This window comes from Dactylosporangium vinaceum, from assembly GCF_019904175.1.
Lineage (GTDB): Bacteria > Actinomycetota > Actinomycetes > Mycobacteriales > Micromonosporaceae > Dactylosporangium > Dactylosporangium vinaceum.
The window spans coordinates 11121192-11178862 of the sequence record NZ_CP061913.1; the positions used below are offsets into that span (position 1 = coordinate 11121192).

General features: G+C 71.9%; 43 protein-coding genes, 1 tRNA gene and 1 pseudogene (1 of these 45 only partly in view). 21 read left to right on the forward strand and 24 right to left on the reverse strand.

Annotated features, from left to right (window positions below; translation table 11 throughout):
• Positions 1-21 precede the first annotated feature (21 nt).
• Positions 22-102, forward strand: a tRNA-Tyr gene (locus Dvina_RS50055).
• 70 nt (positions 103-172) lie between these two features.
• Here Dvina_RS50055 and Dvina_RS50060 read toward each other — a convergent pair.
• Positions 173-667: a nucleoside-diphosphate kinase gene (locus Dvina_RS50060; RefSeq protein WP_223099160.1), complete on the reverse strand. Its 495-nt coding sequence runs from the start codon at positions 665-667 to the stop codon at positions 173-175.
• A gap of 66 nt (positions 668-733) precedes the next feature.
• On the opposite strand from Dvina_RS50060, the gene Dvina_RS50065 reads away from it, so the two are divergent.
• Genes Dvina_RS50065 through Dvina_RS50075 form a run of 3 tightly spaced genes read left to right on the forward strand, consistent with a single transcriptional unit; the run spans position 734 to position 2738 of the window.
• Positions 734-1252, forward strand: coding sequence for an NADH-quinone oxidoreductase subunit B (locus tag Dvina_RS50065; protein ID WP_223099161.1), 519 nt, complete (start codon positions 734-736; stop codon positions 1250-1252).
• Positions 1249-1767, forward strand: coding sequence for an NADH-quinone oxidoreductase subunit C (locus tag Dvina_RS50070; RefSeq protein WP_223099162.1), 519 nt, complete (start codon positions 1249-1251; stop codon positions 1765-1767). Before Dvina_RS50065 ends, Dvina_RS50070 begins: the two co-directional genes overlap by 4 nt.
• A complete protein-coding gene (locus tag Dvina_RS50075; RefSeq protein ID WP_380028116.1) occupies positions 1764-2738 on the forward strand; it encodes a complex I subunit 1/NuoH family protein in 975 nt (324 codons plus the stop codon). Before Dvina_RS50070 ends, Dvina_RS50075 begins: the two co-directional genes overlap by 4 nt.
• Here the strand turns inward: Dvina_RS50075 and Dvina_RS50080 are convergent.
• Complete coding sequence (locus Dvina_RS50080) at positions 2704-4176, reverse strand: pyridoxal phosphate-dependent decarboxylase family protein (RefSeq protein ID WP_380028113.1); 1473 nt, start codon at positions 4174-4176, stop codon at positions 2704-2706. The two genes, Dvina_RS50075 and Dvina_RS50080, sit on opposite strands and share 35 nt — an antisense overlap.
• Positions 4106-5464, reverse strand: coding sequence for an MFS transporter (locus Dvina_RS50085; RefSeq protein ID WP_223099165.1), 1359 nt, complete (start codon positions 5462-5464; stop codon positions 4106-4108). Before Dvina_RS50085 ends, Dvina_RS50080 begins: the two co-directional genes overlap by 71 nt.
• A 67-nt stretch (positions 5465-5531) precedes the next feature.
• On the opposite strand from Dvina_RS50085, the gene Dvina_RS50090 reads away from it, so the two are divergent.
• The gene (locus Dvina_RS50090) at positions 5532-6908 is read left to right on the forward strand and encodes a gamma-glutamyltransferase (RefSeq protein WP_246655835.1); all 1377 of its coding nucleotides are present in this window, start codon (positions 5532-5534) and stop codon (positions 6906-6908) included.
• On the opposite strand, the gene proB is transcribed toward Dvina_RS50090, so the two are convergent.
• Complete coding sequence (gene proB, locus Dvina_RS50095) at positions 6903-8003, reverse strand: glutamate 5-kinase (protein ID WP_223099167.1); 1101 nt, start codon at positions 8001-8003, stop codon at positions 6903-6905. The genes Dvina_RS50090 and proB overlap by 6 nt on opposite strands.
• 52 nt (positions 8004-8055) lie before the next feature.
• On the opposite strand from proB, the gene Dvina_RS50100 reads away from it, so the two are divergent.
• The 3 genes from Dvina_RS50100 (at position 8056) to Dvina_RS50110 (ending at position 11599) form a co-directional block, all read left to right on the forward strand.
• Positions 8056-8352 carry an MGMT family protein gene (locus tag Dvina_RS50100; RefSeq protein WP_223099168.1) on the forward strand — a complete coding sequence of 99 codons (297 nt, stop codon included), beginning with the start codon at positions 8056-8058 and terminating at the stop codon, positions 8350-8352.
• A gap of 176 nt (positions 8353-8528) precedes the next feature.
• The gene (locus tag Dvina_RS50105) at positions 8529-9962 is read left to right on the forward strand and encodes a serine/threonine-protein kinase (RefSeq protein ID WP_246655836.1); all 1434 of its coding nucleotides are present in this window, start codon (positions 8529-8531) and stop codon (positions 9960-9962) included.
• A gap of 140 nt (positions 9963-10102) precedes the next feature.
• Complete coding sequence (locus Dvina_RS50110) at positions 10103-11599, forward strand: hypothetical protein (RefSeq protein ID WP_223099170.1); 1497 nt, start codon at positions 10103-10105, stop codon at positions 11597-11599.
• Between the two features lie 1027 nt (positions 11600-12626).
• Here Dvina_RS50110 and Dvina_RS50115 read toward each other — a convergent pair.
• Both Dvina_RS50115 and Dvina_RS50120 read right to left on the reverse strand, forming a co-directional pair.
• Positions 12627-14717 (reverse strand): RecQ family ATP-dependent DNA helicase, encoded by a 2091-nt coding sequence (locus Dvina_RS50115; RefSeq protein WP_223099171.1) that lies wholly within the window; start codon positions 14715-14717, stop codon positions 12627-12629.
• A 42-nt stretch (positions 14718-14759) separates the two neighbouring features.
• Positions 14760-15650 (reverse strand): C40 family peptidase, encoded by an 891-nt coding sequence (locus tag Dvina_RS50120; protein WP_223099172.1) that lies wholly within the window; start codon positions 15648-15650, stop codon positions 14760-14762.
• 127 nt (positions 15651-15777) lie between these two features.
• On the opposite strand from Dvina_RS50120, the gene Dvina_RS50125 reads away from it, so the two are divergent.
• Entirely contained in the window at positions 15778-16641 is an 864-nt protein-coding gene (locus tag Dvina_RS50125; protein ID WP_223099173.1) for a hypothetical protein, read from the forward strand.
• 132 nt (positions 16642-16773) lie between these two features.
• Here the strand turns inward: Dvina_RS50125 and Dvina_RS50130 are convergent, their stop codons facing one another.
• A complete protein-coding gene (locus Dvina_RS50130) occupies positions 16774-18390 on the reverse strand; it encodes a DEAD/DEAH box helicase (RefSeq protein ID WP_223099174.1) in 1617 nt (538 codons plus the stop codon).
• A 247-nt stretch (positions 18391-18637) separates the two neighbouring features.
• Here Dvina_RS50130 and Dvina_RS50135 point away from each other — a divergent pair, with 247 nt between their 5' ends.
• Positions 18638-19306, forward strand: coding sequence for a ferritin-like fold-containing protein (locus Dvina_RS50135; RefSeq protein WP_246655837.1), 669 nt, complete (start codon positions 18638-18640; stop codon positions 19304-19306).
• A gap of 34 nt (positions 19307-19340) precedes the next feature.
• On the opposite strand, the gene Dvina_RS50140 is transcribed toward Dvina_RS50135, so the two are convergent.
• Together Dvina_RS50140 and Dvina_RS50145 are read right to left on the reverse strand one after the other, a co-directional pair.
• Complete coding sequence (locus Dvina_RS50140; RefSeq protein WP_223099175.1) at positions 19341-19574, reverse strand: DUF3107 domain-containing protein; 234 nt, start codon at positions 19572-19574, stop codon at positions 19341-19343.
• A gap of 69 nt (positions 19575-19643) precedes the next feature.
• Positions 19644-20282 (reverse strand): TetR/AcrR family transcriptional regulator, encoded by a 639-nt coding sequence (locus Dvina_RS50145; protein WP_223099177.1) that lies wholly within the window; start codon positions 20280-20282, stop codon positions 19644-19646.
• Between the two features lie 89 nt (positions 20283-20371).
• Between Dvina_RS50145 and Dvina_RS50150 the strand changes: the two genes are divergently transcribed.
• The 5 genes from Dvina_RS50150 to Dvina_RS50170 all read left to right on the forward strand — a co-directional run bounded on the left by Dvina_RS50150 (position 20372) and on the right by Dvina_RS50170 (position 26588).
• Positions 20372-22468, forward strand: a complete 2097-nt coding sequence (locus Dvina_RS50150; protein ID WP_223099179.1) for a hypothetical protein — start codon at positions 20372-20374, stop codon at positions 22466-22468.
• Between the two features lie 26 nt (positions 22469-22494).
• A complete protein-coding gene (locus Dvina_RS50155) occupies positions 22495-23523 on the forward strand; it encodes an alpha/beta fold hydrolase (protein ID WP_223099180.1) in 1029 nt (342 codons plus the stop codon).
• A 111-nt stretch (positions 23524-23634) separates the two neighbouring features.
• On the forward strand, positions 23635-24387 hold the full coding sequence (locus Dvina_RS50160; protein WP_246655838.1) for a DUF3152 domain-containing protein: 753 nt from the start codon (positions 23635-23637) through the stop codon (positions 24385-24387).
• A 41-nt stretch (positions 24388-24428) separates the two neighbouring features.
• Positions 24429-25607, forward strand: coding sequence for an adenylyltransferase/sulfurtransferase MoeZ (gene moeZ, locus Dvina_RS50165; RefSeq protein WP_223099182.1), 1179 nt, complete (start codon positions 24429-24431; stop codon positions 25605-25607).
• Between the two features lie 183 nt (positions 25608-25790).
• Positions 25791-26588, forward strand: coding sequence for a squalene--hopene cyclase (locus Dvina_RS50170; RefSeq protein ID WP_223099183.1), 798 nt, complete (start codon positions 25791-25793; stop codon positions 26586-26588).
• Between the two features lie 671 nt (positions 26589-27259).
• Here Dvina_RS50170 and Dvina_RS55905 read toward each other — a convergent pair.
• The 3 genes and pseudogenes from Dvina_RS55905 to Dvina_RS50185 form a co-directional block, all read right to left on the reverse strand.
• A pseudogene (locus Dvina_RS55905) lies at positions 27260-28291 on the reverse strand (IS30 family transposase).
• 119 nt (positions 28292-28410) lie between these two features.
• On the reverse strand, positions 28411-31074 hold the full coding sequence (gene cphA, locus Dvina_RS50180; RefSeq protein WP_223099185.1) for a cyanophycin synthetase: 2664 nt from the start codon (positions 31072-31074) through the stop codon (positions 28411-28413).
• Positions 31064-31888 carry a cyanophycinase gene (locus Dvina_RS50185; protein WP_223099186.1) on the reverse strand — a complete coding sequence of 275 codons (825 nt, stop codon included), beginning with the start codon at positions 31886-31888 and terminating at the stop codon, positions 31064-31066. Before Dvina_RS50185 ends, cphA begins: the two co-directional genes overlap by 11 nt.
• 199 nt (positions 31889-32087) lie before the next feature.
• Here Dvina_RS50185 and Dvina_RS50190 point away from each other — a divergent pair, with 199 nt between their 5' ends.
• Entirely contained in the window at positions 32088-35750 is a 3663-nt protein-coding gene (locus Dvina_RS50190; protein WP_223099187.1) for a family 78 glycoside hydrolase catalytic domain, read from the forward strand.
• A 40-nt stretch (positions 35751-35790) separates the two neighbouring features.
• Here the strand turns inward: Dvina_RS50190 and Dvina_RS50195 are convergent, their stop codons facing one another.
• A complete protein-coding gene (locus tag Dvina_RS50195; RefSeq protein WP_223099188.1) occupies positions 35791-39843 on the reverse strand; it encodes an AAA domain-containing protein in 4053 nt (1350 codons plus the stop codon).
• 42 nt (positions 39844-39885) lie between these two features.
• Complete coding sequence (locus Dvina_RS50200; RefSeq protein WP_223099190.1) at positions 39886-40848, reverse strand: LysR family transcriptional regulator; 963 nt, start codon at positions 40846-40848, stop codon at positions 39886-39888.
• Between the two features lie 134 nt (positions 40849-40982).
• Between Dvina_RS50200 and Dvina_RS50205 the strand changes: the two genes are divergently transcribed.
• Together Dvina_RS50205 and Dvina_RS50210 are read left to right on the forward strand one after the other, a co-directional pair.
• A complete protein-coding gene (locus Dvina_RS50205; protein ID WP_223099192.1) occupies positions 40983-41564 on the forward strand; it encodes a DUF998 domain-containing protein in 582 nt (193 codons plus the stop codon).
• A complete protein-coding gene (locus Dvina_RS50210; RefSeq protein ID WP_246655839.1) occupies positions 41561-42340 on the forward strand; it encodes an SDR family NAD(P)-dependent oxidoreductase in 780 nt (259 codons plus the stop codon). Before Dvina_RS50205 ends, Dvina_RS50210 begins: the two co-directional genes overlap by 4 nt.
• Here Dvina_RS50210 and Dvina_RS50215 read toward each other — a convergent pair.
• From Dvina_RS50215 to Dvina_RS50230, 4 genes are all read right to left on the reverse strand, one after another.
• Positions 42326-43027, reverse strand: coding sequence for an NRDE family protein (locus Dvina_RS50215; RefSeq protein WP_223099194.1), 702 nt, complete (start codon positions 43025-43027; stop codon positions 42326-42328). The genes Dvina_RS50210 and Dvina_RS50215 overlap by 15 nt on opposite strands.
• 11 nt (positions 43028-43038) lie before the next feature.
• The gene (locus Dvina_RS50220) at positions 43039-45480 is read right to left on the reverse strand and encodes a putative bifunctional diguanylate cyclase/phosphodiesterase (RefSeq protein WP_246655840.1); all 2442 of its coding nucleotides are present in this window, start codon (positions 45478-45480) and stop codon (positions 43039-43041) included.
• A 75-nt stretch (positions 45481-45555) separates the two neighbouring features.
• Positions 45556-47361 (reverse strand): S8 family serine peptidase, encoded by a 1806-nt coding sequence (locus Dvina_RS50225; RefSeq protein WP_246655841.1) that lies wholly within the window; start codon positions 47359-47361, stop codon positions 45556-45558.
• A 124-nt stretch (positions 47362-47485) separates the two neighbouring features.
• On the reverse strand, positions 47486-47971 hold the full coding sequence (locus Dvina_RS50230) for a winged helix-turn-helix transcriptional regulator (RefSeq protein ID WP_223099198.1): 486 nt from the start codon (positions 47969-47971) through the stop codon (positions 47486-47488).
• Positions 47972-48038: 67 nt separating this feature from the next.
• Between Dvina_RS50230 and Dvina_RS50235 the strand changes: the two genes are divergently transcribed.
• From Dvina_RS50235 to Dvina_RS50245, 3 genes are read left to right on the forward strand one after another with little or no spacing between them, the layout of a single operon-like run.
• Positions 48039-48557 carry a PaaI family thioesterase gene (locus Dvina_RS50235; RefSeq protein WP_223099200.1) on the forward strand — a complete coding sequence of 173 codons (519 nt, stop codon included), beginning with the start codon at positions 48039-48041 and terminating at the stop codon, positions 48555-48557.
• A complete protein-coding gene (locus tag Dvina_RS50240) occupies positions 48554-48991 on the forward strand; it encodes a nuclear transport factor 2 family protein (protein WP_246655842.1) in 438 nt (145 codons plus the stop codon). Before Dvina_RS50235 ends, Dvina_RS50240 begins: the two co-directional genes overlap by 4 nt.
• A gap of 55 nt (positions 48992-49046) precedes the next feature.
• Positions 49047-49859 carry a CPBP family intramembrane glutamic endopeptidase gene (locus Dvina_RS50245; RefSeq protein ID WP_246655843.1) on the forward strand — a complete coding sequence of 271 codons (813 nt, stop codon included), beginning with the start codon at positions 49047-49049 and terminating at the stop codon, positions 49857-49859.
• 89 nt (positions 49860-49948) lie between these two features.
• Here the strand turns inward: Dvina_RS50245 and Dvina_RS50250 are convergent, their stop codons facing one another.
• From Dvina_RS50250 to Dvina_RS50275, 6 genes are all read right to left on the reverse strand, one after another.
• Complete coding sequence (locus tag Dvina_RS50250; RefSeq protein ID WP_223099202.1) at positions 49949-50998, reverse strand: ABC-2 transporter permease; 1050 nt, start codon at positions 50996-50998, stop codon at positions 49949-49951.
• A gap of 82 nt (positions 50999-51080) precedes the next feature.
• The gene (locus Dvina_RS50255) at positions 51081-52313 is read right to left on the reverse strand and encodes a bifunctional glycosyltransferase family 2/GtrA family protein (protein ID WP_223099204.1); all 1233 of its coding nucleotides are present in this window, start codon (positions 52311-52313) and stop codon (positions 51081-51083) included.
• Between the two features lie 140 nt (positions 52314-52453).
• Positions 52454-54373, reverse strand: coding sequence for an ArnT family glycosyltransferase (locus Dvina_RS50260; protein ID WP_223099206.1), 1920 nt, complete (start codon positions 54371-54373; stop codon positions 52454-52456).
• 63 nt (positions 54374-54436) lie between these two features.
• Entirely contained in the window at positions 54437-55153 is a 717-nt protein-coding gene (locus tag Dvina_RS50265; RefSeq protein ID WP_246655844.1) for an enoyl-CoA hydratase/isomerase family protein, read from the reverse strand.
• A gap of 7 nt (positions 55154-55160) precedes the next feature.
• Positions 55161-56630 carry a glutamate-cysteine ligase family protein gene (locus Dvina_RS50270; RefSeq protein WP_223099208.1) on the reverse strand — a complete coding sequence of 490 codons (1470 nt, stop codon included), beginning with the start codon at positions 56628-56630 and terminating at the stop codon, positions 55161-55163.
• 65 nt (positions 56631-56695) lie between these two features.
• On the reverse strand, positions 56696-57671 hold the 3' portion of the coding sequence (locus tag Dvina_RS50275; RefSeq protein WP_223099210.1) for a helix-turn-helix domain-containing protein. It continues 74 nt past the right edge of the window; only the last 976 of its 1050 coding nucleotides appear in the window; the start codon falls outside the window, past its right edge; it ends in the stop codon at positions 56696-56698.

Below are 57671 nucleotides of genomic sequence, written 5' to 3' on the forward strand. Positions count from 1 at the left end.
CCGCTATTCTGGCTTCCGCCAGGCGGGTTGCCCGAGCGGCCAATGGGAGCGGACTGTAAATCCGTCGCGAAAGCTACAGAGGTTCGAATCCTCTACCCGCCACTGGCAAGACTGAAGGGCCTGTCACCAGAGAAAACTCCGGTGCCAGGCCCTCAGCATTTGGCCGGCCGCGTCAGAACAGGAACTTCTCGCCGACCGTCTGGTACGTGAAGAGTTCGGCCTCCGGGAACCAGAGTTCCACCTCGTACTTCGCCTCTTCGGGGTTGCCGGAGGCGTGGATGAGGTTGGCGGCCACGGTGTGGTTGGCCTCGGTGTAGGCCTTCGAGGTGTGGGCGAAGTCGCCGCGGATGGTGCCCGGGTTGGCCTGGTTGGGGAATGTCACGCCGACCAGGCGGCGGACGGTGGTGACGGCCTCGACGCCTTCCAGGACCAGGGCGATGACCGGGCCGGACTGCATGAAGGTGGCGGTCACGTTGAAGACCGAGGGGCCGAAGCGCTCCTCCAGGTCGAAGTAGTGCTTCTTCGCCAGGTCCGCGTCCATCTGGACCATCTTGGTGCCGACGATCTTCAGGCCAGCGTCCTCGAAGCGCTGGATGATCCGCCCGGCCAGGCCGCGGGCTACCGCGTCCGGCTTCAGCAGTACGAGGGTCCGCTCCAACGCTGCCATTGCGCAATCTCCAAGTCTGGGCGACACACGAACGCAGTACAGCTTGCCAGAGGCTACGCTGTCGCCATGTCGGGAGTGCTGGGTGAGCCGATCAAGTTCGTGCTCAACTGGGGGCGGCGCTACTCGCTGTGGGTGTTCAACTTCGGGCTGGCCTGCTGCGCCATCGAGTTCATCGCGACATCCATGGGGCGCCACGACTTCATGCGGCTCGGCGTGATTCCGTTCGCGCACGGGCCGCGCCAGGCCGACCTCATGGTGGTGTCGGGCACGGTGACCGACAAGATGGCGCCGGCCGTCAAGCGGCTCTACGACCAGATGCCCGAGCCCAAGTACGTCATCAGCTTCGGAGCCTGCTCCAACTGCGGCGGGCCCTACTGGGATTCGTACTCCGTGACCAAGGGCGTCGACCAGATCATCCCCGTCGACGTGTACGTCCCCGGCTGCCCGCCCCGGCCCGAGGCGCTCCTGCACGGGATCATGCGGCTGCAGGAGAAGATCGCCGGTGAGCCGGCCGGCCTCGGGGGCACGCCCCGCCCCGACGTCAAGGCCCTGACCGCGCCGCCCGTCAAGAAGGTGGAGCAGTGATCGGCGAGGCTACGCAGAGCGGCGGGGGACGGTTCGCCCGACCGACCTACGACGTGCCCGCGGAGTCCTGGGCCGAGGCGATCGCCACCGCCAAGCGCGAGGGCTTCGACTTCTTCGACTGGCTCTCCGCGGTGGACGAACTGCCCGGCGGGTTCACGCTCGTCGTGCACCTCTGGTCGACCACGCAGAAGCAGGGCGTCCTGATCCGGGCCGAGATCCCGCGGTCCGCGCCGGCCATCGCCAGCGTCAAAGACGTCTTTCCCGGCGCGGCCTGGCACGAGCGCGAGACGCACGAGATGTTCGGGATCGGGTTCACCGGCCACGACGGCATGAAGCCGCTCCTGCTGCCGGACGAGTTCGAGGGGCACCCGCTGCGCAAGGAGTTCGTGCTCGCCTCCCGCGTCGCCAAGCCGTGGCCCGGCGCCAAGGAGCCCGGCGAGAGCGAGCACACGGTGAGCAAGCGGGCGCCGATGCGGCCGCCCGGTGTGCCGGACCCGAATGAGTGGCCGAAATGATCCCGGTCTGGCTCGACGTCGCGATCCGCGTCGTCGGTGTCGTCGTCGCGTTCCTCACGCTGCCGCTCGTCGTCGGGCAGGCCGAGCACAAGGTCATGGCCCACATGCAGGGGCGGCTCGGGCCGATGTACGCGGGCGCGTTCCACGGCTGGGCCCAGCTCGTCGCCGACGGCGTGAAGTTCGTGCAGAAGGAGGACATCACGCCGCGCGCGGCCGACCGGGCCGTGTTCCGCCTCGCGCCGGTGATCTCGCTGCTGCCGTACCTCATCGTCCTGCTCGTCATCCCGCTCGGCCCCAACGGGCTCGTCGCGCAGAAGCTCGACATCGGGCTGTTCTTCGTGCTCGCGGTGGTCGGCGTCGGCGTCGTCGCGGTGCTCATGGCCGCCTGGTCCAGCGCCAACAAGTACGCGCTGCTCGGCGGACTCCGGGCGGCCGCCCAGCTGCTCGGGTACGAGCTGCCGTTCATCCTCTCGGCCCTCAGCGTGGCGATGGCGGCCGGCACCCTGTCGCTCTCCGGCATCGTCGAGGCGTGGCGGCCGTGGTGGCTGCTGTGGCAGCTCCCGGCGATGCTCGTCTTCTTCACCGCGGGCCTCGCCGAGATCCGCCGGCCCCCGTTCGACATGCCGATCGCCGACTCCGAGCTGGTGTTCGGCTACATGACCGAATACACGGGCCTGCGCTTCGCCTTTTTCCTGCTCGCCGAATACGTCGGCATCGTCGTCATCGCCGCGCTCACCACTGTGCTGTTCCTCGGCGGCTGGAAAGGCCCGTTCGGCCTCGACGCCGAGCTCGGCTGGCTCTGGACGCTCGTCAAGATCTTTGCCGTGTCGTTCGTGGTGATCTGGGTCCGCGTGTCCTATCCGCGCCTCCGCGAGGACCAGCTCCAGCGCATCTGCTGGCTGATTCTGGTCCCCGCGGCACTGGCCCAGCTCGTGCTCACGGCCGCCGTGAAGGTCGCTGCAGCAAACTGAGAAAAGCAATGAGCAGCTTCTCCCGTACTGCCGGAGCCACCGCATTCAGCAGCGAGTTCACCGGCGCCATGCGATCCGGGAGCCCACCGCCCGCGCCGAGTCCCAGGGCCCCGGCGATCTGCTCGACCGGAGCGGTTTCCAGCAGGTCGAGAATTCCGTCCGGCAATGCGATGGGCCCATGTGCGCGCGCGGCCTCGACGGCCGCCGCGAAGTCCGCCTCGAATTCGCCGACCCGCGGCGCGACGGCCGCGGTGACCGTCAGATGCACCGAGGCCGGAATCGCCCCGTGCCGGAACTGCGGCTGCGTATGCCACCCGCGCGCCGCCAGTTCGTCGGCCAACACGAACAGGTCGATGCTGCTCGACATGAACGCCACGACTGTCGACTCCCGGGGGATGACGGCGAAGTCCGCGATGCGAGCCACGGAGCCGCCGATGGCCCGGGTCGCGTCGCGCGTCTTCGCGGCCAGCGCCAGATAACCGTCGTCGCCGATGTGCCGCAGCGTGGCCCAGGCCGCCGCGATCGGCCCGCCGGACCGGGTCGAGGAGATGACCGGGTTGACCATGGTGTACCCGGGCCAGTCGGCGTAGCCGAAGTACTGCGGCATGCGCAGCGACTCGTCCCGGTGCAGCAGGACGGACACTCCCTTGGGTACGTACGCGTACTTGTGCAGGTCGACCGAGATGCTCGTCACCCCCGGCACCGAGAGGTCGAACGGCGGGATCGGCTCGCCCAGCCGGCGCAGGTACGGCAGGGTCCAGCCGCCGAAACACGCGTCGACGTGGCAGCGCACGCCGTTCGCCGCCGCGGCCGCGGCGATCGGCTCGACCGGGTCGATAAGCCCGTGCGCGTACGACGGGGCCGAGCAGGCGACGAGGACCGTGTCCGGGGTGATGGCCGCCGCGACCGCCGCCGGGTCCACCCGCAGCGACACCGGGTCGACCGGCACGGTGTCGAGCTCGACCCGCAGGTAGGAGGCCGCCTTCGCCAGGGCCGCATGCGCCGTCACCGGCATGACCAGTCGCGGCCGGGCGATGTCCGGCCGGCTGTCGCGGGCCGCCTTCACCGCCAGGATCAGCGACTCCGTCCCGCCCGACGTCACGCTGCCGACGGTGTCCTCGTCGCCGCCCAGGACCTGCGCGGCCGCGGCCACGAGGTCGTTCTCCATCGCCAGCAGCGACGGGAACGCGGTCGGGTCGAGGCCGTTGACGTGTGCGGACAGTGCGTGGGCCGCCGCCGCGAGATCGTCAAGGCCGGCCAGCCCGGCGTCGTAGACGTAGGCGAACAGGCGCCCGCCATGCGTGGGCAGGTCGCCACCGCGCATGTCCCGTAACTCGGCCAGCACATCCTGGGCCGGGCGGCCCTGCTCAGGCAGTGCGCTCAAGTGCTTCACCCTGTCCTTCCGAACGGCTCGACAGTCGCTCTTCGTCGAGGTCATAGCCTCGCAGAGTGAACAACGCCAATGCGACGACGATGGCCGGTACCACGGTGAAGCCGAGCAGCACCCCGAGCCGCGCCGTGTCCGTCTGGGCCGCGGCGGTGCCGGAGTCGCTGGAGACATACCCGAACGCCGCCAGCAGCAGCGCGAAGATCCCCGGCCCCAGCGCCAGCCCGAACGTCTCCCCCGCCGTCCAGAGCCCGGTGAACACGCCGGCCTGCCGCCGCCCGGTCCGCGCCGCGTCGTAGGCGATGCAGTCGGGCAGCATCGCGAGCCCGAACACCTGCTGACCGGCGTAGCCGCAGCCCACGACGCCGGTCAGCACGTAGACGGCCGCGGCCGGCAGGACCGGCGCCAGGGCCATGAGCGCCGCCGCGCCGGCGAAGACGAGGGAGCTCAGGAAGTACGACCGCAGCTTGCCGATCTTTGCTCCGACCCGCGACCAGAGCGGCATCACGAGCAGCGCGGGCCCGACGAAGCACGCGAACAGGACAGTCGATCCGGTGTCGGGGTCGCGGAGCACCTGCGTGGCGAAGTAGCTCACTCCGGCGAGCATGGTGGCGATGCCGGCGGCCTGAATGATGAAGCAGACGAGCAGCCGGGTGAATGCTTTGTTGCGACCCGCCGTCCGCAGCTGCGTTTTGAGCGACGCTTCGCTTTCGAGGACCCGGCCCGTCGGGGCGCGGCTGGTGCCGAAGAAGCTGCCGGCGGTACCGATGAGGATGAGCACGGCCACGAAAACGCCCATGGCCCGATGTCCCGGGACACCGTCGCCGAACTGCTTCGTCACCACCGGGGCCAATGCGCCCGACACCAGAATGGCGACCGCGAGGATTGCGACGCGCCAGGTCATCAGGCGGGTCCGCTCGGTGTAGTCATCGGTCATCTCGGCCGGCATGGCGACATATGGGACCTGATAGAACGCGTACGCGGTGGCCGTGGCCAGGAACGTCAGCGCGACGTATACGCCGCTTTTGATGGGGGCCGCGAAAATTGCCGCGAACAGCAGGGCGACAGCGAGCCCGGCGCCGAGCAAAAATGGTCGCCGGGCGCCCCAGCGCGTGCGGGTACGATCGGAGATCCTCCCGGCAACGGGGTTGATCAGCACGTCCCACGCCTTCGGCGCCAGCACGAGCAGCCCGGCGATCCCGGCCGCGACGCCGAGGGTGTCGGTCAGGTAGGGCAGAAGCAACAAACCAGGCACGGTGCCGAACGCGCCCGTGACGAGCGAGCCGAGTGCGTACCCCGCCCGCACGCGACCGGGCAGTGACTGCGACGGGTGATTCATGGTCCACGGATGCTACCGCTATTGCGAGGATGTTTCTCTTTCTGCTTCGCCACGGGTGTTACCCGGGGTGGCGGCCGGCCACCCCCTGACGACCGAGGTCGGGCTGCGGGTGCTGGAGGAGGGCGGGTCCGCCGCCGACGCCGCAGTGGCGGCCATGCTGACCAGCTGCGTGGCCGAGAGCGTGCTGACCGGCATTGCGGGCGGCGGTTTCGCGACGTTCTACGAGGCTTCGACGGGCAGTACGACATGCCTCGACTTCTTCTGCTCCGTGCCGGGTCTGGAGGCGACCCGGGCGGCGGCGCCGATGGAGCCGATCGCGGTTTCGTTCGGCGGGGTGCCGCAGCGATACGAGATCGGGGCTTCGAGCGTCGGCGTGCCCGGCGTGCCGGCCGGAGCGGGGGCGCTGCACTCCCGATGGGGCCGGCTGCCCTGGACCCAGGTCGTTTCCCCGGCGCGTTCACTGGCCCGGGCCGGCGCATTGTTGCCCGCCCCGCACTCGGCCACGCTGGCGTCGCTCGCGCCGGCGATGATGCCCGGCTTCGGCGCGCAGGTCTATGCGCCCGCGGGGCGGCTGCTGCAAGGCGGCGATCTGCTGTATCACCCGGGGCTGGACAGGGCTTTGAGCATTCTGGCGGCCGACGGCCCGGCGGCGTTCTACACGGGTCCGGTCGGGCGGCAGATGGAGGCCACGGTGACGGCCGGCGGCGGCATTCTCACGCCGACCGACCTCTCCGTCTACGAGGTTCTGGAGCAGCCTGTCGCGTCGGCCTCACTGGCCGGATCGACGGTCATGGCCCGGCCCGACCTGAACGACTTCATCATCACGCTCGGCTCGCTGCCGGAGCTCGACGTCATGCCCCGGCCGGCCCGGGCGGTCGCCGTGGCCGAGGCGCTGCGGTCGTTCGGGACCCAGCGCCTCGGGGACACGACGAACATCTCGGTCGTCGACGCCGACGGCAACGCGTGCGTGGTCACCCTGACGCTCGGCATCGGGTCCGGGGTCTGGCTCGACGGCCTCGGCATCCACCTCAACTCGATGCTCGGCGAGGGTGAGCTGATCCGGCCGGGCACGCGGCCCGGTGACCGGATGGCCTCCTGCATGTGCCCGACGGTCGTGACGGCACCGGACGGGCCGCTGCTGATGGCGATCGGCTCGGCCGGGGCCACCCGGATCCGCACCGCCCTGCTGCACACGCTCATCAACACGCTTGTCGACGGGGACTCCGCGCTCGCGGCGATCCAGCGGCCCCGGTTCCACGTCGTCTCGGACCTCGTGCACGCGGAGCCCGGGTATCCGGAGGACGAGCTGGAGGCGCTGCAGAAGGCCGGGTACAAGATCCAGCGCTGGGACCGGCTCGACCACTACTTCGGCGGGGTGAGCGCGGTGGGCCTGGCGGGTGCGGGCGGCGACCCCCGGCGCGGGGGCATCGGCCGGCTGCTATAGCAGGACCAGGTCGTCGCGGTGGACGACCTCGCGCTCGTACGCCGGCCCGAGCTCGGCGGCCAGGTCGCTCGTCGAGCGGCCCAGCAGCGGCGGCAGCTCGACCGCGTCGTAGTTCACCAGGCCGCGCGCGACCGGGACGCCGCCCGCGTCGACCAGGTCCACCGGGTCTCCCGCGGCGAACCGGCCGTCGACCGCCGTGATTCCGGCCGGCAGCAGTGAGGCGTGCCGGCTCACCACGGCCCGCACGGCGCCCGCGTCCAGGATGAGCCGGCCGCGGGGCGTGGTGGCGTGGGCCAGCCAGAACAGGCGGGCCTGCGGGCGCTGCCGCTGGCGGTGGAAGAAGGTGCCGACCGGGCGCCCGGTCAGGACGTCGGCCGCCTGCGGGGCCGCGGCGAGGACGACCGGGATGCCGCTGGTCGTGGCGATGCGGGCCGCCTCGACCTTCGTGACCATGCCGCCGGTGCCGAGCCCGGCCCGGCCCGGGCGGCGGATGTCCACGCCGTCGAGGTCGGCGAACGAGTGGACGTCGGTGATCGCGCGGGAGGTGGGTAGCGAGGGGTCGCCGGTGTACAGGCCGTCGACGTCGGAGAGCAGCACGAGCAGGTCGGCGTCGACGAGCGCGGCCACCAGCGCGGCGAGCCGGTCGTTGTCGCCGAAGCGGATCTCCTGGGTGGCGACGGTGTCGTTCTCGTTCACGATCGGGATGGCTTTCAGGTCCAGCAGGCGGCGCAGGGTGCGGTACGCGTTGCGGTAGTGGGCGCGCCGGGTCACGTCGTCGACGGTGAGCAGTACCTGCCCGACGACCCGGGCGTGCCGGGCGAACGCGTCGTTGTACGCCCGCATCAGCAGCCCCTGCCCGACGCTCGCCGCCGCCTGCTGGGTGGCCAGGTCGCGGGGCCGCCGGGGCAGACCCAGCGGGGCCAGCCCGGCCGCGATGGCCCCCGACGAGACGAGCACGACCTCGGCCGGCGACGTCGCGAGGGCCTCAACCAGGGCGTCCACCCGGTCCGCGGCGAGCCCGCCGTCCGTGGTGGTCAACGACGACGAACCGATCTTGACGACGATCCGCCGAGCCTCGGTGACCTGTTCACGCACGCCGCTCATCTTGCCGCGTGACGGTCACGGCGGCGCGGTAGGTTCCCATATCGTGGCCGACGAGGAGTACACCGAGCTGGTTCTCTCGCTGGTGGAGCGCATCCCGCCGGGGCGGGTGATGTCCTACGGCGCGATCGCCGAATACCTGGGGCAGGGCGGCCCGCGGCAGGTCGGGTCCGTGATGTCGCACTACGGCGGCCCGGTCCCGTGGCACCGGGTCGTTGCCGCGAACGGCCGCCTGGTGCCGGGCCACGAGCAGGAGGCCCTGCGCCGGCACCGCTCGGAGGGCACCCCGCTGAAGGGCGACAAGGTCGACATCCGCCGCGCTGCCTGGTGGCCGCCGGGTTGACGGCGGGCGCTGTCAGCTCACCGTTCACCCACCTGACCTGCGGCATCGTCGAATTCGATGCCGGGTGGCAACAAGGTGGGTGTGACGGGCGTGAATCTGGGCAACACCCAAGGGTGGACGGCATGCGCCTTGGTGGGATGCGTTACCGGTTGATTGAGCCCCTCGGTACTGGTGGCATGTCCGTGGTCTGGCGGGCGTTCGACGAGATCCTGGAGCGGCCGGTCGCGGTGAAGCTGCTGGCGCCCAAGCTGCTGGCCGATCCGGACTCACGGCGGCGGATTCAGGCCGAGGCGCGGGCCGCGGCGCTGCTGAGCCATCCGCACATCGCGCAGGTCTACGACTTCGGGCACGGGGCCGACGGGGCGCCGTACGTGGTGATGGAGCTCGTCACCGGGCGGTCGCTCGAGGAGGTCGGGGAGCTGGGGGCCGCGACCGTGCTGCAGGTCGGGGCGCAGCTGGCCGCGGCGCTGGCGGCCGTGCACGCGCGTGGGCTCGTGCACCGGGACGTCAAGCCGGCGAATGTGATGCTCACCGACGGCGGGGCGAAGCTCGTCGACTTCGGGATTTCGGCGGTCGCCGGTGATCTCAGCGACAAGGGCGGGCAGATCCTGGGCACGCCGGCGTACCTGGCCCCGGAGCGGATCCGGGGACTCCCCACCACCGCTGCGACAGACGTTTATGCATTGGGCCTTCTGGTGTACCGCGCGCTGGCCGGACGATTCCCCTGGCCCGAGGAGTCCACGACCACCGGCGTGCTCGAGGCCCATCGCCGCACCCGGCCCGCGCCCCTCCCGCCGGGCCTGGCGGACCCGCCGGTGGCCGCCGCGATCGTCAGGTGTCTGGCCAAGGCGCCCGAAAACCGGCCGTCGGCCGCGGAAATGGCCGAGGTGCTGGCGAATGCGACAGCTGCTTTCAGTACACCTCCTGCGTTTGAGGCTCGAAGCTTCGAGTCGACGCGGCGCGTGTTCGTGCCGCGGAGCAAGCGCGGTCGGGTCGCCGCGGCGGGAATCGTCGCGGCCGCGGCGGTCGGTGGACTGGCCATGTGCTCCTCGGGCAATGCGGCCGCCGATGCGCAGGCCAAGCCGAGCTGGATGGTGGCCTCCGCGCCGGCACCCTCGGCGGCTCGGGTGGACTGCACCGTCGAATACTCGGTGCGCTCCGAGCAGGCCGGCTCCTTCGACGCCGACCTCCAGCTCAAGGCCGCGGGCGGCGACGGCGGCTGGAGCCTGACGTTCCGCGTCCCCGACGGCCAGGCCATCGGCGCGATCAACGGCGTCACCTGGCACCAGGACGGCGACACGGTCCTGCTGGGCGGGGCCGACATGGCGTCGGAGCTGTCGGCGGGCGCGCAGTTCAAGGTGGTCGGGGCCTACCGCGACGCGTCACAGCTGCCGGCCGACTTCGTCCTGAACGGTGTGGCGTGCCGCTCGGTGCTGCTGGCTCCGGCGGCTCAACTGGTGGTCACCCAGGTGCCCGTCACCCAGGCGCCGGTGCAGAGGGCGACAACGGCGCCGCCACCGCCCGGGCCCAAGCCGCCGGCCGTGAACAAGGGCCCCGGCTCCGGCGAGAAGGGCAATGAGGGCAAGGGGCCGAAGAAGAAGGACGACTGACCCTTTCGTAAGTTGATCGACGTTTTGTAGCGTATGGCGTGCAACCTTCCTGACTGGTACACAAGTCTGATCCTCGTGGCGTCCCGTATATATGCGGGCCGCCTCGCCGTAGGGTGTTGGGGTCGAAGGTAGGAGGCGCCGTGCGGTTCGAGATCAGCCGGGTCATGGACACGATCGAGCAGCGGCTGACCACGGACATAACCCTGGCGCAGGCGGTGGTGGACCTGGCCGAGGTCGCACGGTTCGTGCCCCTGGACGGCGGGCGCCCCATCAACCTGCTGCGGCTGGGCATGGTGGTCGACGCGCTGAGCCGATACCTGATCGACGCGGGCGCGATGCTCTACCCCGTGGCCGGCCGTGAGGTGCTCTCCGAGGCCGCGCTGACCTCCAAGGAGCGCATGGTCCTGGGCCGCTGGGCGGACGACGGCCTGATCGAGGTCACACCAGTGGTGGCCGACCGGCCCGCGGAGATCGCCGACTTCACCGGGCTGCCCCTGGTGGTGATCCGTGACCTGCCGCCGCAGGCGAAGACCCGCTTCACCTGGATCAGCGACAGCCCCGAGCGGCTGCTTCGGCTGACCCCGCGGGCGGGCGGCGCGGTCCTGACGCCAGGGGGCGATCCGCTGCCCCCGAAGGACGGCAAGGAGCGGCTGGTCATCCGCGGCCAGGCGACGCTGCCGATCGTGCCGTCGGACCCGGCGGACAAGACCGAGGAGAAGGAGATGGCCGAGCCGTCTCCCGCGGAGTCGTCCGACACTCCCGCCGACGGTGACACGCCGGCGGCTGACGCTGCCGCGGCTGGTTCGGCCGGTGCTGGTTCGGCTGGCGCTGGGGTTGACACCGCCGGGGCTGAGCCGGCCAAGGCGGCTGGAGCTACGGCGGCGCAGGCCGGGGCCGGGGAAGGTTCGGGCAAGGACGAGAAGCGCGCCGAGAAGGGTGGGCGGCCGGACGGGCTCCAGTCGTTCACGGCTCGGGGCGCACAGCGCTTCGGGCGCACCCGCGTCGTGCGCCGTCGCTTCACGCGGGCCGACCCCAGTGGTGTCGGGGCTTCGCTGATGGCGCGGGAGTGGCGGTGCAAGGTGCCGGAGTGCCCCGCGTTCGGGCAGATTCGCCGGATCGGGCAGCCGGTCCCACGGATGCGCGCCGGCGTCCCGGCCTGCCCCCGCCACGGCGAGGCGGTGAAGGACATCGGGCCGCGGCCGGCCGCGTTCGCGATCGCCATCGTGGTCGAGGACCTGGCCCGGCGCCGCTTCGTGGTGAGCGCCGACCACCCGGTCATCGTGGGGAAGGAGCCGGCCGACCCGGACGACATCTCCGTCGCCGCCTGGCTCCACGAGGCGGCCGCCGCCTGGATCTCCAAGGAGCACGTCAAACTCGAGGTGACGGCCGGCCGCCTGCAGGTCACCGACACCAGCGAGAACGGCACCCTGATCTGGAAGCGCTCGTCGCCCGACATCAAGGAAGAGGCCGAGCGCATCTACCGCAAGTCGTATCGCCTGGACGGCTGGGACTCGATCGAGCTCTACACCGGCGTCGAACTCGTCGTGGGCGACCACCGCCTGCAGACGGTCGTCGGCTCCGAACCGGCCTCGGTCCTCCTCGACGCCCCGACCGTCGCCCTGCGCCTCGTCGACTGATCGGCCGCTCGAAGAGCCCGGCCGAACCACCCGGCCGACCGCACTGCACCGCCCCGCCGACCGACCGACCCGCGTGACCGACTGACCCGCGTGACCGTCCGCGATCCGCGTGGGCGGACGGGCCACCCGTACCGACCGAGACCGCGCGACTGCTCCACGCCTCACCCAAGATCAGGCCGGTCGACGCGGCGCCGAAGCCAACTGATGCAGGATCGCGGCAGGCGCGTGGCTGACTGCACCGCAGCTTAGGTGCGGTCGCCAGTCGTCCCTACGACCTCCGCCACGCTTGCCTCTCGACGTGGCCGAACGCCGGGTGTACAGCCGACCCAGGTCGCCGAGTGGGCGGGGAACAGCGTCAAAGGTGCTGATGGACGTCTACGCCAAGTGCCTGGACGGCGAGATCCCCGCCGCGCTGAACCGGGTCGCTCTGGCGCTCGGCATCAAGCAGCCCCGGCCTCTGTAGCTTTCTCGACGAGTTTACAGTCCGAACTATCCGTCTGGGTTTACCTAGGGAAACTTGAACTCAGATCGCGAGTGGTCGCGTAGAGGTCGCGATTAGCCGCCTTGTCCACTGGGCCCAGTTGGCGGCTGCGTCATCGCCGCTGCGCTGCGGGCACCGTAAATATCGAGTCTGAGGTGAAGAAGCGGATCGCCAGAGGCAGGAAGCGCGGAGGCGGTCTAGTGGTCCGCTGGCTTCGGGTGGCCGTTGGCGATTGCGCGATCTCTCAGGTGTAGGCCATGGAGTCGAAGCCCTTCTCTTGCCCACCGCCCTATAGCGCCCCCGGCTCGCGGAGCTGCTCGATCGGCACAATGCCGCGGGCGTGCCAGCAGGGACCGGGCGGCCAGTACTTCCCGACGCTGGGCCAGCCGGTCCCGAACAACGCCTACACGACCGCTCGGCGGAAGGCGCGTGAGGACGACAGCATTTCGTGCGACACCGGCAGCGGGCGCGTGGCCGAGCCAGGGGGCGTATGACCGAGCCAGCGGGCGCATGGCTGCGGCGGTTGGTGCGGGACGGGCTGGTGGTTCAGGCGGTCACGGCCAGCGCGAACGGCAGTACTCCCTTCGCTCCGGCCTGGTTCAGCGCGCGGGCGGCCAAGGCCATGGTCCAGCCGCTGTCCACCATGTCGTCGACGAGCAGGACCGGGCCGTCCAGGGCGCGTACGGCGTCGGCGAGCGGGGCCGGCACCTCGAACGCGCCGTAGAGGGCCCGCACACGCTGGGCCGAGTTGGTGCGGGAGGCGGCGTCAGTGGTCAGGCCCGCAGGGATGGTGCCCAGGAGGGGTAGGCGGCCCACTTCGGCGATGCGGGCGCCCAGCGAGGCGACCAGCTCGGGTGCGTGCTGGGAGCCGAGGACGACGACTCCGGCCGGGCGCTCGGGCCAGCGGGCGTCGCCCTTCGACCATTCGGCCAGGGTGGCGACCACGCCCTTGAAGAGCTCGTCGGAGATCGGGGCGTCGGGGCCGTTGAGGGCGGCGCGGAGGCGGTCGCCCCAGCCCAGGTCGCTCAGGCGGCCGATGGCTCGGCCCGGGAGGGACTGCTCGGACTTCGGGATGTTGCCGTTCACCGGGACGCCGACGGCGGACATGCCGGTCGGCCACTTGCGGCGCGGGGCGATCTCGACGCCGGCCCGGCCCAGGTGGCCGCGGGCGGCGTCCAGGGCGGCCGGGGAGACCTCGGTCGGGAACCATACGCCCGCGCAGTTGTCGCAGCGGCCGCACGGGGCGGCGTCGGGGTCGTCGAGCTGGCGGCGCAGGAACTCCAGGCGGCAGGAGGTCAGCGCGGTGTACTCCCGCATCGCCTCCTGCTCGGCTTCCCGGGCCTGCGCAATGCGGGCATAGCGCTCGGTGTCGTGCTGCCACGGCACGCCGGTGGACTCCCAGCCGCCGCTCACGCGGTGGACGGCGCCGTCGACGTCGAGGACCTTCAGGAGGAGCTCGAGGCGGCTGTGGCGGAGCTCGACGCGGGGCTCCAGGGTCTGGGTGGACAGCGGTCGGCCGGCCGCGGCCAGGGCGTCGAGGACCTCGCGGACCTGATGCTCGGGCGGGAAGGCGAGCGAGGCGAAGTAGCGCCAGATGTCCGCGTCCTCGCGGCCCGGCAGCAGCAGCACGTCGGCCTTCTCGACGGCCCGGCCCGCGCGGCCGACCTGCTGGTAGTAGGCGATCGGGGACGAGGGGGCGCCGAGGTGGACCACGAAGCCCAGATCGGGCTTGTCGAAGCCCATGCCGAGCGCCGAGGTGGCGACGAGGGCCTTGATGCGGTTGCCGAGCAGGTCGGCCTCGGCGCCGAGGCGGTCGGCGCCCTCGGTCTTGCCCGTGTAGGAGGCGACGTCGTAGCCCTGGCCGCGCAGGAACGCGGCCGTCTCCTCCGCGCCGGCCACGGTCAGCGTGTAGATGATGCCCGAGCCCGGGAGGTCCCTCAGGTGCTCGGCCAGCCAGGCCAGGCGGTGGGACGGCGAGGGCAGGGTGAGCGCGCCCATGCGGAGGGACTCGCGGTCGAGCGAGCCGCGCAGCACCAGGGCGTCGCCCAGCTGCTCGGCGACGTCCGCGGTGACCCGGGAGTTGGCGGTGGCCGTAGTGGCGAGCACGGGGGTGCCGGGGGCCAGGTCGAGCAGGAGGGTGCGCAGGCGCCGGTAGTCGGGGCGGAAGTCGTGGCCCCAGTCGGAGACGCAGTGGGCCTCGTCGACGACCAGGAGCCCGGTGGTGGCGGCGAGCTTGGGCAGCACGTCGTCGCGGAACGCCGGGTTGTTGAGGCGCTCGGGGCTCACCAGCAGGACGTCGACCGCGCCGTCGGCGATCTCGGCGGTGATCGCGTCCCACTCCTCGAGGTTGGAGGAGTTGATGGTGCGGGCGGTGATGCCCGCCCGGGCGGCCGCGTCGGTCTGGTTGCGCATGAGGGCGAGCAGCGGGGACACGATCACCGTCGGCCCGGCACCGCGGGCGCGCAGGAGGGCGGTCGCCACGAAGTAGACGGCGGACTTGCCCCAGCCGGTGCGCTGGACGCAGAGCACCCGGCGGTGCCCGGCGACGAGCGCCTCGATTGCCGTCCATTGGTCTTCGCGCAGCTCAGCGGTGGGTCCGGCGAGCTTTTTGAGGACTTGCGTGGCTTCCTGTCTCACGGTCCCGACGCTAGCCCAGGGGTACGACAAAAACCGAAAGGATCACTGTGGTCGACCGTATCCGACCACCGGAGCGTAGTCGATCAGTCGCATGGAGATACGTTCACCCGCCCGGGGAGCCTCCACGACGCGGCCGGAGCCGATGTAGATCCCGACATGGCTCACGTCCTTGTAGTAGAAGACCAGGTCACCGGGTTGGAGCTCGTCCCGCGTGATCGGTTTGACGGTCTGCTTCTGGCGGGCGGCATTGTGCGGGAGCACGACCCCGGCGGTCTTCCAGGCGGCCATCGTGAGGCCCGAGCAGTCGAAGCTGTTGGGGCCGTCGGCACCCCACTTGTAGACCTTGCCGAGCTGCGAGAACGCGAACTGGACGGCGCGGCCGGCGGCGTCGTCGCTGAAGACGGGCACGAACCCGTCGTGCAGCGCGCCGGAGGGCGACTTCGCGGTGCTGCCGAAGCCGTACCGCTGCAGCTGAGCCTCGATCGTGGCCTTGCGCTGACCCAGCTCGGCCTGCTGCGCGGTCTGCTGCTGCCGCAGCGTCGACAGCTCCGCCTTCTCCGAGTTCAGCGCGCTCTGGGCGGCCTTGAGCTCGTGCAGTGCCGTCACGCGGCGGCGCGAGATCTGGTCCAGCATGGCGATCTGGTCCATCCAGACCTCGGGCGACGGCGCCGAGATCAGTACGGCGGTCGAGCCGACGGCGCCGCTGCGGTAGAGGGCGACGGCTTGGTCGTCCGTCTCCCGCTGAGCGTTGTCGACCTGTGTCTGTAGCGGCCCCAGGCGGGTGTTGACCTGCTGGAGACGTGCGTCGGTGGCTCGCAGGTCGTCCCGGACGGCGTTGTACCGTTCGATGACGCTCTCGAGCTCCTGCCAGGCGTTGGCGAGCTGCCGTTGCCGGTCCGCAGTTGGGTCCGCGTGCCCGGCCCCGGGCGCCATCAGGACAATGAGTCCGGCGACGACCAGTGATGCGGCGCTGCGCAAGTTCTTGCGGCAAAACCCCACGTGTCCCTAACGTCGCAATTTGGACAAAAGTAACTTTACCTCCCTCGGTAGGCTGAATTTCATGGTGCTCAAGGGACCGTTCGTGGCGGCCGGGCTCGTCGCGGCCCTGCTGCTGGGCTTCGGCATCGCCCGCGCAACCGCGCCCGCCGCGACGCCGGCGGCGTCCGACCCGACGACGATCCCGTCGCACTCGCACGGCGGCGCGGCGCTCGGCGACCTCGGCGGCTTCTCGCTGAGCGCGGGCGGCTTCACGCTGGCCCCGGCGGCGCCCCCGACGTTCGAGGCGGGCGTCCAGCGGCCGTTCGCGTTCAGGATTCTCGGGGTGGACGGCAAGGCGGTGACGAAGTTCGTCCCCAACCACGACAAGCTGCTGCACTTCATCGTGGTGAAGCACGACCTGTCGGGATTTCAGCACCTGCACCCGGAGATGGCGGCCGACGGGACCTGGTCGATCCCGCTGACGCTGCCGAGCCCGGGCATCTGGCGGCTGTACAGCGACTTCGTGACTTTGGACCCGGCCACCGGCCAGCAGGTGCCCCTCGCCCTGTCCATCGACGCGACGGTGGCCGGGGCCTACACGCCGCTCGCGCTCGCCCCGGCGGCGCGGACCGCGGAGGCGGACGGCTTCACCGTCACCTACGAGGGCACGGCCAAGGCCAACGCCACCCAGCCGCTCACGTTCCGGGTCTTCTCCGGCGGCTCACCGGTGACGGACCTCGAGAAGTACCTGGCGGCCTACGGGCACCTGGTCGTGATCCGCGACGGCGACCTGGGATACCTCCACGTGCACCCGGAGGACCAGCTCGTGGGCGGAGCGGTGAAATTCTGGCTCTCCGCGCCCAGCCCGGGGCGCTACCGGATGTTCTTCGAGTTCCAGAAGGGCGGCGCGGTCCACCGCGCCGAGTTCACCGTGGACGTGCAGTAGGGCGACGCTCTGCGTCGCCGGCTTTGCAACCGCCACCAGACGCGGACGCCCGGTCTCGCGGGAGGAGCGGACCGCAACCAGCAACGGACCCGAGCAAAGAAGCTTTGCCCGGGTCCGGTTCGTCGCTGGAACTTACTCTGCCGCGGCCTCTTCGCCGGCTCCACCGCGTCCGCGGCCCCCACGGCGACGGCGGCGACGCGTGCGGCCGCCCTCGTCACCCGCGGCGCTCTCGTCGGGCGACGGATCGCCCGAGAAGACGGCCGCCGGCACCGTTGCCTCGGCGTGCTCGACCGCGTCCACCTCGCCCCGGCGGCGGCGCCGGCGCTGGCGGCGCGGCTCCGTCGACTCGGCGGTGTCCGTGACGGTCGCCGCCGGCGACGGGGAGGCCGACGCCGAGCGCCCGCGACCACGGCCACGCGCGGCCCGGCCGCGCGGCTTGCCCTCGACGTCCTCCAGCTTCTCCGCCGAGAGACCGGCCCGCTTGCGGTCGGCCGTCGGCAGCGAACCCGTGGTGCCCTCGGGAATGCCGATGTCGGTGAGCAGGTGCGCCGACGTGTGGTACGTCTCCGGCGGCTCCGGCAGCTCCATGCCCAGGCTCTTGTCGATGATCCGCCAGCGGGGCATGTCCTCCCAGTCCACGAACGTCACCGCGACGCCGGTGGCGCCGGCGCGGCCCGTGCGGCCGATGCGGTGCGTGTACGTGTCCGGGTCCTCCGGGCAGTCGTAGTTGATCACGTGCGTCACGCCTGAGACGTCGAGCCCGCGGGCCGCGACGTCGGTGGCGACGAGCACGTCGATCTTGCCGGCCCGGAACGCGCGCAGAGCCCGCTCGCGGGCGCCCTGGCCCAGGTCGCCGTGGACGGCCGCGGCCGCGAAGCCCCGGAAGTCCAGGTCCTCGGCGGCCCGGTCGGCCGCGCGCTTGGTGCGGCAGAAGACCATGGTGAGACCGCGGTCCTCGGCCTGCAGGATGCGGGCCACGATCTCGATCTTGTTGAGCGGGTGGGTGCGGTAGACGAACTGCTTCGTCAGCGGGGACGGACCCGTGCTGGCGTCGTGGTGCGCGTGGATCGTCATCGGCTGGCGCAGGAACCGGCGCGCCAGGGTGACGATCGGGTCGGGCATCGTGGCCGAGAAGAGCATGGTCTGGCGCTCTTCCGGCAGCAGCTTGAGGATCCGCTCGACGTCGTCGAGGAAGCCCAGGTCGAGCATGCGGTCGGCCTCGTCCAGGACGAGCGCCCGCACGGCGTGCAGCCGCAGGTGCTTGCCCTTGGACAGGTCGAGCAGCCGCCCGGGCGTGCCGACGACGATCTCGACGCCGTTGCGCAGCGCGTCGACCTGCGGCTCGTAGGCGACCCCGCCGTAGAGCGGCAGCACCCGCACGCCGCGGGTCTTGCCGGCCGCCGCGATGTCGCGGGCGACCTGCAGGCCGAGCTCGCGCGTCGGGACGACGACGAGCGCCTGGGGCAGCCCGTCGGCGCCCTCACTGGGCGCGGTGACTCGGTCCAGCAGTGGAACGCCGAAACCGAGCGTCTTTCCGGTACCGGTAGGAGCCTGTCCGATCAGGTCGGTCCCCCGCAGCGCGATGGGCACCGCGTATTCCTGGATCGCGAAGGCGTGCGTGATGCCGACCGCTTCGAGCGCGGCCACTGTCTCGGGCCGCGCGCCCAGGTCGGCGAATGTCGGACTGTCGGCGCGCACGGGGGCGCGCGGGGCTACCGCTGCGGCAGCCTCTGTGTTGTCGATTGTCATGTTGTGCTCGGGGTGTCTCTCTCGCGGGAGCGCCCCTGAACTGCCGGGTGCGCTCGATCTGTGTAGGGCGCGGGCCACACGCGACCGTGTTCGAACGTTGGTCGCGGGCTACAAGCGCCGGTGCCTGGGCTAGGGTCCGCCCAAGGCATTTCTCGTCATTGTACCGACACAATCGCGGATCCGCGCACAACACAGCGTGGGCAGATCGTGTGCTGCCCCCGGCGATCAGGCGCGGTACTGTGCCGACGTGTCCGATCTCACCTCGGCCGTCCGGGCCGGCGACCTTGACAGCTCCGCCGTCCTCGACCTTTTGGGCATGCTCGCGTACGGCGAGCTGGTCGCCTTCGACCGCATGGCCGCCGACGCCCGGCTGGCCCCCGACCTGCGCCGGCGCGCCGTGCTGAGCGAGATGGCGGCCCGGGAGATCAGCAACTACCGCCGCCTGGCCGACCGCCTGGTGGAGCTCGGCGCCGACCCGGAGAGCGCGATGGCCCCCTACGTGCGGGCGGTGTCGGACTACCATGAGCAGACCGAGCCCAACGACTGGCTGGAGGGCCTGACCAAGGCGTACGTCGGCGACGGCATCGCCGACGACTTCACCCGCGAGGTCGCGCTGGTGCTGGCCGCGCCGGACCGCGACCTGATCCTGGACGTGCTGCACGACTCCCGGCACGCCGACTTCGCCGCCGACGAGCTGCGGGCCGCGATAGCGGTCGACCCGAAGGTGGCCAACCGCCTGTCGATGTGGGCCCGCCGCCTGGTCGGCGAGGCGATCTCCCAGTCGCTGCGGGTCGCCGGCGAGCGGCCCTCGCTGGGCCTGCTGCTGGCCGGGCAGGGCACCGACTTCCAGGCCCTGATCAAGCGCCTGACCACGGCCCACACGGCCCGGATGGGCGCCGTCGGCCTCAACAACTGACGGAAAAGGGGCCCCCTTGCGAGGGCCCCTTCGCTCAGCGCGCGGCCGAGAAACCAACCGGCCGCGGCGACGACTCGGCGATCTCCACGTATGCGATCTTGCCGACGGGCACGATCACCCGGCGGCCCTTGTCGTCGACCAGGGACAGCACACTTTTATCGCCACCGTTGATCGCGTCGGTGACCGCAGACTCGACCTCGGACGGCGACTGGTTGCTCTCCAGCACCAGCTCCCGAGGCGCGTACTGCACGCCGATCTTGACCTCCACGCGTTCCTCCTTGATCGGGCGCGGCCGCGCGTCGGGCCGCACACCCAGTGTGGTTGAAGATTAACGCGATCAGGCGTGTTCGCCGTGCAGGGGGAAGCTCGCGATGCCGCGCCACGACAGCGCGGTCAGCAGGCTCTCCGCCTCGGCCTTCTCCACCTGGCGGCCGCCGGCCAGCCAGAAGCGGGCCGCGATCTCGGCCGCGCCGACCAGGCCGGAGGCCAGCAGCTCGGCGCGGGCGCGGCTCACGCCGGTGTCGGCCATGATCGTGTCGGTGATGGCCGCGATGCAGCCGGTCTCCACGCGGTCCACGCGCTCGCGGACGGCGGGGTCGTTGCGCAGGTCGGACTCGAAGACGAGCCGGAAGGCTTCGCTCTCGTGATCGATGAAGTCGAAGTAGGCCTGGATGGCCCCGCGCACCCGGTCCTTGTTGTCGGTCGTCGCTTCCATCGCGGAGCGCACCCGCGACACCATCGCGTCGCAGTGGGTGTCCAGGAGCGCGAGGTACAACTCCAACTTGCCCGGGAAATGCTGATACAAGACAGGTTTCGAAACGCCCGCCCGCTCGGCGATGTCGTCCATCGCGGCGGCGTGGTAGCCCTGGGCCACGAACACCTGCTGAGCTGCGGCGAGCAGCTGCTTTCTCCGCGCCGACCGGGGCAGCCGCACGGGCCGGCCGGCCGCCTGCGTGCCGCTCATCGACGAGGTCATGTTCACCATCCGGATTTGGGTCGAGATTGCAACTTACCCCCTTTCCACCCACACGGTAGCCTCACTACGGGGCGATGGAGGAGCGTGCGGTGGACGAAACGGGGCAAGCCGGTAGCCCGGAGGCGGGCGGCGCCTACCCTGGTGGAAACCTCGGCCCGGACCAGGGCCTGGGTCGCGGCCGTTCCGCATACCCGAATGGGCAGGTCAACGGGGGTACGCCGTCGGACGACGCCCTGGAGGCGATCGTCTCCGCCTGGCGCGAGCCGGCCACCGGCGCGATCGCCGGCCGGGCCCAGGTGACGGGCGCTTTCAATATCAACGGCATCAATGGGTTGAACGGCAGTGGGCTCAACGGCGCCAATGGCAATCCCCCGAACGGCGTGAACGGTACAAACGGCGCCAACGGGGGGACCCGCGGACGCGCCGAGGTGCGCGGTCCGTACTCCGACATGCTGGCCCCGATGAGCCCGCCGGTCTCGCCGCCGCCACCGCCGGTGCAGCCGCCGGCCCCGCAGGCCCCCATGTCGACGCTGCACTACGGCCACTACGGCCCGGACGGGCAGGGCTGGCCGACCTCCAGCCCGACCGGCGAGACGAAGAGCGTCCCGCCGCCGGCCCCCGGCACCGTCTACGGCGCGCTGTCCGCGCCCCTCGACCACACCGGCGAGCTGCGACGGCCGATCTCCGCGCAGCCGTCCTACGAGCCGCCGCCCGCTCCGGCATACGAGCCCACCTACGACCGGAATCAGTCGTACGAGGCCCAGCCGTACGAAGCCCAGCCGTACGAGGCCTATGAGCAGGCCCACACCTACGAGCAGCCCGCCTCGGCGCTCGAACGGGTGGCCGAGCACCAGCAGGCGCCCGACGCCTGGGGCTACACGGGCGGCTCCTATCAGCCGCAGGAGCAGCGCCACTGGGCCCCGGAGCCGTCGCAGCCGGAGTTCGACTGGGCCGCGCCGGTGCAGCACCCCACCCCGCGCGAGCCCGTGTCGGCGCCGCCGCCCGCGCCCGTCCAGCCGCAGAGCCTGCCCAGCCAGCGCGTCCCGGAGAACGACCCGCTCGTCGGGCCCCTGCCGCCGCTCCTGCTCGGCTCGGCCACGTCGATGACCGCTCCCGAGCCGGTCATGCCGACGTTCGCCGACGACATGACGCAGCCCGCCTACGATGCGCCCGAGCTGCCCCAGCGCGTGCCCTCCGAGCCCGACGTCCCGCCGATCCCGGCCGGTGAGCCGCAGGCGTCGGCGGTCGGCGCGCCCGAGCTCACGCGGATCACCGACTACCTGCGCGAGGAGCAGGAGGGCCAGACCGGCGACCCGGACAACCGGCCCGACGGCTTCGACGTGCAGAGCGTCCTGCGGGCCGTGCAGACGGTCGGCGGCGTGCACCGGGCGACGCTGCGCAAGAACGCCGACGGCCTGCACACGCTGCGCCTGGAGCTCGCCGACGAGGCCGACGCCGGGCAGGTCAGCCGGATCGTCGCACGGATGCTGAACGAGACGATGGGCCTGTCGGCCGAGCAGAATCCGCTGCTGCCCGACGGCATGCCGGAGCCGGCCGCGCCCTATGCGAGCACACCGGCCTCGGCCCCCGTGCCCACGCCGCGGCCGCCGGTCAACGCCGCCGCCGCACTGAACGCCGCCCGCAATTCACCCCACAGTGCCCTTCCCGGGTACGGCCGGGAGTCCCGCCGCCGCCGCCCGGTCAGCAGCGGAGCGCGCAAACCCGCGCCGCTGGACCAGAAGGCGCCGGCGCTCACCCCGAACCCCGGCTCGATCGTGTCGCCGCGGGTCGTCATCGAATCGGTCGACGTCAACACGCAGGGCATCGACGCCACCGTCGAGGTCCGCCTGACCGCCGACAACCAGCCCGCGATCGGCGTCGCGAGCGGCCCGAACTTCGACGGGTACATGCTGAAGCTGGCCGCCCTGGCCGCCGCGTCCGCCGTCGACCAGCTGCTCATCGACACCGACGCCACCGTCCGGGCGCGCTGCTACATCGAGCACGCCGCGGTGGTCGCGCTCGGCGGGTGCGAGGTCGCGGTCGTCGTGCTCCTGCTGATGTACGACGGCTTCGTCGAGCAGCTCACCGGCTCGGCCGTGGTGGCCGCGGACGGCGACTCCCGCCAGGCCGTGGTGCGGGCGACGATGGCCGCCGTGAACCGGCGATTGGAAGCCCTCCTGCCGTAGTGGCGACTTCAAGGCACACTTGGAGGATGAAGCGAGCCACCCTTGTCCCGGAGTTCACCATCCCGTCACCGGCGCAGCTGCCGGCGCGGTGGCCCGGGCGCGAGGTCGAGCTCGACGGGACCGTCACGTTCATCCGTGACACCCCGGCCCAGGGCGACAACGTCGAGCCGGCCGTCTACGTGCACGGCCTCGGCGGCTCGTCGACCAACTGGACCGACCTGGCCGGCATCCTGGCGTCGCGCACGGACGGGCCCGCGCTCGAAGGGCAGGCCATCGACCTGCCCGGATTCGGGTACAGCGGCCGCGCCCGCAGCTACACCCTCGACGCGATGGCCGGTCACGTGATCCGCTGGATCGAGCACAGCGACCGCGGCCCGGTTCACCTGTTCGGCAACTCGCTCGGCGGCGCCACCAGCGTGAAGGTCGCCGCCCGCCGGCCCGACCTGGTCCGCTCGCTCACGCTGATCTCCCCGGCGATGCCGTTCCTCGACCCGCGCCGGTCGCTGCAGGGCCGGGTCGTGCCGCTGCTCCTGCTGCCCAACGCCACCCGGCTGGCCGCCCGGCACATGAGCTCGATCGAGCCCGAGGCGCTGGCCGACATGGTGATCGACTCCTGTTACGGCGACCCGACCCGCTACCCGCAGCAGCGCCGGCTGGAGGCCATCGAGGAGGCCCGGCTGCGCCATCAGGTGCCGTGGTACGCCGAGGCGTACGTCGGCAGCCTGCGCGGGCTGGTCAGCAGCTTCCTGCGGGCGTACCTGCCGGGCGAGGGCTCCATCTGGCGGACGGCGAGCAAGATCAAGGCGCCGACCCTGGTGATCGCCGGGCGGCAGGACAAGCTCGTCGACATCCGCACCGCCCCGCAGGTCGCCCGGCTGATCCCGGACAGCCGGCTGATGATGCTCGAGGGTGTCGGCCACGTCGCCCAGATGGAAGTGCCGCGCTCGGTGGCCCGGGCCGTCTTCGGGCTGCTGAACGAGCTCGCCGCGCCGGTTGCGGAACGGGAGCAGGAGCCGGTCCGCGCGCGCGTGGCAAGGGTGCGCATGGCAAGCTAGGCATCGATGGTGAGCCGGCTTCTCTCCGACCGCCCGCGGGAGCCCGAGCCTCTGCCGAGCGACCCGACGGCCGCTCGCGAGGTCGTGCGCGCATCCCGGCACCGCCGGCGGATGGAGGCGCGCCGGAAGCGGTACCTCATCGCCGGGGTCATGGCGGCGGCGGGACTTCTGGCCGCCTTGGGGCTCACCCGCCAGCTCTTCTTCTCCGGGGGTACTTCCGAGAAGGCGCCCGTGCGCCAGGAGCAGCCGATGCTCGCGCCGCCGTCGCAGCCGGCGAGCCCGCCCCCGGAGGCGGGACCGGCCAAGGGTGACGGCACGTTCGCCTACGCCACCACCGACGGTCCGGTGGCGGGCGGGAACGGGGCGCTGAAGAAGTACACCGTCGCCGTCGAAAATGGTGCCGGGCAGCAGGCGGATGCGTTCGCCGCGGAGGTCGAGAAGACCTACGCGGACCCGCGCGGGTGGACGGCGAGCGGCGAGCTGCGACTCCAGCGGGTGAAGGGGCAGGGGCCGGCCGACTTCACGGTGTTCCTGGCCACGCCGGCCACGTCGGAGGCGATGTGCGCGGCGGCCGGGCTGCACACGGACGGGTACAGCTCCTGCCGCATCACGGGCAAGGTCATCATCAACCTGGCCCGCTGGAACACCGCCATCCCGGACTACGGCGCGCCGATCGCGGACTACCGCACGTACGTCGTCAACCACGAGACCGGCCACGAGCTCGGCCACGGCCACGAGGCGTGCCCGGCGGCCGGGAAGCCCGCGCCGGTCATGATGCAGCAGACGTACGGGCTGAAGGGCTGCGTGGCGAACTCCTGGCCGTTCGTGGACGGCCAGGCGTACACGGGACCCAAAGTGCCCTAGCTCACTCGGGTTCGGGGCCAACGCGGGGCAGAATGAGAACCATGTCGTTGCCTCCTCTGGTCGAACCCGCCGCCGACCTGTCGGTGGACGAGGTCCGCCGTTACTCACGCCATCTGATCATTCCCGACGTCGGGGTGGCCGGGCAGAAACGACTCAAGAACGCCAGGGTGCTGTGTGTCGGCGCGGGTGGGCTCGGCTCGCCCGCGCTCATGTACCTGGCGGCCGCCGGCGTCGGCACCCTCGGCATCGTCGAGTTCGACACCGTCGACGAGTCCAACCTGCAGCGCCAGATCATCCACGGGCAGTCCGACATCGGCCGCCCCAAGGCGGAGTCGGCGCGGGACTCGGTGCTCGAGATCAACCCGTACGTCAACGTGGTGCTGCACAACGAGGCGCTCACCAACGACAATGTGATGGAGATCTTCGCGCAGTACGACCTGATCATCGACGGCACCGACAACTTCGCGACCCGCTACATGGTCAACGACGCGGCGGTACTGCTGGGCAAGCCGTACGTGTGGGGCTCGATCTACCGCTTCGACGGCCAGGCGTCGGTCTTCTGGGCCGAGCACGGCCCCTGCTACCGGTGCCTCTACCCGGAGCCGCCCCCGCCCGGCATGGTCCCCTCCTGCGCCGAGGGCGGCGTGCTGGGTGTCCTGTGCGCGTCGATCGGCGCGATCCAGGTCACCGAGGCGATCAAGCTGCTGACCGGGGTCGGCGAGACGCTCCTGGGCCGCCTCATGGTCTACGACGCGCTGGAGATGGAGTACCGCAAGATCAAGCTCCGCAAGGACCCCAACTGCGCGATCTGCGGCGAGAACCCCACGGTCACCGGCCTGATCGACTACGACGACTTCTGCGGCGCCGTCTCCGACGAGGCCCAGGCGGCGACGGTCGGCTCGACGATCACCGCCCAGGAGCTCAAGGACTGGCAGGACTCCGGCAAGCCGATCGACCTCATCGACGTGCGCGAGCCCGCCGAGTGGGAGATCGTGCGCATCCCCGGTGCCCGGCTGGTCCCGAAGGGCGAGTTCCTCAACGGCAACGCCCTGGCCGATCTGCCGCAGGACCGGCAGATCGTCCTGCACTGCAAGAGCGGCGTCCGCTCCGCCGAGGCCCTGGCCGCGGTGAAGGCGGCGGGCTTCAAGGACGCGGTCCACGTCCAGGGCGGGGTCGTCTCCTGGGTCAAGACCGTCGACCCGTCCCTGCCGATCTACTAGGTTCGATCTCCCGTCGCCCGGGAGGCCCCGCCTCCACCCGCACCCTCCGCACGATCGACGCCGTCGGCCGTGCGGAGGGTGCGCTCGGTGGCGACCAGGCACCGGATGGTCATCCCGAAAACGACTCACGTCACACCTGATCAACACGCGCGGGTGGGCCGGGCGAGCGGTAGTCTGCGGCCCATGGCCGACCTTGATGCCGCGATCGGTTACGTAGTCGCCCACGGCGACTCCGTGGACCGCGCCCGCCTAGCCTGGCTGCGCACCGGCCAGGCCCCCGCGGCCGACGTCCTGGACCGGGCCGAGTCCGGCCCGGCGTCGACAGGCGGCTGGCCCGCGTACTTCGGCGCCCGCGTCGCCTCGGTCGACGCCACCTGCTTCCGCCTGAACGAGCTCGACGACCTGGGCGCTCTGGGCCGCCCGGCCGCCCGCCGAGCCCTCGCCTGGCTGCGCCAGAGCCAACGCCCGGACGGCATGTGGGAAGAGGACGAGTCCCTGGCCGGCGTCGCCCCGCCGTGGGCCCAGCCGGGCGACGACGAGGCCCGCCTGTACCTGACCTGCAGCGCCGCGTACTGGCTCGTCGTGGGCGGCCCCGCCCCGGGCGCCGAGGACGAGCACGCGGCCGGCATCGCCAGGGCCGCGGAGGCATTCCGGGCATCCCTGCGCCCGGACGGCTCGTGGCCGTCGTTCCTGGTCACGGGCTGGCTGGGGTGCGCCGTGCTGTATCACCTGGGCTGGTTCTACGAGTCGGCCCAGATCCAGGTCGCCCTGGCCGACCGCGTCCCGACCATGACTGCGGCCGACACCGCCCTGCTGTACGCCGCCTTACGCCGCATCGACATGTCCGCCGGCGACTGGCTGCTGGGCGCCGCCCGCAAGCGCCTGGACGAAACCCAGCGCAGCGACGGCAGCTGGGCAAGCGACGACGGCGACCAGTTCAACGTCCACACCACGCTTACCGCCATCCGCGCTCTGCGCTGACCCTCGAGCCGCCGCGGCCCGAGCCCTCCACCGCGCGGGGGCGAACTTCGAGCGCAGTTGACCGCTGAACCGCCGCGGCCCGAGCCTCCCACCGCGCGGGACGAACTCGAGCGCAGTTGACCGCGCACCCGCCTGTGTCGCACGCCTCCGACCGGCGCCGACCTGACCAACGCGAACCGGGTCGCCGCCACCGAACCCCACACGGCGCGAACCGGGCCACCACTGACCTGACCGGCGCGGACGTGACCGGCGCGGACCTGACCGGTCGGCAGGCCCTCGGAGCCGGCCCGTGTCTGCAATGTGGCAAGCGTTGATCTGCCGGGCGCTGACCTGGCGGGCGTAACGATGGTCGGCGTCTGATCTCACCGGCGTCGTTGGATCGGCGCAAACAGCCGCAACCACAACTTGCCCGCGATTCGCCGCTGTCCGCGGCGTTCGTCGGTAGCTGCGTGCGGCGGCTACCCGCGGCGTTCGCGGCGGCATCCCTCTTCTCGGTCGTAGCGGCACCTCGTTGACGGCGCTGCTGTTCGTGTCCGGCTTCGACCTACTTCATCCGCTTGCGAGTTCCGGCGCTTGCGGCAAATACCCGGTCGGCGGTTTCCGGGGGTTGCAACACGGTGGTTTCAGTTGGTGATGTTGAGAACTTGTGCGAGGCGTTGGGTTGGGGTGTCTCAGTTGAGGGTTTGGCGGACACGGTCGTTGAGCTGGGCGGCGACCGCGGTGAGGTGTTCGGGGCTGTGCCCGGCGAGGTCGTTGTCTTCTGGTTCGACCCGCGCTGTCAGGGGCTGTGCGGGTCGCAGCAATACACGGGCATGTCCGCGGCCGGGCCGAACTCGTGATGCCACGCCATCTCGGCGCCCTGACCCCAGGTCAGGGACCGTTTCAGGTGCTGCGGCAGGGTGGCCAGCAGCGCGTCACGGACCACGTCGGCGCAGCGGCCGCGGTTGCCGGGGTGCGCGAGCAGGACGTAGCGGGTAGCCCGTTCGACGTGGGTGCCGATCGCCGAGCCGCCGTCCTTGCCGATGATCAGGTCACCTTCTCGATGCCCGGGCACCGCACGGTCGCCGACCTCAGCCGGGCGGTCGCTGATCATCAGCATCGGCGCGACGAACCGCGACCCGTGAGCGGTCGTGGTCCGCGGCCGGCGCACCGCCCGGCCGGTCCGCAACGCCGCCGCCAGCTCGCGGCGCAGCACACCCGGCCCTGGACGTAGAACGCCTGGTAGATCGTCTCGTGGGACCGGCGCAGCCGGGCACTGATCTGCCGCGGGCTGTGCCAGGTCACCAGGAGGTCCTGGACCACAGCACGCAGGGCCGGGTTCCCGGCCGGCTTCCGCAGTTTGGGCCGGGGGACGGCTGATACCCACCATCGTCAGGGTCACGGTTGCGGCGGATCTCCCGGCTGATCGTGCACCGCGATCGCCGCCTGCGACACCCCAGCCCGCACCGATCGGCGATCACCACCCGCTCATCGAGGGACAGGTATCGGACCGACCCCACCGGCGGCCGCGCCGCCGCAGCCTCGACAGCGCCCACCGCAGCAGCTTCCCGCCGCCACCGGCCACCCCGTCCGCTCCGCCACCCCGACCAGCGACACGCCACACCCGTCGGCACACCCTGCCCATCGAACTCGAAATACGCGGCGCGCTCGGCCAGCAGCGGCATGCAACCTTGCGGGCGACGACCCTCCCGGATCTCGAACATCACAACCCTGATCAGGTCATGTGTTGCAACGATCCCTTAAAACCGGGGACGGGGTATAAATCCGATATGTCGCGGCGCGCCCGCGCCCGACATATCGGCCCCGCACTAACAGCGGTGCGTCAGCCGGTGGCGGTCCAGGCCATCGGCCTGGTCGAGGAGGACGGGGCGGCGGTGGCGAGCTCCCCCGCATATTGGGCGCCGAGCGCCTCCAGCAGCGCCAGGACCGGTTCGATCTTCTCGTACAGCAGGAGGACGACGTCGCCGGGGTTGGCCAGGGACAGGGCGGCGGGGATGGCGTCGTCCACCGTCTCCACCTGGATGCAGGTGGTCGCGGGGGCTACCGCCAGCAGCTCCGTGCGGACCAGGTCGGGGACTTCTCCGCGGGCCCGGCCCCGGCGGTCGGCGTCCTCGTACAGGACCACGCGGGTGAAGCGGGTGGCCACTACGGTGGCTGACTCGCGGAGCAGGTCGTCGCGGCGGTCGCCGGGCAGCGTTATCGCGGCCACCGCGCGGTTGCCGCCCCACACCCGGTCGACCAGGTCGCTGACGGCGGCTATCGCGGCCGGGTTGTGGGCGTAGTCGAGCAGGATGTCGACCTCGCCGCGGCGCAGGAGGGTGCCGCGGCCGGGGTTGTCGGTGGGGGTTGCGCCGAAGGTGCGCAGGCGCTCGGCCAGGCTGGTCGTCGTGACGCCCAGGACGCGGGCGGCGGCGGTGGCGGCCAGGGCGTTGGCCACCAGGTGCCGTGCCGCGCCGCCGAAGGCGGTGCCCAGTTCGTGGGCGGCCAGCAGGGGGATCCAGCGCCGGCCGGTCAGCTCGACGAGCCAGCCGTCGGCCAGGAGGTAGGCGCGGCCGCCGGAGTCCCAGTGGCGGCGGACCAGGGGGTTGCGGGGGTCCAGGGAGCACCAGATGATCTCGCGGCCGGGGAAGTCCAGCTCGCTGCTGCGGGGGTCGTCGGCGTTGAGGATGACGGCGCCGCCCTCGCGGACGCGTTCGGCCACTACCGACTTCAGGTTGACCAGCTCGTCGATGCTCTCGATGCCGTCCTGGCCCAAGTGGTCGGAGGAGAGGTTGGTGATGATGCCGACGTCGCTCCAGTCGTAGCCCAGGCCCTGGCGGAGCAGGCCGCCGCGGGCGGTCTCCAGGACTGCCGCATCGACCGTCGGGTCGCCCAGCACGACCCGGGCGGAGCGGGGGCCGGTGGCGTCGGCGTGCTGGATCAGGCGGCCGCCGACCATCACGCCATCGGTTGTCGTCACGCCCACGCGCAGGCCGGCCCCGGCCAGGAGGTGGGCGGTCAGGCGGGCGACGGTGGTCTTGCCATTGGTGCCGGTGATGGCGACGATCGGGATGCGCGACGGGGTGCCGGCCGGGTAGAGGGCGTCGACGATCGCCGCGCCCACGTCGTGCTGGTCCAGGTGCATGCGCAGGCCGGGGGCGGCGTTGACCTCGATCACGCCGCCCCGGCGCAGCGGGAGCTCCTCGGCGATGTCGGGCAGGCGCATGTCGATGCCCGCGATGTCCAGGCCGACCAGGCCGGCGACGCGGCGGCACAGGTCGGCGACCGAGGGGTGGACGAGCTTGGTGACGTCGACGCTGGTACCGCCGGTGGAGAGGTTGGCGTTGTCGCGCAGCCACACCGTCGTGCCCTCGGCGGGCACGTCGCGCACCGTGAAGCCCTGGCGGTCCAGGAGCGTCTCGGCGACGTCGTCGATCGCGAGCCGGGTGAGCGCGCGGGCGTGGCCGTCGCCGCGCCGCGGGTCCTCGTTGGCCCGGGCGATCAGGCCGGTGATGTCGGTGCGGCCGTCGCCCGTCACGTGCGCGGGGACCCGCTCGGCGGCCGCGACGATCTCGCCGCCGACGGTCAGCACCCGGTAGTCGCGGCCCTCGACCTGGCGCTCCACGACGGCGTCGCCGCCGTCCGCGGTGGCGGCGGCGAAGGCGGCCCGGACCGCGTCCGGCGAGTCGACGCCCAGGTACACGTGCTGACCCTGCCGGCCCCCGCGCGGCTTGACGACGACCGGCGCTCCGAGCTGCGCGAAGAGCCGCACGGCCTGGTCCGCGGTGGCGGCCGGGCCGCCGGCCGGGACCGGGACGCCGGCGTCCTCGAGCAGGCGGCGGGTGAGCTCCTTGTCGGCGGCGATGTCCACGCCGATGGCCGAGGTCTGATCGGTGAGGGCGGCCCAGACGAGCCGGCGGTGGCGGCCGTACCCCAGCCGCAGCAGACTCAGGTCGCCGACCCGCTCGACGGGGATGCCGCGGGCGCGGGCCGCCTCGGCGATCGCCTGGGTGGACGGGCCCGGCTTCTCGCGCTCGTACTGCCGGCGCAGCTCCTCCAGATCGAGTGCGGGCGGCTCCGTGCCACGCACGAGGGGTACCACCACATCAATCGCTTTTTGCAGGAGAAGGCGGGAAAGCGAGGACTCGGCGGGCTCGTCCACCGGGCACTCCATGAGCACGTCGAAGGCGGAGGGGTCCTCGGTGCCCACGGTGCGGCCGAAGTTGACCCCGCGGCCGATGAGGTTGGACAGCTCGATGGCCATGTGCTCGGCGGTGTGGCCGAAGTAGGTGCCGCCGTACAGCCGCTTGACGAACCCGCCCGGCGTCCCCGCCGCGCAGTGGTGCTCGGCCAGGCCCGGCAGCAGGTCGAGCAGCCGCTCCGGCAGGCCCGGGAAGTCACAGGTCTCGCGGCCGGTGAGGTCGTCGAGGAGGACCCGGGTCACCTGGACCGGCCGGTCGAGGTACCGGTTCGGCCCCCGCAGGCGGCGGCTGTCTTCAATACGCATGATCCTCTTCTGCTTTCCTCTTCGGGGCCCGCTCGGTCAGGTCGAACCAGTGCCCGGCCGGCAGGACGTGCAGTTGGACGCCGTACAGCGCGATCGGGCCGCCCAGCTCGTCGGCGAACCCGGCCGTGGGGCACTGGATGTCCCGGGCCTGGCCGGCGTCGATCACGGTCACCGTGCCGCGCCCGAGCACCTCGAACGAGTCGCCGTCGACGAGGATCGCGGTGTTCTCGTCGATGCCGAGACCGAGCTCGTGCGGGAACATCGCGATGGCGCTGAGCAGCCGGTTGAGCCGCCCGCGCTCGGCGAAGTGCATGTCGATGAGCACGCCGGGCAGGAACTCCATCCCGGGGCCGGTGCGCACGCTGCCCGTGCTCACGGTGGCGAGACTCCCGCCGAGGATCATGGTGCTGGACATCATCGCGGCGCCCGCGCTGGTGCCGGCCAGGATCATGCCCTCGGCCAGCCGCGCGTGCAGCGCCTTGTCGACCTTGGTGCCGCCCAGCACGGTGGTGATCCGCAGCTGGTCACCGCCGGTGAAGAACACGCCGGAGGCCCGCTCGATCACGGCGACGGCCGGTTCGCCGTTGGCGTCCTCGCGCGACGCGAGGCGCAGCGCCGTGACGCGCTGGGCGCCGAGCCGGTGGAGGACCTCGGCGTACTCCTGCTCGCGCTCCCCCGGGCTCTCGCTCGCCGTGGCGATCACCACCAGGTGTGCGTCGCTCCCGCCGGCGAGCAGCACGAAGCGCTCGAGGATCTCGTCGTCGCCGGCGTCGTGGCTCTCCGCGCCCCCGATGACGAGCAGCTTTCCCGGCATCCCACCTCCACAACCCCTACATCTTGCAAACCGACCGCGCCGGGCGTCCGAGGTTTGCCGGGATCGGGGTTTCGAAATTGTTCGGTACTTGGTCGAGGATGTGCGGTCATCGCCATTGCGCATCGATACACGTCTCACTACAGTGAGCGCACTATCCGGATATGAAACGTTTTAATGAAACGTTTCAGAAGGAGCCGTCATGCCGTTGCCAAAACGAACACGCGCGGCCGCCACCGCGCTGATCGCCACCGCCGCGCTCGTCCTCGTCGCACCGCCCCCGCCGGCCCGGGCGGCCACACCCGTCTCCCTGAGCGGATCGCACTGGATCTGGTATCCCGAGGGCGATCCCCACGTGAGCGTGCCCGCCGGGTTCCGGTACTTCCGCAAGTCCTTCACCGTCCCCGCCGGGACCGTCAGCGACGCCCAGCTCGTCGTCACCGGTGACGACACCGTCGACGTGTGGCTGAACGGCAAGCCGCTCGCCGGCTCCCAGCGGGCCACGGACTCGTGGAAGAGCGCCGTGTACGTCGATCTCCAGAGCGCGCTGACAAGCGGTACCAACACCATTGCCCTGGCTTCGAAGAACACCACCGCCGGACCGGCCGGCGTGCTCGGGCACGTGCACGTCGCCACGAGCGGCGGGACCACCGATCTCGTGACCGACGCCGGCTGGAAGACCGCGCAGAGCGCTCCGGCCGGCTGGGAGCAGCCCGGGTTCGGCGACGGCGGGTGGGCCGCCGCGCTCGACCTCGGCCTCTACGGCTCCTCCCCCTGGAACACCTCCGTGGTGCTGCCCGACACCGGCGCCGCCTCGCCGCTGAGCGTGGCTTCGGCGACGGTGGAGCACGCGACGAACCCGCTCGGCATCGACGCGGCGCAGCCCCGCTTCGGCTGGAAGCTGGCCGGGTCGGCGGCGCCGGGCGCGTATCAGATCCAGGTCTCCACCAGCAGCGCCAACACCGCCGACGTCTGGGACAGCGGCCGGGTGGCGTCGAGCAGCCAGGTGGACGTCGCCTACGGCGGGCCGGCCCTGAGCAGCCTGCGGAAGTACTTCTGGCGCGTGCGGGCCTGGGACACGCAGGGCCGGGCCGGGGCGTGGAGCGCGACCCAGTCGTTCGAGACCGCCCTGCGCACGCCGGCCACCGAGTGGACCGGGGACTTCATCGGCCAGCCGTCAGTCAACGCCGATGTCGCCGGAGCCACCTGGATCTGGTACCCCGAGGGCGACCCCGCCACCGAAGCGCCCGCGGCCACCAGATACTTCCGCCGCACGTTCACCCTCGCCGGTGCGCCCGCGAGCGCCACACTGGTCGTGACCGGCGACGACACGGCCGACGTCTGGGTCAACGGCGTGCAGCTCAGCTCCTCGCCGCGGGTCACCGACTCGTGGAAGCGGGCGGCGACCATCGACCTCGGCGGGCGCCTCACGGCCGGGACCAACACGATCGCGATCGCCGGCCAGAACACCACCGTCTCACCCGCGGGGATGATCGCCAAGCTGTTCCTGCCGGGCCAGACGATCAGCACCGACACCGCCTGGAAAGCGTTCAACAGCGCCCCGAGCGGCTGGAACACCACCGGCTTCAACGACTCGGGCTGGCCCGCGGCCAAGGCCCTCGCGACCTACGGCAGCGGCCCGTGGGGCTCCAACGTCGTGGTCAGCAAGCCGTCGCCGCTGCTGCGCAAGGGCTTCACGGTGAGCAAGGCGGTCGCGTCGGCCCGCCTGCTGACCACCGCGCTCGGCCTGCACGAGACCCGGCTCAACGGGGCGAAGGTCGGCGGCGACGTCCTGGCGCCGGGGTGGACCGACTACAACAAGCGGGTGCAGTACAAGGAGTACGACGTCACCGGGCAGATCCGCCAGGGTGCCAACGCACTCGGCGCCTACGTCGGCAACGGGTGGTACTCCGGGAACGTCGGCTTCGCCGGCACCGCCATCTACGGCCCGCAGCCCTGGTACTCCGCGCAGCTGCTCATCACCTTCACCGACGGCACCACGCAGACGGTCCGGACCGACAGCACCTGGAAGGTGACGACCGGCCCGATCCGCGCCGACGACCTCTACGGCGGCGAGTCCTACGACGCCCGGTCGGTGATCGCGGGCTGGGACGGCCCGAGCTTCGACGACAGCGCCTGGCCGGCCGTGGCCGTGCGCAGCGGCACCAAGCCCAACCTGGTCGCCCAGGTCGACAACGGGGTGACGGTGCAGCAGGAGTTCCGCCCGGTCGCGATCACCCAGCCGCAGTCCGGCGTGTGGGTGCTCGACCTCGGCCAGAACTTCACCGGCTGGGACCGGCTCACGATGAGCGCGCCGGCCGGGACCACTGTGCAGCTGCGCCACGCCGAGGTCCTCAACCCGGACGGGACGATCTACACCGCGAACCTGCGGGGGGCGGCGGCGACGGACCGGTACACCTTCAGCGGCTCCGGCACCGAGACCTACGAGCCGCGGTTCACCGTGCACGGCTACCGGTACGTGGAGCTGACCGGCCTGCCGGCCGGCTTCACCCCGACCGCCGACACGCTCACCGGCCGCGCGGCCTGGCAGACCGGCGCCCAGTCCGGCACGTTCAGCACGTCGAACGCCATGCTCAACCAGCTCGCCAAGAACATCCTGTGGGGCGAGCGCGACAACATGCTCACGATCCCGACCGACTGCCCGCAGCGCGACGAGCGGCTCGGCTGGACCGGTGACATCGCCGCGTTCGTGGCCACGTCGACATTCAACCTGGACGTGCACAACTTCCTCGACAAGTTCACCGATGACCTGGTCGACGCCCAGCACGCCGACGGCGCGTTCACGGACGTGGCCCCGGGCGTGTCGGCCGGCGCCGGGACCGCGGGCTGGGGCGATGCCGGGGTGATCGTGCCCTACACCCTGTGGCAGCGGTACGGGGACATCAAGGTGGTGAACGATCACTTCGACGCCATGGCCAAGTGGGTCGACTACCTGAAGAGCACGTCGGGCGCCGACCTGATCCGCAACCAGACCACGTACGGCGACTGGCTCAACGTCAACGACAACACCGCGCAGGACGTCGTCTCCACCGCGTTCTTCGGATGGTCGGCCCGGCTTGTCGCGCGCATGGCCGCCGCCACGGGCCGCACCGCCCAGGCGACCTCCTACGGCCAGCTCGCCGACCAGGTAGCGGCCGCCTTCACGAACCGGTTCGTGGCGGCCGACGGTACCGTCAGCGGCAACACCCAGACCGGCTACGTCATGGCCCTCGCCTTCGGCCTGCTGCCCGCCAACCGCGTCCAGGCGGCGGCGGACCGGCTGGCGGCGAAGGTGAGCGCGACCGGCGGCCACCTCTCGGTCGGCTTCCTGGGCGTCGAGAACCTCCTGCCGGTCCTGGCCGCCTACGGCCACGCCGACACCGCGTACACGATCCTGATGCAGCCCGGCTTCCCCGGCTGGGGCTACCAGATCTCGAAGGGCGCCACCACGATCTGGGAGCGCTGGGACGGCATCCGGACCGACGGCACCTTCAACGACCCCGGCATGAACTCCTTCAACCACTACGGCCTCGGCTCGGTCGGCGACTTCCTGTACCGCCAGGTCGGCGGCGTCTCCCCGGCCGCACCGGGCTACAGCGCCCTGACGATCGCCCCCATCCCGGGCGGCGGCCTGACGTCGGCCAAGTCGTCCTACGACACCCCGTACGGCAGCGCGGTCAGCGACTGGTCGATCTCCGGCGGCACGCTCACCCTCCGGGTGACGGTCCCGACCGGCGCCACGGCCACGGTCAAGGTTCCGACGTCGAACGCCGCCTCCGTCACCGCCCCCGCCCAGGCCGTCCCGTCCGGTCCGGCCACCTACTACCTGCCCGCGGGCTCGTACACCTTCACCGCCGGCGCCTGAGGTTCACCGGCCCCTGACGAACGCCGCGGGACTCGGCGTCCTAGTCGGTCTCGGGGTGCTCGATGACCAGGGTCTTGTCCGCCGCCTCCGCGTCCGCAAGCTCGGGCGACGGGGGCGGCGGCTCGGTCTCGCCGCGGGCGTCGGCCAGGGCGGCCAGCAGCGCGGCGTTGATGCGGGAGCCGCCGCGCTTGAAGCCCAGCTCCTTGCGGGCCTCGTCCACCACCTGCTCCTCGGTGCGCAGGAGGGTGTCGGACTCGATCCAGAGCAGCAGGTCGACCAGGAGGCCGTGCGGGTATTCGGCTATCGGGCGGCCGGGAGTGAAGTCGGGCTTCGGGCGGGTGCGGGAGTCGACGGCGGCGGGGGCCTCGACGTGGAGGACCACCGTCGGCTCGTTCGTGCGGCGGGCCTCCACCGCGGCCACCGCCTCGTCGTAGGCGGCGCGAGCGCGCGCGGTCTCGGCCACCGGGTCGGCGAACCAGTCGGTCGACCAGATGCGGTGGAAGCGCCAGCCCAGTCGCTCCAGCTGCTCCTGGCGCAGGCGGTCGCGGTCGCGGGCGGTGGTCGCCGAGTGGTACGAGGCGCCGTCGGTCTCGATGGCCAGGACCATCTCGTTCGCGTTGGTGGGGTGGGCGGCGGCGAAGTCGATGGCGTAGCCGGCCACGCCGAACTGGGGCGTGAGCGGGATGCCGGCCTTCGTCAGGCGGTCGTGGACGTCGGCCTCGAAGGGGTTCAGCGGGGTGCGGGTGGCCGCGGTGGGGGCCAGCGAGGTGCCGCCGGACTCCGCGTACTCCAGGTAGGCGCGCAGCAGGCGGACGCCGTCGCTCGTCGAGCGGGCCGGGTCCATGTCGGACGCGGTGAAGGAGCTGACGAGCGTCATACGGCGGCGGGCCCGGGTGACGGCCACGTTGAGGCGGCGCTCTCCACCGGGCAGCAGGAGGGGGCCGAAGCGGTACAGCAGGCGGCCCGACGCGTTCTTGCCGTAGCCGATGGACAGGATGATGGCGTCGCGCTCGTCGCCCTGGACGCGCTCGAGGTTCTTCACGAAGAACGGCTCGGTGGCGGTCTCGGCGAAGAAGGCGTGCAGCTCCGGGCGGGCGGCGAGGACCTTGCGCAGCGCCAGGTCGATGCGCTCGGCGTGGGTGATGCCCATCGTGATGACGCCGAGGGACTCGTTGGGGCGCAGCTGGGCGTGCTGGAGGATGAGCTCGACGACCCGGTCGACCTCGGCCGTGACGGAGTCCGCCGCCTCGTCCGCCGACGCCGACAGCGCCGAGAACGGCACGTGCACGTGCTGGACCGAGCCCTCGCCGGCCACGCCGGGGAAGGTGACGAGGGAGCCCTCGTAGATGTGGGCGTTGGAGAATCCAATGAGCCGGTCGTCCTGGCTGCGGTAGTGCCAGCGCAGGAGGTACCCCGGGAGCAGGGCGCTCAGGACGTCCAGAATCGATTCATAGCCGGATGTCAGGGACAGGTCGATGGAGCCGTCGGGGTTGACGCCGAGCGGGTCGGCGCCCTGGCCCTCTTCGGCCGCGGTGAAGAAGCTCGTCGGCGGGAGCTGGTGCTCGTCGCCGGCCACGACGATCTGGCGGCCGCGGAGGAGGGCCGGAATGGCGTCGGCCGGGGTGACCTGGCTGGCCTCGTCGAAGACGACCACGTCGAACAGGTCGGCCTGGGGCGGCAGCAGCTGCGAGACGACAAGGGGGCTCATCGCCCAGCACGGGCGCAGGGCGGTGAGCATGTGCGGGGCCGTCGCGAAGAGCTGGCGGATCGGCAGGTGGCGGCGCTTGAGGTTGGCCTGGTGCTCGACCAGGCGGCTCTCGTCCGGGTGCTCGTCGCGGACCTGGGTGATGTGCTCGGCGACGGCGCGCAGGACGCGGGTGGCGGTGGCGTCGATGTGGCGGCGGTCGGCGTCGCGGTAGTCGGCGACAGTGCGCGACTGCAGCGGCCCGTCGAACGCGCCGACCCGCGGGTCGGAGAAGTTCAGGTGCTGCAGGATCGAGGCGTACCAGCAGGCGTCGAACACGTCGGCCGCCTGCTCGGCGTCGGGCCGGCGAGCGCGGAGGTCCTCCACGAGCTCGCTCAGGCCCGACTCGGCCAGAGCCAGCGAGAGCTCGTTCAACCGCGGGACGCGGCGGACCGTGCGCTCGTCGGCGGCCAGCCCGGCGAGCACCCGCTCCAACCGGTCGAGGTCCATCGTGGTGAGCGCGAGGTGCGGGCAGAACCGGGTGAGGCCACCGATCTGGCCCTCGAGCTGTTCGAACGCGGCCCGGGCCCGGCTCAGGTCGCCGGGGAGTCGCGGCTGCGGCCAGCGGGAGCGCTGCTGCAGCGCCGCGGCGAGGCCCTCCTGGAGCTGCTGCACGCTCGGAGCGCCACCGCCGCGCCACAGCTGAGCGGCCTGCTTGCGCGTCTTGCGGCGGGTCCACCAGCCGGCCTGCAGACCGGCGATGAGATCGGGCAGGTCGGCCTGGTAGACCTCCGGCCGGAACTGCGCAAGCGTGGCCGCGACACCGTCGAGGAACGTGAACAGGCTCCGCCATCCGGCCAGGTCGGCCGGTGCGCGCAGACCGGTCTGGTCGACGACGTAGCGCAGCGCCGGGCGGGTCTCGGGCAGGGTGCGGCCGGACAGGCGCGAGGCCAGGTCGAAGGCGGCCCCGGCGTCCTGGGGGCTGTGGATGGCGGCGCCGATCCAGCCGGACTCCTGCGGAGTGGCGGTGAAGCCGCCGACTGTCGCGTAGTCGCGTAGCTGCTCGCGGGCCCGGCGGGCGCCTACCTCGTCCAGGTTGGCCAGGACCGGGCCGCGCAGGCGGACGGCGGTCATCGGCCACACGACCGCGGCCAGCCGGATCATCTCCGACTGGGCCTGGTAGGCGGAGACGCCCCACGGTCCGCGCACCTGGTGCATGGCCTCGTCGTGGTCGATGAGGGCGGCCCGGCGGGCGGCGAGCGTCTCGTGCAGCACCGCGAGGTCGGGCTGGGCGATGCGGGCCGCGGAGTCGAAGGCGGCCTTGAGGTCGGCCGCGACCTTCCTCCGGGACGTGGTGCCGTCGTGCACGTCCATCACCAGGTTGCCCAGGCCGCGCCGGGCCAGCCGGTCGGTGACGGCGGTGATGGCGGCGCGCTTCTCGGCCACGAAGAGGACCCGCTTGCCCCGGGCCACCAGCGACGCGATCAGGTTGGCGATGGTCTGGCTCTTGCCGGTGCCGGGCGGGCCCTTGATCACGCTGTGCTGGCCGGCCAGGACGGCGTTTATCGCATAGTTCTGCGAGGAGTCGGCGTCGAGGACCAGGAACTCGTCCTCCGGCGCGATCCAGTCGGGGTCGCGCAGGCCGATGGCGCCGGCCGGGCGCAGCGCGGCCTGGGCGTCGCGGTCGCCGGCGATGGCCGCGATGACGTCGTGCTCGACCAGGGCCCGGGCGCCCACCCGCAGGTCGGTGACCATGGGGAGCTTGGCGTAGGAGAAGGTGCCGAGCACGAACCGGGGGCTTATCGCGAAGCCCTTGACCCGGGCCGCGGCCTCCTTGCCGAGGCGCTCGTAGAGCGGCTGGGCGTCGAACCCGGCCTCGTAGCTGACGAGCTCCTCGAGCTCGTCGGCGTCCAGCCGTACGCCGAAATCCTCTTCGAGGAGCTGCAGCAGCGTCGGGTTCAGCTCCAGGTCACCCTGCAGGGTGAGGTCGAAGTCGTCCTCGGCGGCGCCGCGGGCCCGCAGCTGGGCCGAGCGCAGCAGGACCGGGGCGGCCGGAGCGGGCCCGGCGCCGGGCGGCTGGTCCCAGGTGGCGCTGCCGATCGCGGCGAAGCAGGTCTCGATGCCCCGCTCCTCGGTCAGCTCGCGGGCCTTGTTGCGGATGGTCCGGGCCCGCTTGATCGCGGCCTGGTGCGCGTCCCGATCGGCGAAGAGCTGGCCCAGCGGCAGGGTGCGCCCGCCGAGCAGGGCCTGGAGCGCGACGGGGTCGGCGGCGCTGAGGTCGAGCGTGCCCGCGCGCAGGTCGCGGTAGAACAGCAGGGTATTGCGCCCGCCCAGGTCGATCAGCTGTGACCGCCAGCGACGGGCCGCCTCCTGCACGAGCGTTCCCCGCCGGGCGACAGCGTCCTCCACGCTGCGAGCGTATCGCCCGGGGCAAGTGATAGATCGGCGTCTTCAGAGGGCCATCCCGTGGTGGTCGGGATGCCGGCCGAGCCAGCTCGAGTAGCGCTCGTTACGGCGCACCGCGTCCGCGTAGGACTCGATCGCATAGGCCCAGACCTGCGAGGCGACGCTCGCCGCGGGCCCGTCCGGAAGCCAGCCCAGCATCTGCCGCCAGTGCAGGGGCGCCCCGGCGATGGGTACCGCCGCCAGCCCCGCCATCGGCCGCAGGGTCGCCTGGCACAGGCCTACCGCGTCGCCGGACTCGATGAGGTCGATCGCCCCGCGCACCTCGGTCTCGAAGAGCACCTTCGGCGTGAACCCGGCCCGCGCGCAGGCCGCCGCGTGGCAGGCCGAGAAGCACCCGTCCCCGGGCGCGGCCACCCACTGCGCGCCGGCCAGCTCGGACAGGTCCACCTCGTCCCGGTCCGCGAGCTCGTGGCCCTCCGGCAGCAGCAGGAACACTGGATCGGCCGCGACCGCCCGCCAGGCCAGCCCCGTGTCGGTCGCCGGCGGCGCGTCCCCGCACGCCCCGACGAGCACGAAGTCGAGCTTGCCGGCCAACACGAGGTCGCCCAGCTCCGCGGACGACCAGGACGCGTGCGTGGTGACCTGCGCGGCCGGGTGGTTGCCGATGATCCGGCGCACCAGTCCGCCGAGGATCGGGCCGTTGACGGCGCCTATCCGGTATCGCCCCGCCCGCTCCGCCGCGCTGGCCAGCCGAGTGGCCTCGTCCTGCAGCCCCTTCACCGCGGGCAGCAGCACCCGGGCCCGGGACAGCACCAGCTCACCCAGCGGCGTGGCCCGCGCCCCGCGCCGGTCCCGCTCGAAGAGCACCCCGCCGAGCGCCCGCTCGATGCGCTGCAGCTGAGCGGTGAGCGCCGGCTGGGCCAGGCCGAGCACTGATGCGGCCTTCGTCACGCTGCCGGCGTCAGCGATCGCGCACACGACCCGCAGATGCCGCAGCTCCAGTTCCATAACTAGGAACGGTAGGACTGTAGATACCCTGCTAGATACCCTTGAGGCATCGAGAACTGCCGTTTTACACAAACGTCAAAATTGGTTGTACCCCCTGTGGGTATTCGACCACGCTATGGAATTAGGCTGGCCTGGTGATCAACCGCTGGGCCGCCGCCGGTTCCGCGGTCGTCGGATCGTTCGGTGCGGTGGGGCTGGCCACGGCGGTCGCCGGGTCGGCACCCTGGCGGTACGTCTCCGAGTCGGGCGTCCCCGGCGCTCCCCACGCCCCGCTGTACCAGGTCAGCCTGGTGCTGCTGGCGGGCTCCCTGGCCCTGCTGGCGGTGGCGACCCGCCCGGTCTGCGGGCTCATCGCGCTCTCCTTGGCCCTGTCCTCCCCCCTGGCCGCCCTGTCGGGGGTCGTGCACTGCAGCCCCGGCTGCCCGCTGCCGCCGTACGAGTCGACGACACCGCAAGATCTGGTGCACGCGGCCGCGGCCATCGGGGCATTGTTGCTGTGTGCGCTCGCGATCCTGCTGTACTGGTTCCGGGTCCGCTGGATCGCCTGGCTGGGCATGCTGATCGCCTGGCCGCCGCTGATCCTGTCGGCCGTCGGTGTCGTGTTCGTCGGGCGATCGCTGTTCACCGGGGTGATGGAGCGCGCCGCGCTCGTCGGCGTCTCCGCGTGGGTCGTCGTGGCCGCGGTGCGGCACGCCCGGGTCCGGGAGCCGCAGTGAGCCGCACGGTGGTCATCACCGGGGCCAGCGCCGGCATCGGCCTCGCCGCCGCCCGCCGGTTCGCCGCCCAGGGCGACCGCCTGATCCTCCTCGGCCGGGACGAGCGCCGCCTGGCCGCCGCCGGCGAGGAGACCGGCGCGACGACCGTCCGCGCCGACTTCGGCGACCTCGACCAGGTCCGCACGGCCGCCCGGGCGATCCGGGACGCCTGCGAGCGCATCGACGTGCTCGTCAACAACGCCGGTGGGCTCTATCGCGGGCCGAAGGCCCTGGTGGTCAACCACCTCGCCGGGTTCCGGCTGGCCCACGAGCTGCTCGACCGGCTTTACGCGGCCGGGACCTCGCGGATCGTCACCACCGCGTCCCTGGCCGAGGCGTGGGGCGTGCTGAACGTCGACGATCCGCTGAGGCCCTCGCTCTGGCACCGGGCCCGGTGGCTCTCCTACGGCTCGTCCAAGCAGGCGAACATCCTGTTCACCCAGGAAGCAGCGCGGCGGTGGGGAGCACACGGCGTGCTCCCCGTGGCCTTCTTCCCGGGGCTGGTGCGCAGCCGGTTCGCGTCCAGCAGCCCGCTGTTCATGCTGGCCAAGCCGGTGCCGGTGCTGTTCGCGTCACCCGATCGGGCGGCCGGGCGGCTGCAGTGGCTGGCCGACGCCCCGGCCGCCGAGCTGGTGCCGGGCGGCTACTACTTCCTGCGCGAGCTCTTCCCGGCGACCCCGCGCTCCACGAGCCCCGACCGGGCCGCCCGGCTGTGGGAGTCCTCACTCCGCGTGTAGCGGGACCTCCGACCACTGCGCGTCGGGCCCCGGGTTGGCCGTGAAGTCGTAGCGCACGCCCGGCTCCCCGATCGCCACCAGCGAGGCCGAGCCGGAGCCGTAGAGCAGGCCCTCCACCTCGCGCCGCACCAGCAGCGGCCGCACCGCCGCCCCCGTGAACTCGCCGCCGGAGAGCAGCCCGATCCAGTCGCCCCAGGCCTGCGCCGGCGGCACGCCGGGCTTCGGATCGGGCGTGGCCGCGGCGTGCAGCGGTGCGAAGTCGTTCACGTCCACGCCCTGGTTGACGAACACGTGGTCGCCCGGCTCGAGCAGGCGGTGGGTGACCTCCGCCCCGTCCCAGGTGATGACCGAGACCTCGGTCGGCTCGGCGCGGACCAGGTGGAACGAGTCGAACGAGCGCAGCACCTCGTCGTCGGGCGTCTTCGGGGCCAGGGGCAGCGAGCCGCGGGTGGGCCGGTCGCCCGCCGGGGGCAGGTGCGGAAACCCGTTGAGCAGCGCGGTCACGCTCGGGCGGGCCGGGTCCACGGCCAGCCAGGTGCCGCCCGCGGTGCTGTCGCGGCCGCCGAAGCGGCCCGGCCAGTGTTCGGCCGGCGGCTCCCAGGGGCGGGCCAGGTACTCGTCGCGGACCGCGGCCAGGAGAACCGGCCAGGTGGCGTCGGGGTCGAAGCGGAGGAGCACGGTGCACATGGAAGCGAACGTTATGCCCCGCCCAGCTGCGGGACTCGGGCGGTAAGCCAATCGGCGAACTCGTCGGCCGGCAGCGGCTTGGAGATGTAATACCCCTGGACCAGGTTGCAGCCCTCCCGGCGCAGGTGGAGCAGCGTCTCCTCGTCCTCGACGCCCTCGGCCACGACCATGAGGTCGAGCGCGTGCCCGAGCTGCACGGCCGAGCGCACCACGGCCCGGTCGCGGTGGTCGACGGCGATGCGCTGCACGAACGAGCGGTCGATCTTCATCTCGTGGATCGGCAGCTCGCGGAGGCGGCCCAGGGAGGAGTACCCGGTGCCGAAGTCGTCGATGGCGAGCTTCACGCCCAGGGCGTGCAGGCGGTCGAGGATGACCAGAGCGCCTGTCGGGTCGGCCATGATGCTGCTCTCGGTGATCTCCAGGGTCAGGGCGCTGGCCGGGACGCCGGCCTGGCCCAGGAGCCGGTCGACGATGTCGGGCAGGTCGTGCTCCTGGAGGCTGTTCGGTGAAAGGTTCACCGCCACGTGCATGTCGTGGCCCATCCGGCGCCAGCTCGCGCAGCGGCGCAGGGAGACCTCGAGCACGTGCAGGGTCAGCGGGCGGATCAGGCCCGAGTGCTCGGCCAGGGGGATGAACTCGTCAGGCGGGACGAAGCCGTGCACGGGGTGGTGCCACCGGGCCAGCGCCTCGGCCCCGACGACCAGGCCGGTCGCGGTGGAGAGCTTGGGCTGGAAGACGACCACGAGGTCGCGGCGCTGGATGGCCTCGCGCAGGTCCGCGACCATGGCCAGGCGGCGCGGGCTGTTGCGGTCGTCGTCGCTGGTGTAGACGCGCACGCCGGTGTGGGAGTTCTTGGCGACGTACATGGCGACGTCGGCCCGCTGGATGAGCGAGTTGGCGTCGTGGCCGTGCTCGGGCGCGAGGGCGATGCCGATGCTGACCCGGGCGTTGAGCCGGAGGTGGCCGATGGGGATCGGCTGCTCCATGACGGCGCCGAGGTCGTCACCCACGGCGACCGCCGACTCTCCGGTCTGGATGCCGGGGAGGAGCACCGCGAACTCGTCACCGCCGAACCGGGCCACCGTGCCGCGGTCGCCCAGCCGCTCCTGGAGCCGCTCGCCGACAAGCCGCAGGAGCTGGTCGCCCACGTCGTGGCCGAGTGCGTCGTTGACGTCCTTGAACCGGTCCAGGTCCATCAGGAGCACGGCCACCGGCGTGCCGGCGGCCCGGTGCCTGTCGGTCAGGGCCTGGAACCGCTGGCGGTTGATCAGGCCGGTGAGCGGGTCGTAGGTGGCCAGGCGCTCGTTCTGGGCGACCTCCCGGCGCAGGTCGTCGAGCAGCCGGGCCTTGGTGAGCGAGAGGCTGGCGTGGTTGGCGAGGGCCTGGAACAGCCGCACGTGCTGCTCGCCGAACGTGGGGATGTCCGGGAGGCTGTCGGCCACGAGCAGGACGCCCGTCTCGTGGTCGTTCAGCGGCACGGGCACCGCGATGCCGTCGGCGATGGAGCCGATCACCCGCGTCCCCTTGGCCACGAGCACCGGCTCCCCGGCCCGGGCCGGCTGCCACCAGGCGGTCTCGGGCAGAGCGGCGGCCGTGTTGATCTCGAAGGCGCTCCGGCCGTGCATGCGCAGCCTGACATGGGTACCGTCGGCGCCCGGAATGATGAGCTCGGCCCGCTCGGCCCGCAGCTGGTCCCGGGCCTGTTCCAGGACGATCCGGGCGACGCCGCGGGTGTCGAGGGAGCCGTCGAGGGCGCGGGTGAAGGCGTAGAGCTCCTCGACCTGCTGGTGGCCCTGACTCTGCCGGACGAAGGCGCGGTAGGCGCTGTAGGTGACCGCGGCGACGATCGCCAGGAGCGCGATGGCCCGGGTGTCGCGCTCGATCGCGAGGGCGCTGATGAGCCCGATGCTGGTGGTGACGGCGACCAGCGGGAGGCCCTGCAGCGCGCTGGGCAGCCGGCGCCACTCGGATGGGTCGTCGTGCAGCGCGATCACGGCGGTGACCAGGACCGCGGCGATGACATCCGAGATCAGCATGACGATGAGGACGTAGAGCCACTGCTTCGGCCCGTTCGACGGGTGGGGGCCGGCCAGCATGCTGAGCAGTACCGCCGAGGCAGTGGTCTGCACGCCCAGAAGGGCGATGTTGAAGCCCAGTTTGATGCCCCGCTGGCCGCGCAGGAGGGCCAGGCCGGCGACGCCGCCGATGAGCCGGGCGCAGAGCAGCAGTGTCGGGTCGACCGACAGCAGCCCCAGCACCATCGGGATCTCGCTGAGGCTCATCGCGTGCCCGCCGCGGCGGACCCGCACGTGGATCGCGAACCCCTCGGTCAGCGCGAAAGCGACGAGCAGGATCGCGAGCGGGACGGGGTCCGGGTCGGCCGGGAGGCCGAAGGTCCGGATACGCACCGCGTGGGCAGCGACGGTCGCGATGCCCAGCCACAGGCTGAGCATCGCGACCCGCGCATCCGGGCGACTCCAACCGCGTACTTTCGTCATTAATCGCCCTGTTTGTGCCGAACTCTTCGGTTAATCCCAGATGGAGCTGGACCAGTAGCTCCCACTCCAAGTTCGGCCGCTCCAGGTGTTTCCTGACCAAGTTCGGCCGCTCCATGTGCGTCCGTCCCAAGTGGCCCCGCTCCAGGTCCGCCCGCTCCACGTCCGGCCGTCCCAGTTGGTGCCCGACCAGGTGGCGCCGCTCCAGCTCTGCATCGTGAGCAGGCCCGGCAGCAGACCGGCCTTCATGCCCGTGCCGGTCCAGGTCGCGCCGTTCCAGGTGCCACCGGTCCAGGCGGTGCCGCCAGAGGCTGCCTTGGCCCAGGTGGTGCCGTTCCACGCCTTGCCCATGATGTCCTTCTCGCCGGTCAGCTCGACGCCGCTCACGGGGTCGGCGACGTGGGCGGTGCCGCGGGACGCCTCGAGCGTCCCCGTGCCGGTGGACGCCGCCCAGGTCTGGGTGGCGGCGGCCGCGGTGGGCGTCGGGGCGTTGACGGCGTTGCGGATGTTGAGCTCACCGGCGCCGCTGCCCAGCTTCTCGGCCAGGGGCAGGAAGTCGGCGGTGCTCGTGAGCAGCTTCTTCACCTGGTCCGGGGTCAGCGCCGGGCGCTGCTGGAGCAGCAGCGCGACGGCCCCCGAGGTGATGGCCGCGGCCTGCGAGCTGCCGCTGCCGCGGAAGTAGCGGCCCGACGTGTCGCCCGGGACCAGCCCGGTCGGGTAGTTCACGTCGACGTACGAGCCGGGGTCGCGCAGACCCACGATCGACTTCCCGGGCGCGGTCAGGTCGACCGACCGGGTCGCGTTGCCGCGGCTGCTGAAGTCGGCCACGACGTCGTCCGCGCGCGACTCGGTCGCCTTGGAGTCGGCCGCGCCGACCGCGATGACATACGGGTTGACCGCCGGATTCGACAGCTTGGCCCGGGTGGTGCCGTCGTTGCCGCCGGACACGACAACGGTGATGCCCTTCTTCCAGGCCGACTCGACCGCGTGCGACAGGGGGTCGAGCTTCTCGTCCTGGTTGGAGTCGGTGCCGAAGGACAGGTTGATGACCCTGATGTTCAGGCCGGGGTCGTTGCGGTGCGCCACCACCCAGTCGATGCCGGCGATGACCTGCGACACGTCGGTCGCCCCGTCGGCCGCCGCGACCTTGACGCTGACGAGCGTCGCGTTCGGGGCCATGCCTGTGAAGTTCGTCGGGTCGCTGACCGTCAGCAGGTTGGTGTTCGGGTCACGGCCGGCGATCAGGCCGGCCATGTGCGTGCCGTGGCCGAACGTGTCGGCGTAGCGCAGGGTCGGGCTCTGCGACTCGAACGACAGGTCCGGCCCGTTGATGATCCGGGTGGTGTCGTTGAGCCCGGTCACCGGCGCCACGCCCGAGTCGATAAGGGCCACGCCCACGCCCGTCCCGGCGATGTTGCGGCCGGACGAATCGAGCTTCTTCCACACGTCGAGCGCACCGGTGGCGCGCACGACGCTGAACATCGAGTTGGCGTCGCCGTCGGCGCGCCAGCTGGCCGCCTCCATGGCGACCGAGCCGTCCTCGGTCACACTGCGCACTCCTGGCGCGTACTGCAAAACGGACAGCTGGCTCGTCGGTACCTCCGCCACGAACCCGTTCACCACGGCAAGTGCTCGGCCGACCGTGCCACCCACGCGGGTCACCGCGAGAGCGGCCGCGATCGGGTCGTCGGCCTCGACGATGACGCGGGTGCGGCCGCCGGTGTTCACGGGCGGGCTGGTGGCTGCGACCGCCGGCCCGCCCGGTACGACCGCTCCTGCCACGATCGCTGCGATCGCGGCCGAAGCGACGCCCAGTGCGCTCCGGTATCTGCTCGGCATGCGGGCCCCTTCCATGGGTCGATGACTCGCCGTGATCCATGGTTGGGCAGTTAGCCGCGTCAGGTTGTCACCAGAACGGTCGCTCTTCACTCACGGTGCGTGACACGCGGCACGACCGGTTTTCCTAAACTTCGGCCGGGGTCCGCCGCACCGCCCCGGGCCCCGGCTGCGGGACCACGTCGCGGGGCGCGATCTCGTGGTGCCCCTCCTCGCAGATGAGTGTGGCGTGCACCCGCGCACCGCAGCCGCGGTGGACCTGCTCCAGTGGCGGCCCGCCGGGGTCGGCGAGGTAGCGGTCGCCCCACTCGCGGAGCGCGACGAACATCGGATAAAGATCAAAACCCTTTTCCGTCAGCCGGTACTCGTCCCGCGCCCGCGCGCCCGGCTCCCGATACGGCACCCGGCGCAGGATGCCGTTGTCCACGAGCACGCCGAGCCGGTTGGTGAGCACCTGCCGCGGGATGCCTGTCCGCACCCGCATGTCGTCGAACCGGAAGATGCCGTTGAAGACCTCGCGGAGCACTACGACAGTCCACCGCTCGCCGAGAATCGCCATCGCCCGGCCGATCGTGCAGTTGTCGACGGACCACTCGAGTGCCCTAGGTCTCATGCTCCTCAGGCTAACCCGCTGCTGAGTCTGGTTGACAGATTCAGCAGCGGGCCGGAAGTCTGGGTCCATGACGCAGACCGAGCCGGATGTCCGCAGCCGCACCTTCTCGTGGTCCGACCCGTCCCTGAACTCGGCCCAGCTGGGGCGGCGCGGCGGACTCGAGCTGCTGCAGGCGATGAGCCGGGGCGAGCTGCCCCGGCCGCCGATCATGCACCTGCTCGGCACCGGCGCGCTGCAGGCCGAGGACGGGCGGGTCGTGGTGACGCTGGAGCCGCAGGAGTACCACTACAACCCCCTCGGCACCGTCCACGGCGGGGTGCTGGCAACTCTGCTCGACACGGCCACGGGCTGCGCTGTCCATTCGACGCTGCCGGCCGGGGTGGGGTACACGACACTCGACCTCAACGCCAGGTTCCTCCGCCCCGCGTCACTGGCCTCGGGCATCCTGACCTGCGAGGGTGTCGTCCTCAACCGCGGCCGCCGGACCGCACTGGCCCAGGCCCGGATCACCGACGCCCGCGGCGCGCTCGTCGCCCACGCCACGTCCACCTGCATGATCTTCGAAATGCCGGAGTCGAAGTCGTGACCGGTCCGGAGCGCAGCGGAGGGGCCGGTCACCGCGCGACCGCCTTCCGCGGCGCCGTCGAGGCGGCCGACCCGGAGGCCATGGCCGCGACACTCGCCGACAACGTGGTCTTCCACAGCCCGGTGGCCTTCAAGCCGTACCAGGGCAAGCCGATCGTGGCCGCCATCCTGCGGGGCGTGCTGCGGGTGTTCGAGGACTTCCGGTATGTCCGCGAGCTGCAGTCCCCCGACGGCCGCGACCACGCCCTGGTGTTCCAGACCCGCATCGGCGACGTGGCCGTCGAGGGCTGCGACTTCCTGCACCTTGACGCCGACGGCCTCATCGACGACTTCACCGTCATGGTCCGCCCGCTCTCGGCCGCCCAGGCCCTGGCCGCCGCGATGGCCGCACAGTTCGAGCAGATCAAGCGCGAGGCCGCCGCCACGCCCCCGTGAGCGGTGTCAGTCGCGTGTCAGGGCGGTGTTCGGCCGCCCATCGATGCTTTGCGGCATGGAAACCACGCAGACGCTCACCGCCCCACAGGCCACCCGCCGCCCGAACCGCCTGGTCGAGAAGCTCCTGGCCGACCGCCACTCCCTGCCCCTGACCACCGCCCTGCACCTGGTCCCCGGCGCGCTCATCGTGGCCGCCTACGAGCTCATCGCCGCGCCGTTCGTCAGGGCCATCGCCTACCCGATCTTCTTCGCCTGGGCGATCGCACTGGTCATCGTGCTGGCCCCGCTCATGGCCGGCCTCTTCTGGCTCGGCCACCAGCGCAACGGCCGGGCCTCCCTTCGCGGCGTCGTGGCCTACACGGACCGCCCGATCTCCCGCGGCCGGATCACTGCCCTCATCGCCGCCCTGATCGTCTGGATGACGGTGGTCTCCCTGGCCCTGACCCCGCTTGACAACCTGGTCTTCGAGCACTTCTTCACCTGGATCCCCTTCGAGGGCGCCGGCGGCAGCGCCACCACCTACCTGGACGGCTACTCCCACTCGAAGATCGTCATCACCATGCTCATCAGCCTCCCGCTGACCGGCTTCGGCCTGCCGCTGATCGAGGAGCTGTACTTCCGCGGCTTCCTCCTGCCCCGCCTGGCCCACCTGGGCTGGAAGGCTCCGGCCCTCAACACGCTGCTGTTCTCCGTCTATCACTTCTGGGCGCCGTGGACCGTCCTGTCGAAGCTGGTCTTCCTCTTCCCCGCGGTCTGGCTGGTCCACCGCAAGCACGACATCCGCATCTCCATCGGCATGCACCCCGGCACGACCCTTCTGATGGCCACGCTGGGCACCGTTGCCCTGATCCTCGGCTACATGCCGTGACCCCCACCCGGACCCGCCCCGCTCGCCGCGCCGGCAAAAGCGCGCCGAGCGGGGCGGTTTCGCGAAAGCGAGCGCCTCGCCGGGAGCCCCTACGGGCGCGAGGTGGTGACGGGGGCCCGGGAGGTGGCCGGGACCAGGCTCTGGCCCGGGGTGATGACGATCTGGCGGGGCTGGGCTATCTGGGCGACCAGCAGGGTGCCGATCAGGCCGAACAGTGCGTAGCCGCCCAGGACGATGGCCGCGCGCTGCACGCCGGCGCCCGAGAAGTACACGATGCCGCGGATGGCTTCGGTGCCCAGGCCCGGTGGGAGCCACTGGCCGATGGCGCGCCAGAAGGCGGGCAGCAGCGGGGCCGGGTACGCCCCGCCGGCGCTCGGATTGCCGAGGACCACGAAGAGCAGGATCGTCAGGCCGGTGCCCACGAAGCCGAATGCGGCCTGCAGGGCCATCGTGAAGCAGCCCGAGGCGAACACCAGCAGCGCGCCGAACCACCACAGCTGCGCGAAGTGGCCGTCCAGGGCACCGAACAGCGAGCCCGCGATCAGGGCGCCGCACACGCCGGAAACGGCGGCGTAGACGGCCAGCGCGAGCAGGCGGATCACGGCGCGGTGGGGGTTGGCGGGGCGGGCGCCCTTGCTCATGCTGACGGCCAGGGCCACCAGGTATCCGCCAACGACCCAGCCCAGCGCGAGGTAGAACCCGGACAGGCCCCGGGCGTCGCCGAGGAGTGCCGGTTTCGCGTCCTCGGTGGTGAAGGCGCGCTCCTGGGCGTCCTCGAGCGGCGTGATGATCTGCTCCAGGGCGGTGGCCACGCTCGCACCGGCGGCCGAGGCGACGATCAGGCGGTCGGTGGCGTCGGTGTTGGAGACGACGAAGGCGCCGTAGACCTCGCGCTCGTCGATCATGCGGCGGGCGGCGTCCTCGCTGAACGCGGCCCGCGCGGCCAGCGGCTCGCCCGGCAGGCGGTTGAGCTTGCCGACGAGGTCGTCGAGCGCCTCGGGGGGCGCGGCGACGGCCACGGGTATCCGGTGCGGGGTCGGCTCGTGGAAGGCTCCGATGTAGCTGGCGATGAACGCCAGCTGGAGGGCCAGGACCGCGAGGACCAGCGCACCCGCGCGCGGCGTGACGCCGTCGCGCACTTCATGAAGAAATCCCGCTTTCACCACATTTGACGGTATCGTACGGGCGACTCCGGCGTGTCAGACTTGACCATTTTGTCGGTTACGACAGTTCCGTGGAGTGCTGGCGGAAGACCCAGACGCGCATGAGCACGAAGCGCAGCAGCGTCGTGACGGCGTTGGCCAGGATGAGCACCCCGAGCTCGGTGACGTGGGAGTGGGCGGGCGCGGCCCAGCCGAGCGCCAGCAGCGCCGCCGAGTTGAGGGCGAGCCCAAGGGCAAAGAGCAGCAGACCCTGCAGGTGATGTCGTACCGCCCCGCCGCCGCCCCGGACCGCGAACGTCAGCCGGCGGTTCAGCGCGGTGTTGGCGATCGCGGTCGTCAGCAGCGCGACGAAGTTGGCCGCCTGGGCGCCGAGCTGCGGGCGCAGCAGCGCGTAGAGCACCAGGAAGGCCACCGTCGACAGCACGCCGATGGCGCCGAAGCGCAGCAGCTGCGGCAGCATCCCGGCCGGGACGCCCTCGACGAGCGGGGCCCGGCCCAGGCGGCTGCGCAGCGCGGCGACCGGCACCTTGCCGGTGACAAAGGCGCGGCCCAGGCGGGCGATGCCCCTGAGGTCGGCCACGGCGGTCGCGACGATGTCGACGCGGCTGTCCGGGTCGTCGATCCAGTCCACCGGCACCTCGTGGATGCGCAGGCCCGAGCGCTGGGCCAGGACCAGCAGCTCGGTGTCGAAGAACCAGCCGGTGTCCTCGACCAGCGGGAGCAGCTGCTCGGCGACGTCCTTGCGGATGGCCTTGAACCCACACTGCGCGTCGGAGAAGTTCGCGCTCAGGGCGGTACGAAGGATGCGGTTGTAACTGCGTGAGATGAACTCGCGCTTCGGGCCTCGCACCACGCGCGCCCCGCGGGCCAGCCGGGTGCCGATCGACACCTCGGAGTGCCCCGACAGCAGCGGTGCCACGAGCGGCAGCAGCGCGTTGAGGTCGGTGCTGAGGTCCACGTCCATGTACGCCAGCACCGGCGCGTCCGACGCCGACCAGGCCTGCTTCAGCGCGCGCCCGCGCCCCTTCTCGGCCAGCCGCAGGACCTCGACGCCGGCCAGCTCGGCGGCGAGCGCCTCGGCGACCTGCGGGGTGGCGTCGGTGCTGGCGTTGTCGGCGACCGTGATCCGAAAGGGGTACGGGAAGCTCTCGCGCAGGTGCTGGTGCAGCCGGCGCACGCAGGGCCCGAGGTCGGCCTCCTCGTTGTACACCGGGATGACGACGTCGAGCACGGCGGCGGCTTTCGGGGCGCCCGGGCCGACCGCGTGAGGAAGCGTCTCTGTGCTGGTCATTGTCGAAGATTCGGCGCGCGACCTTCCGGCAAGTTGCCGTGAACCTGTGCCCAGGCTGGGAACCCGGGGGTCCGAAGACACGACAGCGGCCTCCACCGGGACGGGTTCCCGGTGGAGGCCGCAGTTTTTCAGGGGAAGGGTCAGGTCGTGAGGTCGTAGAGCGTGGTGCCGCCGATCGTCGTGGCGGTGTAGTTGGCCTGGACCCAGGCGGCGATCTCGGCGCCGACGCTGCTGCCGCCGTTGCTCCGGCCGCCCAGCCCGGAGCCGCCGATGAAGTAGTGGATCTTGCCCTCGCGCACGTACTGCTGGAACTGCGCCAGGCTCGGGGCCGGGTCGCTGCCGTTGAAGCCGCCGATCGCCATCACCGGGAGCTGGCCGGCGAGCTGGTAGCCGGACGCGTTGTTGGAGCCGACGGCCGCGGCCACCCACGTGTACTTCGAGCTGTCCTGCCGCAGTGCGGCGACCACCTCGCTGCTCGGGGTCGTCGCGTTCAGCAGGCCGCCCATGCCGCCACCGCCACCGCCGCCGCCGAAGTTGCCGCCGAAGCCACCGCCGAAGTTGCCGCCGGCCGGGAAGCCGCGACCGCCGCCCCCGAAGCCGTTGCCGCCGGCCACCGTCGGGCCGGCCGTGACGATGGAGCCGGTGTGGGCGGTGGCCGCCGTGTTCAGCGAATACGCGACAGGCCCGCCCAGCACCGCGAAGAGGGCCAGGGCCGCCGCGGCCAGACGCAGGCCGCGGCCGAGCTGCTGGCTGAGCAGGATGCCGGCCGCACCGAGCGCGCCGGCGGCCAGGACCGCGACGCGCAGCCACGGGTGGAAGTCGGTGGCCCGGTTGAGCAGGATGTAGGACCAGACCGCGGTGATGGCGACGGTGCCGCCGAGCACCAGCAGCGCGTAGAGGTCGGCCCGGCGCCGCCACAGGGTCATCGCGCCCATGCCCACCAGGGCGCCGATCGCCGGGGCCAGGGCCACCGTGTAGTAGTCGTGGAAGATGCCCTGCATGTAGCTGAAGACCAGTGCGGTGGTGACCAGCCAGCCGCCCCAGACGACGTAGGCCGCCTTGCGGGCCGACCAGACGAGGCCGGCGGCAGCGAGAATGAGCGCGGCCGGCAGCAGCCAGGACGCCTGGCCGCCGGTCGCGCCGTCGAGCAGCCGCGACCAGCCCGTCGCACCCCAGCCGCCGCCCCCGCCGCCGACGCTGCCGGTCTCGTTGCCGGTGAGCCGGCCGAAGCCGTTGTAGCCGAGGGTGAGCTCGAGTATCGAGTTGGTCTGGGAGCCGCCGACGTACGGGCGCCAGGACGCCGGGGTCAGCGACACGATCGCCACCCACCAGCCGGCCGAGACGATGACGGCGGCACCGGCCGCGAGGAGCTGGACGAGCCGGCGCACCCGGCCGGTCGGTGCGAAGAGCAGGTACGCCAGGCCGAACGCGGGCACCACCAGCAGCGCCTGGAGCATCTTCGTGAGGAAGCCGAAGCCGACCATGGAGCCGGCGAAGAGCAGCCACCAGGTGCTGCCCCGCTCGACCGCGCGCAGCACGCCGTAGACCCCGGCCACGAGCAGCAGCATGAGCAGGGCGTCCGGATTGTTGAACCGGAACATCAGGGTGGCCACCGGGGTGCTCGCGAGCACCGCACCGGCCAGGAGACCGGCGGCCGGGCCGTGCCAGCGGCGGACGGTGAGGTACAGCAGCCAGACCGTCGCCACCCCGATGAGGGCCTGGGGCGCCAGGACGCTCCAGGAGTTCAGCCCGAAGATCCGCACGGACAGGCCGGTGATCCACAGCGCGGCCGGGGTCTTGTCGACGGTGATGAAGTTCGAGGCGTCCGAGGAGCCGAAGAACCACGCCTTCCAGCTGTCCCCGCCGGCCTGGGCCGCGGCCGCGTAGAACGCGTTGCCCCAGCCGGAGGCGCTGAGGTTCCACAGGTAGAGCACGCCGGTGGCGAGCAGCAGGGCGACGAGGGCGGGCGTGGCCCAGGCCGGATTGCCGCCGGCCCGCGCCCGCGCCGGGGCCTCGGAGGCGGCCGGGGGCGCGGCCGGAGGGGTCAGCGTGGCTGTCATGGTCATTACGCTGCGGCCGGAGACTTCCGGCCGCGTCCGAGGAGCCTGTGTGCCAGCTGTGAGTCAGGCCCAGTTCGGTGCCCGGCGCTCCAGGAACGCCGCGACGCCCTCGGCCAGCTCGCCCTCGTCGGGCGCGGGCACCGGCAGGTCGCCCAGCACGGCCTTCGCGGCCCGCAGCGTCAGCCGTGAGCGGGTGGCGATGGTCGCGGCCAGGTCGTCGACGGCGGCGGACAGCAGATCGTCGGCCACGAGCCGGTCGACGAGCCCGAAGCGAAGGGCCTCGGACGCGTCGACAAGCTCGCCGGTGAACAGCAGCAGCTTCGCCTTGGCCGGGCCGACAAGGGCGGCCAGGCGGCGGGTGGTCGATGGCGGGTACACGATGCCGAGCTTGGCCGGGGTCACCCCGAAGCGGGCCGAGGCCGCCGCGACCCGCAGATCGCAGGCCACCGCCAGCTGGCAGCCGCCGCCGACGCAGAAGCCGTCGATCCGGGCGATGGTCGGCCGCGGGAACTCGGCGAGGGCGCGCTCGGCCGCGACCGCCAGGCTGTCGTCGCCGGCCCGCGCGATCGCCGCGGCCTCGGCGATGTCGGCCCCGGCGCAGAACGTGCCGCCGGCCCCGGCGACGACGAGCACTCGGTTCACCGGGTCCTTGGCCAGGACCTCCAGCATCCCCGGCAGCGCCGCCCACATCGCGGCGGTCATCGCATTGCGCTTGGCCGGGTTGGTGATGACGAGCGTGGCGAGCGGGCCGTCCTGGGTGAGGATCAGTTCACCCGTCACTCGCCGGTCACCACTCGTGGACGGGGACGTTCGAATGCATCCTCGGAAGGTACTCCGCCAGGAGCTTGCGCATGGTGTCGTCCCGCTCGACGGGGCCGTTGCCCTCGATGGCGTGGGCGGCCTCGACGAGCCAGGAGGCGCCGTTGCGGTGGGCCAGGCAGCGGTGCTCGATGATGCCGAGCAGCCGGTCGCGCTGGGCCGGGTCCACGCCCCATTCGTCGAGCCCCTCGTGGGCCATCGGCAGGAGCCGCCGCAGCACCAGCTCGGTCACCGGCACCGCGCCGAGGCCCGGCCAGAACACCGAGGATTCGATGCCGTGCCGGGCGGCGGTGTGGAAGTTCTCCTCGGCCGCCCCGAACGACATCTGCGTCCACACCGGCCGCTCCTGGCCGGCCAGCCTGTGCACCAGCCCGAAGTAGAACGCGGCGTTGGCCATGCTGTCCACGACCGTCGGCCCGGCCGGCAGCACCCGGTTCTCGACGCGGACGTGCGGGCGGCCCTCCACGACGTCGTAGATGGGCCGGTTCCAGCGGTAGATGGTGCCGTTGTGGAGTTTGAGCTCGCCGAGCCGCGGCGCCGCACCGCGGTCGAGCACGTCGATCGGGTCCTCGTCCTCGCAGATCGGCAGCAGCGACGGGAAGTAGCGCACGTTCTCCTCGAACAGGTCGAAGATCGAGGTGATCCAGCGCTCCCCGAACCAGACCCGCGGGCGCACGCCCTGGCTCTTGAGCTCCTCCGCGCGCGTGTCGGTGGCCTGCTCGAACAGGGGGATCCGGGTCTCGCGCCACAGCTCCTGGCCGAACAGGTACGGCGAGTTGGCGCCCAGGGCCACCTGAACCGCGGCGATGGCCTGGGCCGCGTTCCAGTAGGCGGCGAACTGCTGCGGCAGCACCTGGAGGTGGAACTGGACGCTCGTGCAGGCGGCCTCGGGGGCGATGGAGTCGCACCGCACGTGCAGCCGCTCGACGCCGTCGATGGCGATCATGAGGTCCTCGCCCCGGACCGCGAAGATCTGCTCGTTGAGCAGGGCGTAACGCGGGTTGGCCGACAGCACGTCGGGCGTGAGCTGGTCGCGGCGCAGCGTCGGGAGAATGCCGATCATCGCCAGCCGGGTGTCGACCTGGGCCGCATGCTTCTCGGCCGCGTTGAGGCTGGTGCGCACCTGCTCCTCGAAGCGGGCCAGCCCGTCCCCGGCCAGGTGCTGCGGCGGCACGTTGATCTCGATGTTGAACTGCCCGAGCTCGGTGACGAACGCGGGGTCGGCCATGGCGTCGAGCACCCGCTGGTTGCGCAGCGCGGGGTCGTAGCGCTCGTCGACGAGGTTGAGCTCGATCTCGAGCCCGCTCATCCCGTCGCCGTCCTCGAACGTCGCCTCGTCGAGCATGCGGGCGAACGCGTCGAGGCACCGGTGCACCTTGTCGCGGTACCGCGTCCGGTCCTCCCGGCTGAACACCGTCGACTCGACGTCCTTGCCCATCGGCTGCCACCTCCGCGCGGGGAGACCGTGCCCTCTGGCATACCACGATGAGCCGTTTTTTACTCCTACCCGATCGGACCGCCCATCGGCTCGGGCCACTCGTGCAGCCGGATGCGGTCGTCGCTCAGGTCGGGCACCGTGACCACACCGGCCACGACGGGGACCCGGCAGACCAGGCTGAACCGGGGCGAGCCACCGAAACGCCGCTCCAGATAGCGAAAGTTCGCGTCACGGCCGTCGGCTCCGGTGAGCGCGCGCACGATGCCGAGGGTGCCGCGGCCGTACATCCCATTGAAGATCGTCACGGTGGTGTCGCGGCGGCTGAACGGGTTGGGCGCGCGGCACAGGTGGGCGACGTCCTCGCGGAGCATCAGCCGGCCGCCCTCCTGCTTGAGCTCCGGGACCAGCGTGCGCTGGGTGCCGTCGGCGTCGGTCACCGCGAAGGCGCCGGCCTCGAGCCCCTCCCGGCCCACCTGGGCCACCGGCAGATCGAGCCGGTCCATGAGCTGGCGGGTCAGGGTGTTGAAGTCGACACCGCCCAGCACGACGAGGTGGGTGTCGAGGTCGAAGCTGGTCAGGCGGGTGACGAGCTTGTAGCGCACCCGGGTGTCCGGGTTGACCCGGCCGAGGTACCCGTGCAGCTCGAACAGCGCATCCGGGTCGGCGTAGCTGTAGAGCTCGATGTGGTCGGGGTGCAGCGGGTCGGCGTACTCGACCGCCGCCCGCATCTTCTCCGGCTGCTCGGCGCAGACGATCGTGACCGGGATGCCGTCCGGGAACCACAGCGGGTCGGCCGGCTCGGTGAGGCCGAGCTCGTGCTTGATCTCGTAGTAGCGGTCCCGCTCCTCGGCCGTCAGGTCCTCCAGCTCCAGGGGCCGCGGGCGGTCACCGGCGAACGAGCGCGCGGTGGCGAACAGGCGGGCGTACTTGTCCAGGTGCCCGTCGGTCGGCCGGGTGGCGCCGACCGGCTTCTCCCAGGCGGACACGAGCGGCGTGCTCACCCCGAACGCGCGGGCGAGGTCGCCCTGGCTGAGCTTGGCC

Bases quoted from the DNA above. Each gene is read 5' to 3' on its own strand.
- Dvina_RS50235 (WP_223099200.1), top strand. From the start codon at position 48,039: ATGACGCAGACCGAGCCGGATGTCCGCAGCCGCACCTTCTCGTGGTCC.
- Dvina_RS50230 (WP_223099198.1), bottom strand. From the start codon at position 47,971: ATGAGACCTAGGGCACTCGAGTGGTCCGTCGACAACTGCACGATCGGC.
- Dvina_RS50155 (WP_223099180.1), top strand. From the start codon at position 22,495: ATGAAGCGAGCCACCCTTGTCCCGGAGTTCACCATCCCGTCACCGGCG.
- Dvina_RS50065 (WP_223099161.1), top strand. From the start codon at position 734: ATGTCGGGAGTGCTGGGTGAGCCGATCAAGTTCGTGCTCAACTGGGGG.
- Dvina_RS50185 (WP_223099186.1), bottom strand. From the start codon at position 31,888: ATGCCGGGAAAGCTGCTCGTCATCGGGGGCGCGGAGAGCCACGACGCC.
- Dvina_RS50270 (WP_223099208.1), bottom strand. From the start codon at position 56,630: ATGGGCAAGGACGTCGAGTCGACGGTGTTCAGCCGGGAGGACCGGACG.
- Dvina_RS50160 (WP_246655838.1), top strand. From the start codon at position 23,635: ATGGAGGCGCGCCGGAAGCGGTACCTCATCGCCGGGGTCATGGCGGCG.
- Dvina_RS50080 (WP_380028113.1), bottom strand. From the start codon at position 4,176: ATGACCTCGACGAAGAGCGACTGTCGAGCCGTTCGGAAGGACAGGGTG.
- Dvina_RS50215 (WP_223099194.1), bottom strand. From the start codon at position 43,027: ATGTGCACCGTGCTCCTCCGCTTCGACCCCGACGCCACCTGGCCGGTT.
- Dvina_RS50245 (WP_246655843.1), top strand. From the start codon at position 49,047: ATGGAAACCACGCAGACGCTCACCGCCCCACAGGCCACCCGCCGCCCG.
- Dvina_RS50060 (WP_223099160.1), bottom strand. From the start codon at position 667: ATGGCAGCGTTGGAGCGGACCCTCGTACTGCTGAAGCCGGACGCGGTA.
- Dvina_RS50105 (WP_246655836.1), top strand. From the start codon at position 8,529: ATGTCCGTGGTCTGGCGGGCGTTCGACGAGATCCTGGAGCGGCCGGTC.
- Dvina_RS50260 (WP_223099206.1), bottom strand. From the start codon at position 54,373: ATGACAGCCACGCTGACCCCTCCGGCCGCGCCCCCGGCCGCCTCCGAG.
- Dvina_RS50130 (WP_223099174.1), bottom strand. From the start codon at position 18,390: ATGACAATCGACAACACAGAGGCTGCCGCAGCGGTAGCCCCGCGCGCC.
- cphA (WP_223099185.1), bottom strand. From the start codon at position 31,074: ATGCGTATTGAAGACAGCCGCCGCCTGCGGGGGCCGAACCGGTACCTC.
- Dvina_RS50220 (WP_246655840.1), bottom strand. From the start codon at position 45,480: ATGCTCAGCCTGTGGCTGGGCATCGCGACCGTCGCTGCCCACGCGGTG.
- Dvina_RS50190 (WP_223099187.1), top strand. From the start codon at position 32,088: ATGCCGTTGCCAAAACGAACACGCGCGGCCGCCACCGCGCTGATCGCC.
- Dvina_RS50225 (WP_246655841.1), bottom strand. From the start codon at position 47,361: ATGCCGAGCAGATACCGGAGCGCACTGGGCGTCGCTTCGGCCGCGATC.
- Dvina_RS50075 (WP_380028116.1), top strand. From the start codon at position 1,764: ATGATCCCGGTCTGGCTCGACGTCGCGATCCGCGTCGTCGGTGTCGTC.
- Dvina_RS50085 (WP_223099165.1), bottom strand. From the start codon at position 5,464: ATGAATCACCCGTCGCAGTCACTGCCCGGTCGCGTGCGGGCGGGGTAC.
- Dvina_RS50125 (WP_223099173.1), top strand. From the start codon at position 15,778: ATGGTGCTCAAGGGACCGTTCGTGGCGGCCGGGCTCGTCGCGGCCCTG.
- Dvina_RS50255 (WP_223099204.1), bottom strand. From the start codon at position 52,313: ATGACCAGCACAGAGACGCTTCCTCACGCGGTCGGCCCGGGCGCCCCG.
- Dvina_RS50145 (WP_223099177.1), bottom strand. From the start codon at position 20,282: ATGACCTCGTCGATGAGCGGCACGCAGGCGGCCGGCCGGCCCGTGCGG.
- Dvina_RS50200 (WP_223099190.1), bottom strand. From the start codon at position 40,848: ATGGAACTGGAGCTGCGGCATCTGCGGGTCGTGTGCGCGATCGCTGAC.
- Dvina_RS50120 (WP_223099172.1), bottom strand. From the start codon at position 15,650: ATGGCGCCCGGGGCCGGGCACGCGGACCCAACTGCGGACCGGCAACGG.
- moeZ (WP_223099182.1), top strand. From the start codon at position 24,429: ATGTCGTTGCCTCCTCTGGTCGAACCCGCCGCCGACCTGTCGGTGGAC.
- Dvina_RS50170 (WP_223099183.1), top strand. From the start codon at position 25,791: ATGGCCGACCTTGATGCCGCGATCGGTTACGTAGTCGCCCACGGCGAC.